The 55833-nt window shown below is 61.9% G+C and carries 49 protein-coding genes; 11 read left to right on the forward strand and 38 right to left on the reverse strand.

The features are described 5' to 3' along the window. Positions 1-12: 12 nt before the first annotated feature. The 26 genes from hisC to B7G52_RS15660 form a co-directional block, all read right to left on the reverse strand. On the reverse strand, positions 13-1071 hold the full coding sequence (gene hisC / locus B7G52_RS15535; RefSeq protein ID WP_256387730.1) for a histidinol-phosphate transaminase: 1059 nt from the start codon (positions 1069-1071) through the stop codon (positions 13-15). 116 nt (positions 1072-1187) lie between these two features. After that, the gene (gene hisD / locus B7G52_RS15540) at positions 1188-2507 is read right to left on the reverse strand and encodes a histidinol dehydrogenase (protein ID WP_096698463.1); all 1320 of its coding nucleotides are present in this window, start codon (positions 2505-2507) and stop codon (positions 1188-1190) included. Between the two features lie 7 nt (positions 2508-2514). After that, positions 2515-3162 carry an ATP phosphoribosyltransferase gene (gene hisG, locus B7G52_RS15545; RefSeq protein WP_096698464.1) on the reverse strand — a complete coding sequence of 216 codons (648 nt, stop codon included), beginning with the start codon at positions 3160-3162 and terminating at the stop codon, positions 2515-2517. Further along, positions 3159-4445, reverse strand: coding sequence for a UDP-N-acetylglucosamine 1-carboxyvinyltransferase (murA, locus tag B7G52_RS15550; RefSeq protein ID WP_096698465.1), 1287 nt, complete (start codon positions 4443-4445; stop codon positions 3159-3161). Before murA ends, hisG begins: the two co-directional genes overlap by 4 nt. 8 nt (positions 4446-4453) lie before the next feature. Then, entirely contained in the window at positions 4454-4702 is a 249-nt protein-coding gene (locus tag B7G52_RS15555; RefSeq protein WP_096698466.1) for a BolA family protein, read from the reverse strand. A gap of 172 nt (positions 4703-4874) precedes the next feature. Beyond that, entirely contained in the window at positions 4875-5630 is a 756-nt protein-coding gene (locus B7G52_RS15560) for an ABC transporter permease (RefSeq protein ID WP_096698467.1), read from the reverse strand. A 166-nt stretch (positions 5631-5796) separates the two neighbouring features. After that, a complete protein-coding gene (locus tag B7G52_RS15565) occupies positions 5797-6726 on the reverse strand; it encodes an ABC transporter ATP-binding protein (protein ID WP_096698468.1) in 930 nt (309 codons plus the stop codon). Positions 6727-6837: 111 nt separating this feature from the next. Next, entirely contained in the window at positions 6838-7119 is a 282-nt protein-coding gene (locus tag B7G52_RS15570) for a lipid asymmetry maintenance protein MlaB (RefSeq protein ID WP_096698469.1), read from the reverse strand. Positions 7120-7133: 14 nt separating this feature from the next. Then, positions 7134-7787, reverse strand: coding sequence for a phospholipid-binding protein MlaC (locus tag B7G52_RS15575; RefSeq protein ID WP_096698470.1), 654 nt, complete (start codon positions 7785-7787; stop codon positions 7134-7136). A 148-nt stretch (positions 7788-7935) separates the two neighbouring features. Next, a complete protein-coding gene (locus B7G52_RS15580; RefSeq protein WP_096698471.1) occupies positions 7936-8682 on the reverse strand; it encodes a VacJ family lipoprotein in 747 nt (248 codons plus the stop codon). Beyond that, complete coding sequence (mlaD, locus tag B7G52_RS15585; protein WP_096698472.1) at positions 8679-9185, reverse strand: outer membrane lipid asymmetry maintenance protein MlaD; 507 nt, start codon at positions 9183-9185, stop codon at positions 8679-8681. Before mlaD ends, B7G52_RS15580 begins: the two co-directional genes overlap by 4 nt. 10 nt (positions 9186-9195) lie before the next feature. Further along, on the reverse strand, positions 9196-9975 hold the full coding sequence (gene mlaE, locus B7G52_RS15590) for a lipid asymmetry maintenance ABC transporter permease subunit MlaE (RefSeq protein ID WP_096698473.1): 780 nt from the start codon (positions 9973-9975) through the stop codon (positions 9196-9198). Further along, positions 9972-10817, reverse strand: a complete 846-nt coding sequence (locus B7G52_RS15595; RefSeq protein WP_096698474.1) for an ABC transporter ATP-binding protein — start codon at positions 10815-10817, stop codon at positions 9972-9974. The genes mlaE and B7G52_RS15595 overlap by 4 nt, the downstream gene beginning before the upstream one ends. A gap of 388 nt (positions 10818-11205) precedes the next feature. Continuing rightward, complete coding sequence (locus B7G52_RS15600; RefSeq protein ID WP_096698475.1) at positions 11206-12684, reverse strand: glutamate synthase subunit beta; 1479 nt, start codon at positions 12682-12684, stop codon at positions 11206-11208. A gap of 24 nt (positions 12685-12708) precedes the next feature. Further along, the gene (locus B7G52_RS15605; RefSeq protein WP_096698476.1) at positions 12709-17505 is read right to left on the reverse strand and encodes a glutamate synthase-related protein; all 4797 of its coding nucleotides are present in this window, start codon (positions 17503-17505) and stop codon (positions 12709-12711) included. Between the two features lie 235 nt (positions 17506-17740). Beyond that, a complete protein-coding gene (locus tag B7G52_RS15610; RefSeq protein WP_096698477.1) occupies positions 17741-18439 on the reverse strand; it encodes a transposase in 699 nt (232 codons plus the stop codon). Positions 18440-18520: 81 nt separating this feature from the next. Further along, positions 18521-19672 (reverse strand): ABC transporter substrate-binding protein, encoded by a 1152-nt coding sequence (locus B7G52_RS15615; protein ID WP_096698478.1) that lies wholly within the window; start codon positions 19670-19672, stop codon positions 18521-18523. Between the two features lie 258 nt (positions 19673-19930). Continuing rightward, entirely contained in the window at positions 19931-21148 is a 1218-nt protein-coding gene (locus B7G52_RS15620; protein ID WP_096698479.1) for a CynX/NimT family MFS transporter, read from the reverse strand. Further along, the gene (locus B7G52_RS15625; protein ID WP_096698480.1) at positions 21145-22359 is read right to left on the reverse strand and encodes a deoxyguanosinetriphosphate triphosphohydrolase; all 1215 of its coding nucleotides are present in this window, start codon (positions 22357-22359) and stop codon (positions 21145-21147) included. The genes B7G52_RS15620 and B7G52_RS15625 overlap by 4 nt, the downstream gene beginning before the upstream one ends. Positions 22360-22443: 84 nt before the next feature. Next, on the reverse strand, positions 22444-23559 hold the full coding sequence (gene aroB / locus B7G52_RS15630) for a 3-dehydroquinate synthase (protein ID WP_096698481.1): 1116 nt from the start codon (positions 23557-23559) through the stop codon (positions 22444-22446). Positions 23560-23666: 107 nt separating this feature from the next. After that, a complete protein-coding gene (locus tag B7G52_RS15635; protein WP_096698482.1) occupies positions 23667-24209 on the reverse strand; it encodes a shikimate kinase in 543 nt (180 codons plus the stop codon). Positions 24210-24386: 177 nt separating this feature from the next. Further along, on the reverse strand, positions 24387-26537 hold the full coding sequence (gene pilQ / locus B7G52_RS15640) for a type IV pilus secretin PilQ (protein WP_240523482.1): 2151 nt from the start codon (positions 26535-26537) through the stop codon (positions 24387-24389). Further along, positions 26534-27094, reverse strand: a complete 561-nt coding sequence (locus B7G52_RS15645) for a pilus assembly protein PilP (RefSeq protein ID WP_096698483.1) — start codon at positions 27092-27094, stop codon at positions 26534-26536. The genes pilQ and B7G52_RS15645 overlap by 4 nt, the downstream gene beginning before the upstream one ends. Further along, the gene (locus B7G52_RS15650) at positions 27091-27765 is read right to left on the reverse strand and encodes a type 4a pilus biogenesis protein PilO (protein ID WP_096698484.1); all 675 of its coding nucleotides are present in this window, start codon (positions 27763-27765) and stop codon (positions 27091-27093) included. The genes B7G52_RS15645 and B7G52_RS15650 overlap by 4 nt, the downstream gene beginning before the upstream one ends. 27 nt (positions 27766-27792) lie before the next feature. Continuing rightward, on the reverse strand, positions 27793-28452 hold the full coding sequence (locus B7G52_RS15655) for a PilN domain-containing protein (protein WP_096698485.1): 660 nt from the start codon (positions 28450-28452) through the stop codon (positions 27793-27795). Beyond that, complete coding sequence (locus tag B7G52_RS15660; protein ID WP_096698486.1) at positions 28449-29528, reverse strand: pilus assembly protein PilM; 1080 nt, start codon at positions 29526-29528, stop codon at positions 28449-28451. The genes B7G52_RS15655 and B7G52_RS15660 overlap by 4 nt, the downstream gene beginning before the upstream one ends. Positions 29529-29795: 267 nt before the next feature. On the opposite strand from B7G52_RS15660, the gene B7G52_RS15665 reads away from it, so the two are divergent. After that, complete coding sequence (locus B7G52_RS15665) at positions 29796-32225, forward strand: penicillin-binding protein 1A (protein WP_096698487.1); 2430 nt, start codon at positions 29796-29798, stop codon at positions 32223-32225. Here the strand turns inward: B7G52_RS15665 and cyaY are convergent. Beyond that, positions 32215-32571, reverse strand: coding sequence for an iron donor protein CyaY (gene cyaY, locus B7G52_RS15670; protein ID WP_096698488.1), 357 nt, complete (start codon positions 32569-32571; stop codon positions 32215-32217). The two genes, B7G52_RS15665 and cyaY, sit on opposite strands and share 11 nt — an antisense overlap. A gap of 12 nt (positions 32572-32583) precedes the next feature. Between cyaY and B7G52_RS24485 the strand changes: the two genes are divergently transcribed. The 3 genes from B7G52_RS24485 (at position 32584) to B7G52_RS15685 (ending at position 35106) form a co-directional block, all read left to right on the forward strand. Next, positions 32584-32883, forward strand: a complete 300-nt coding sequence (locus tag B7G52_RS24485; RefSeq protein ID WP_096698489.1) for a lipoprotein — start codon at positions 32584-32586, stop codon at positions 32881-32883. Between the two features lie 11 nt (positions 32884-32894). After that, complete coding sequence (gene lysA, locus B7G52_RS15680) at positions 32895-34184, forward strand: diaminopimelate decarboxylase (protein ID WP_096698490.1); 1290 nt, start codon at positions 32895-32897, stop codon at positions 34182-34184. 85 nt (positions 34185-34269) lie between these two features. Continuing rightward, positions 34270-35106 (forward strand): MBL fold metallo-hydrolase, encoded by an 837-nt coding sequence (locus B7G52_RS15685; RefSeq protein WP_096698491.1) that lies wholly within the window; start codon positions 34270-34272, stop codon positions 35104-35106. Between the two features lie 61 nt (positions 35107-35167). Here B7G52_RS15685 and B7G52_RS15690 read toward each other — a convergent pair whose 3' ends face one another. From B7G52_RS15690 to B7G52_RS15710, 5 genes are all read right to left on the reverse strand, one after another. After that, complete coding sequence (locus B7G52_RS15690; protein ID WP_096698492.1) at positions 35168-35812, reverse strand: sulfite oxidase heme-binding subunit YedZ; 645 nt, start codon at positions 35810-35812, stop codon at positions 35168-35170. 68 nt (positions 35813-35880) lie between these two features. Further along, a complete protein-coding gene (gene msrP / locus B7G52_RS15695; RefSeq protein WP_096698493.1) occupies positions 35881-36879 on the reverse strand; it encodes a protein-methionine-sulfoxide reductase catalytic subunit MsrP in 999 nt (332 codons plus the stop codon). A gap of 78 nt (positions 36880-36957) precedes the next feature. Then, complete coding sequence (gene ccsB / locus B7G52_RS15700; RefSeq protein WP_096698494.1) at positions 36958-38307, reverse strand: c-type cytochrome biogenesis protein CcsB; 1350 nt, start codon at positions 38305-38307, stop codon at positions 36958-36960. Continuing rightward, complete coding sequence (locus tag B7G52_RS15705; protein ID WP_096698495.1) at positions 38304-40532, reverse strand: cytochrome c biogenesis protein ResB; 2229 nt, start codon at positions 40530-40532, stop codon at positions 38304-38306. Before B7G52_RS15705 ends, ccsB begins: the two co-directional genes overlap by 4 nt. A 179-nt stretch (positions 40533-40711) precedes the next feature. After that, positions 40712-41356 (reverse strand): cytochrome c, encoded by a 645-nt coding sequence (locus B7G52_RS15710; RefSeq protein ID WP_096698496.1) that lies wholly within the window; start codon positions 41354-41356, stop codon positions 40712-40714. A gap of 221 nt (positions 41357-41577) precedes the next feature. Between B7G52_RS15710 and yihA the strand changes: the two genes are divergently transcribed. Both yihA and B7G52_RS15720 read left to right on the forward strand, forming a co-directional pair. Then, on the forward strand, positions 41578-42309 hold the full coding sequence (yihA, locus tag B7G52_RS15715; protein ID WP_096698497.1) for a ribosome biogenesis GTP-binding protein YihA/YsxC: 732 nt from the start codon (positions 41578-41580) through the stop codon (positions 42307-42309). 108 nt (positions 42310-42417) lie between these two features. Next, on the forward strand, positions 42418-43344 hold the full coding sequence (locus tag B7G52_RS15720; protein ID WP_096698507.1) for an alpha/beta fold hydrolase: 927 nt from the start codon (positions 42418-42420) through the stop codon (positions 43342-43344). A gap of 56 nt (positions 43345-43400) precedes the next feature. Here B7G52_RS15720 and B7G52_RS15725 read toward each other — a convergent pair whose 3' ends face one another. Together B7G52_RS15725 and B7G52_RS15730 are read right to left on the reverse strand one after the other, a co-directional pair. Then, on the reverse strand, positions 43401-44318 hold the full coding sequence (locus B7G52_RS15725; RefSeq protein ID WP_256387731.1) for a lysophospholipid acyltransferase family protein: 918 nt from the start codon (positions 44316-44318) through the stop codon (positions 43401-43403). After that, positions 44315-45202, reverse strand: coding sequence for a lysophospholipid acyltransferase family protein (locus tag B7G52_RS15730; RefSeq protein ID WP_096698498.1), 888 nt, complete (start codon positions 45200-45202; stop codon positions 44315-44317). The genes B7G52_RS15725 and B7G52_RS15730 overlap by 4 nt, the downstream gene beginning before the upstream one ends. A 181-nt stretch (positions 45203-45383) precedes the next feature. Here B7G52_RS15730 and metK point away from each other — a divergent pair, with 181 nt between their 5' ends. Continuing rightward, on the forward strand, positions 45384-46568 hold the full coding sequence (gene metK, locus B7G52_RS15735; RefSeq protein ID WP_096698499.1) for a methionine adenosyltransferase: 1185 nt from the start codon (positions 45384-45386) through the stop codon (positions 46566-46568). 119 nt (positions 46569-46687) lie between these two features. On the opposite strand, the gene B7G52_RS15740 is transcribed toward metK, so the two are convergent. Beyond that, on the reverse strand, positions 46688-46876 hold the full coding sequence (locus B7G52_RS15740; RefSeq protein WP_096698500.1) for a hypothetical protein: 189 nt from the start codon (positions 46874-46876) through the stop codon (positions 46688-46690). 563 nt (positions 46877-47439) lie between these two features. Between B7G52_RS15740 and groES the strand changes: the two genes are divergently transcribed. Both groES and groL read left to right on the forward strand, forming a co-directional pair. Next, positions 47440-47730 (forward strand): co-chaperone GroES, encoded by a 291-nt coding sequence (gene groES / locus B7G52_RS15745; protein ID WP_096667046.1) that lies wholly within the window; start codon positions 47440-47442, stop codon positions 47728-47730. Between the two features lie 169 nt (positions 47731-47899). Beyond that, positions 47900-49555: a chaperonin GroEL gene (gene groL, locus B7G52_RS15750; protein WP_096667044.1), complete on the forward strand. Its 1656-nt coding sequence runs from the start codon at positions 47900-47902 to the stop codon at positions 49553-49555. 183 nt (positions 49556-49738) lie between these two features. Here groL and B7G52_RS15755 read toward each other — a convergent pair whose 3' ends face one another. From B7G52_RS15755 to tal, 3 genes are all read right to left on the reverse strand, one after another. Beyond that, positions 49739-50062, reverse strand: a complete 324-nt coding sequence (locus B7G52_RS15755) for a DUF805 domain-containing protein (protein ID WP_096698501.1) — start codon at positions 50060-50062, stop codon at positions 49739-49741. 84 nt (positions 50063-50146) lie between these two features. Beyond that, on the reverse strand, positions 50147-51712 hold the full coding sequence (gene pgi / locus B7G52_RS15760; protein WP_096698502.1) for a glucose-6-phosphate isomerase: 1566 nt from the start codon (positions 51710-51712) through the stop codon (positions 50147-50149). Positions 51713-51721: 9 nt separating this feature from the next. After that, positions 51722-52669 carry a transaldolase gene (tal, locus tag B7G52_RS15765; RefSeq protein ID WP_096698503.1) on the reverse strand — a complete coding sequence of 316 codons (948 nt, stop codon included), beginning with the start codon at positions 52667-52669 and terminating at the stop codon, positions 51722-51724. A gap of 121 nt (positions 52670-52790) precedes the next feature. On the opposite strand from tal, the gene zwf reads away from it, so the two are divergent. Further along, complete coding sequence (gene zwf / locus B7G52_RS15770) at positions 52791-54257, forward strand: glucose-6-phosphate dehydrogenase (protein ID WP_096698504.1); 1467 nt, start codon at positions 52791-52793, stop codon at positions 54255-54257. 150 nt (positions 54258-54407) lie between these two features. Then, entirely contained in the window at positions 54408-55256 is an 849-nt protein-coding gene (locus tag B7G52_RS15775) for a MurR/RpiR family transcriptional regulator (protein WP_096698505.1), read from the forward strand. Positions 55257-55833 lie beyond the last annotated feature (577 nt).

Below are 55833 nucleotides of genomic sequence, written 5' to 3' on the forward strand. Positions count from 1 at the left end.
GGGTGGGGGTGGTCATAGGGATTCTTTGAGGGCTGCCAGCATCTGCACATTGTCGTCGGCGGTGCCGACGGTCAGGCGCAGGCAATTGGCCAGCAATGGGTGCATTTTAGAAACGTTTTTGACCAGCACCTTGCGTGCCCGCATGCCCTCGAAGGTTTTCTGGGCATCGGGCACCCGCACCAGGATCATGTTGGCATCGCTTTTCCAGGTCTTGAGCCCCGGCAAGGCCTGCAGCGCTTCGAAAAGAATAGCGCGCTGCGCACGTATTTCCTCGGCTTGCGCCGCAAACACGTCGGCATGTTCGAGCGCAAACAGCGCGCACTCGTAGTTCAGCACGCTGATGTTGTAAGGCGGGCGCACCTTGTCGATCTCGGCAATCAAGGCCTTGGGGCCCATCATGTAGCCAATCCGCACGCCGGCCAGGCCGAACTTGCTCAGCGTGCGCATCAGCAGCACATGGCGGCGCCGGCCGATGCGGTCGATGTAGCTTTTGCTCGAAAACGGCTGGTAGGCCTCGTCGATCACCACCAGGCCGGGGGCGGCGGCAATGATTTTTTCAATCACCGCGTCGTCCCACAGGTTGGCCGTCGGGTTGTTCGGGTAGGCGATGTAGATGATGGACGGCTGGTGTTCGGCGATCGCGGCCAGCATGGCGGTTTCATCAAGCTCGAAGTCCGCCGTCAGGGGCACGCCGATGAACTTCAGGCCCTGCAACTGCGCACTCATGGCGTACATCACAAAGCCGGGCAGTGGCGCCAGAATGGACGCACCGGGTACGTCGCAGGCCATGGCCAGCATCGAGATCAGCTCGTCGGAGCCATTGCCCAGCATGAGGTCAAAACCTTCGGGCATCTGCGCGTAGCCGGCCAGCGCCTGGCGCAGGTCGTTCACGCGGCCGTCGGGATAACGGTTCAGGGCCAGTGCGCCCAGGCGCTGGCCCAGCAGGGCCTGCAGGGCCGGCGGCAGCCGATGCGGGTTTTCCATCGCATCGAGCTTGACCATGCCGCTTGACGCCTGGATGGCGTAGGCATGCATGGATTGCACATCCTGGCGAAAGATATGCGCCCCCACGCTTGTCGCTTCGCGTACTGCGCTGCCCCCCGAGGGGGCGCTGCGCCTGCGGCCCGGCAAAGCCGGTTCCGCGGCCCCCACTGGGGGGGAAGGATCTGACTTGTCGCTGGCTGCGTTCATTTTTTCAATCTCATTTCGGCGGCCCGGGCGTGCGCCTGCAGGCCTTCGCCATAAGCCAGTTCGGCGGCAATTTTCCCCAGGGTCTGCGCGCCGGCTTCGCTGACCTCGATCAGGCTGGAGCGCTTCTGAAAATCGTAGACGCCCAGCGGGCTGGAAAAACGCGCGGTGCCGCTGGTCGGCAGCACATGGTTGGGACCGGCACAGTAGTCGCCCAGGGATTCGCTGGTGTAGGCGCCCAGGAAAATCGCGCCGGCATGTTTGAGCAGGGGTTCCCAGCGGTGCGGGTCACGGCTGGAGACTTCCAGGTGTTCGGGCGCAATGCGGTTGCTGATGGCGCAGGCTTCTTCCATGCTGCGCGTGTGGATCAGCGCGCCGCGCCCGGTGAGGGACTTGGCGATGATCTCCGCACGCGGCATGGTGGGCAGCAGGCGATTGATGGCCTCCTGAACCGCGGCTATATAGGCCGCATCCGGGCACAGCAGGATGCTTTGCGCGAGTTCATCGTGCTCGGCCTGGCTAAACAGATCCATCGCCACCCAGTCGGCCGGCGTGCTGCCGTCGGCCAGCACCAGGATTTCGCTGGGGCCGGCAATCATGTCGATGCCCACCGTGCCAAACACGCGTTTCTTGGCGCTGGCCACGTAGGCGTTGCCGGGGCCGGTGATCTTGTCGACCTTGGGCACGGTCTGCGTGCCGTAGGCCAGCGCCGCCACCGCCTGCGCGCCGCCGATGGTGAAGGCGCGTGTGACGCCGGCCACGTAGGCGGCAGCCAGCACCAGGGCGTTTTTTTCGCCTTTGGGCGTGGGCACCACCATGATGATTTCGCCGACACCGGCCACATGGGCGGGAATGGCGTTCATCAGCACCGAAGACGGATAGGCCGCCTTGCCGCCCGGCACGTAAATGCCGACGCGGTCCAGCGGCGTGACCTTCTGCCCAAGCAGGCTGCCGTCTTCGTCGCGGTAGCTCCAGCTCTCGCCATTGGCCTTTTTCTGCGCCTCGTGGTAGCTGCGCACGCGCCGCGCCGCGGCTTGCAGCGCTTCGCGCTGCGCCGCGGGAATCGTGTCGAAAGCGGCCTTGAGTTCGGCCTGCGTCAGTTCCAGCGCATGCATGCTGGCTGCGGTGAGCCCGTCGAAACGCGCGGTGTACTCGAGCACGGCCGCGTCGCCGCGCTGCTGCACATCAGCCAGGATGTCGGCCACACGCCGCTCGATCGCCGCATCGGTGTCGGCCGACCAGTGCAGGCGCGCCGTGAACTGGGCCTCAAAAGCAGCGTCAGCCGTTGAAAGACGGACGGGAGTAGCTATTAAATTCATAGCATTTTCAGACGGCAGGCCGGGCAATGGCCGACGAAAAAGCATCGATGATGGCGCGTATCGGCGCCTGCTTGAGCTTGAGCGCAACCTGGTTGACCACCAGGTGCGAGCTGATGTCCATGATGCGCTCGACCTCGACCAGGTGGTTGGCCTTGAGCGTGTTGCCACTGCTGACCAGGTCAACAATCGCGTCGGCCAGGCCCGTCAGCGGCGCCAGCTCCATGCTGCCGTACAGCTTGATCAGGTCAACATGCACACCCTTGGTCGCGAAAAAATCGCGCGCGATGCTGACAAACTTGGTGGCGACTTTCAGGCGCGAGCCCTGCCTCACCGCCGCGTCATAGTCGAAACCGGCACGCACCGCCACACTCATGCGGCATTTTGCAATCTGCAGGTCCAGCGGCTGGTACAGGCCCTGGCCGCCGTGTTCGATCAAGGTGTCCTTGCCGGTCACGCCGATGTCGGCGCCGCCGTACTGCACATAGGTCGGCACGTCGGTGGCGCGCACCAGCACCACACGCACGTCGGGCCGGTTGGTGCCTATGATCAGCTTGCGCGATTTTTCCGGGTCTTCCAGCACCTCGATGCCGGCGGCCTTGAGCAGCGGCAGGGTCTCGTCGAAGATACGTCCCTTGGAAAGTGCGAGCGTGATCATGACTTGATTCTCTCGATGTCCGCGCCTATGCCGCGCAGCTTGGCTTCCATCTGGTCGTAGCCGCGGTCCAGGTGGTAGATGCGGTCAATCAGTGTCTCGCCCTCGGCCACCAGGCCGGCGATCACCAGGCTGGCGGAGGCGCGCAGATCGGTCGCCATCACGGTGGCGCCCGAAAGTTTTTCCACCCCGTCGATGATGGCGAACTTGCCATCGATCTCGATCTTCGCACCCAGGCGCACCATCTCGTTGACGTGCATGAAGCGGTTTTCAAAAATCGTTTCCGTGACCTTGCTCGGACCTTCGGCAATCGCGTTGAGCGCCATGAACTGGGCCTGCATGTCAGTTGGAAAACCCGGGTACTCGGTGGTGCGGAAGGACTGCGCCTGCATACGCCCCGAGGCCTGGACCCGGATGAACCCATCACCCGCGGTGATCACCGCACCGGCTTCGCGCAGCTTCTCGATCACGGCTTCGAGGTGCTCAGCGCGGCCATGGCGCAGCACCACATCGCCGCCGGCGGCCGCCACGGCGCACAGGAAGGTGCCGGTCTCGATGCGGTCGGCCACCACCTGGTGCGTGCAGCCGTGCAGGCGCTCCACACCCTGGATGCGGATGCGGCTGCTGCCATGGCCTTCAATCTTCGCGCCCATCTTGATCAGCATCTCGGCCAGGTCGCCGATTTCGGGCTCCTGCGCCGCATTTTCCAGAATGGTTTCACCCTCGGCCAGGCTGGCCGCCATCATGAAATTCTCGGTACCTGTGACCGTGACCATGTCGGTCAGGATGCTGCAGCCCTTGAGGCGTCCACGTTGGCCATTGGGCCCGGCCGGCAGTTTGGCGATCATGTAGCCGTGTTCAACCACGATGTCGGCGCCCATGGCCTGCATGCCCTTGATGTGCTGGTCCACCGGCCGCGAGCCGATGGCGCAGCCGCCGGGCAGCGACACCGTAGCCTCGCCAAAACGCGCGAGCAGCGGGCCCAGCGCCAACACCGACGCGCGCATGGTCTTGACCAGCTCGTACGGTGCTTCAGGCGAGCTCAGGGCGCCCGCGTTGATGACCACGCTGCCGGGCGCGCTGTCGCTGCGCTCGGCCGTCACCCCCATGTTGCGGATCAGCTTGAGCATGGTGGCCACGTCCTGCAGGCGCGGCACATTTTCAAGCGTCACGGTGTCTGCAGTCAGCAACGCTGCGCACAGTTCCGGCAGTGCGGCGTTTTTGGCGCCCGAGATATCGACGGTGCCGGCGAGCGAACGGCCGCCCCTGATGAGTAGTTTGTCCATAGGTCTGTTTATTCTTCCGCGTCGCTGGCCGCCCACTCGGCCGGTGTGTAGGTTTTCATGGACAGGGCGTGCACCTCGTCCGTCTGCATGCGCCCGCCCAGCGTGGCATACACGCGCTGGTGACGCTGGATCAGGCGCTGGCCTTCAAAAGCGGCAGACACGATGGTGGCATACCAATGCCGTCCGTCGCCGGTCAGGGCGATGTGTTCGCAGGGCAAGCCCGCAGCAATGATGGTTTGGAGTTCTTCGCTGGTCATGTTTTATTTGTCAGGCTGGTGATCAATGATGTGTCGCTGAAACTGGATTTTTCAGTCCGGGCCGCGGATCCGGCCTCGGCCTGTCCTGAGCCTGTCGAAGGGCCGGCCCGCAGGCGCAGCGCCCCTCGGGAGGCAAAGAGCGACACGCAGTGCGCGAACGTGGGGGCCATATCTAGTGCCTGATTTTGTAGCCAATGCGAAGCAAATTCACCGCGATGCCGCTGACCACCAGCAGCGCGCTGCCCACAATGGCCAGACTCAGCCACGGAGACACGTCGCTGACGCCGAAAAAGCCGTAACGGAACCCGTCAATCATGTAGAAAAACGGGTTCAGGTGACTGACGGTTTGCCAGAACGGCGGCAACGAGTGGATGGAGTAGAAAACGCCGCTCAGGAAAGTCATGGGCATGATCACAAAATTCTGGAACGCCGCCATCTGGTCGAATTTTTCAGCCCACAGGCCGGCGATCAATCCCAGGGAGCCGAGCAGCGCCGCACCGAGCACCGCAAACACCAGGATCCAGACAGGCGCCACAAAGCTGGGCTGGCCGAAATACACGGTGACCACAAACACCCCCAGGCCGACCACCAGACCGCGCACGACCGACGAACCGACGTAGGCAAAAAACCAGTGCCAATGCGACAGCGGGCTGAGCAGCACAAACACCAGGCTGCCCATGATCTTGCTCTGGATCAGCGAGGACGAGCTGTTGGCGAAGGCATTCTGCAGCACGCTCATCATGACCAGGCCAGGCACCAGGAAGGCGGTGTAGCCGACCGTGCCGTAAACCAGAACCTTGTCCTCCAGCACATGGCCGAAGATCAGCATGTACATGACCGCCGTGAGAATGGGCGCGCCGACGGTCTGGAAGCCGACTTTCCAGAAGCGCAGCACTTCCTTATAGAACAGGGTTTGCCAGCCGGTCATGAAAATATTGCCCCCACGCTTTTCGCTACGCGTGCCTTCGGCGGTGCGCTGCCCCTTGCACGAAGAAGAGGGGCGCTGCGCCTGCGGCCCGGCCCTTCGACAGGCTCAGGACAGGCCGAGGCCGGCTCCGCGGCCCTGGCTGGTAAAAACGGAATCCTTGCGCCTGTCATGCCGCCACTCCGATTTTCTCCGCCATGACTTCCAGGAATACGTCTTCCAGGTCGGCCTTGCGGATTTCGACATCTTCGGCCACCAGACCGGCCTCGCGGACGGCGCTGAGGTACTGCTCGATCTCATGCGCGTTGTGGGCCGGCAGTTGCACGATGCGGCCGGTGATGCGGGCCTTGTCGGCCAGCGCCTTGGGCAGCTCGCTATCAATTTTGAAACGCAGCACATTCGACGACGCGGACTTGAGCAGCTCGGAGGTCTGGGCCAGCGCCACCATGCGGCCCTGCTTGAGCATGGCAATCCGGCTGCACAGCGCCTCGGCCTCTTCGAGGTAATGCGTCGTCAGCAGCACGGTGCTGCCTTGCTTGTTGAGTTTGGCGACAAATTGCCACAAGGTCTGGCGCAACTCCACATCGACACCGGCGGTGGGTTCATCCAGCACAATGACCTGGGGTTTGTGCACCAGCGCCTGCGCCACCAGCACGCGGCGCTTCATCCCGCCCGACAGCTGCCGCATATTCGCATCGGCCTTATCGGCCAGCCCCAGACTGAGCAGCAATTCATCTATCCAGGCGTCGTTGTTCTTGACGCCGAAATAGCCGGATTGAATGCGCAGCGCCTCACGCACCGTGAAAAAGGGGTCGAACACCAGTTCCTGCGGCACGATGCCGAGCTTGCGGCGGGCCGCGGCATAGTCGGTCACCACATCGCTGCCATGCACCAGCACACGGCCGCTGCTGGCCCGCGACAGGCCCGCCAGGATGCTGATCAGCGAGGTTTTGCCGGCCCCGTTGGGGCCCAGCAGGCCGAAAAACTCGCCCTGCTGGATGTCAAAGCTGACATTGTCCAGCGCCCGGACGCCGGGACCAGTCTGGCTGCGTGTCGATGGGTAGATTTTGAAGACGGACTGGAATGAGATGGCGGGCATGAGCGGGCTATTTTAAGGGCTGACGCCTGTTTCTTCCGGCCCGGCAGCGCAAATGCCCCCGGCCGTGCACCCAGGCAGGACCCAAACCCCAAAAACCGCCCGCCTTCAGGTTCAGGCCGTGGCAGCCGCTGCTGGCGGAATCAACTCCGCGACACCATACAGCTCGGCCAGTTCCAGCAGCCGCGCGGGAGCACCGCGCACAGAGAAGCGCTTGCCTGCTGCCAGCGCGTGGCGTCGGCACTCCAGCAGAACCGCCAGCGCAGAGGAGTCAAACTGCTGAAGCGCACGGGCATCGGCAACCACCTCCGCGGGCCCGGCAAACAGCTCGGGTTTCAGGCCGCGGGCAAAACCAGCCGCTACGGCGTGGGTCAGGACAGGAGGAAGCGTCAGCACGGCAGCATTTTCGTTCAGGACTTTTTCTCGCCCGCGTTCGTTTTCTCGCCCGCGTTCGATTTGTTGCGCTGGGACAGTGCAGCGATCAGTCCATCCACGCCCTTCGTCGAAATTTCCTGCGCAAACTGGGTCCGGTAGGTTTCCACCATCCAGATGCCAAGGACGTTCAGGTCATAGATTTTCCAGCCCGTGGGGGTTTTTTCCATGCGGTAATCCAGCTGGATCGGTTCGCTGCGGCCCAACACTTCGGTCCGTACGATCACTTCATTGTCCGTTGGCGCGGCCCGCAGGGGCTTAACGCTGATGGTCTGATCCTTGACCTGGGCCAGCGCCCCGGAATAGGTGCGAACCAACAGAATCTTGAACTCTTCCTGCAGGCGCTTTTGCTGCTCAGGGGTGGCCTGGCGCCAGTTCCGGCCCACGGTCGCCGCCGTCATGCGCGTGAAATTCACATGGGGCATGACCTTGCCATCGACCAAAGCGATGACCTTCCCGGTGTCGCCGGACTGGATGGCCTTGTCGGCCTTGATGACGTCCAGCACTTCGGTGGACGTGCGTTTGATCAGCGCGTCCGGGGCTTCGTCGGCCGCACCTGCGGCAGGGCCCGCGACCAGCAGGACGCCTGCGAGGCAGGCACCCAGGACATGGCTAAAAATTCGACGGTTCATGGTTTTCTTTCGGTTCGAAACACAGGCCGGCCTGGCCGGGCGGATGCCCCTTTGGCACAATTGGCAGGCAAGTGATTGATTTGACAGCGTTTTTCAGGCTTTGGTTCATGCGATTCAGTGAAGTTATGACATCGCATGTAAGTGTTCTTTACTTGGCCGGTGCCGGCGAAGGCTCCTCGGGCAGGTCATAACGCTCTTCGGTGTCGCCGTTGGTGTCTATCACCACGCCGCGGCGCTGCAGGTAGGCGTCGCGCGTGAAACTGTATTTGTCCAGGGCCGCCTGATCAAGCACCTCCCCGGCACGCAGCAGGCCGGCGCGAAGATCTACCGCGCGCAGGACATACAGCGAATTACGGACAGGCACATTGTCGATCTGCATCACCAGGTCGCCCTGGGCGTCGACCACACGGGCGGCCGCATCACGCACCGTGGAGGGGCCCAGCACCGGCAACACCAGGTAAGGGCCGGTTGCCATGCCCCAATGACCCAGTGTCTTGCCAAAATCCTCGCTGTGACGCTCTATACCCATGGGCGTGGCCCAATCGAGCACGCCGCCCAGGCCAATCAGCGTGTTGACGCTGACACGCATGAAGCTGTCGACGGCCTCTTGCGGCTTGGCCTGGAGCACGTTGTTGACGAAAGACCAGACGTCCGACAGGTTGCCGAAGAAGTTGTTGACACCGGTACGCACCGGCGAGGGCACCGTATTCTGGTAAGCCTGCGCCACCGGCTTGACGATGGCTTCGTCGAGGCCGTCGTTGAAACGGGTCACGCTGCGGTTGAACGGTTCGAACGGGTCGCGCGGGTTGGGGCCGATGGCGCAGCCCTGCAGCAGCGCTAGCGCCAGCAGCCCTGTCCACAGCCCGGCTCTGTTCATTGTGATTCGTGGTTTCATTTTTTTTCGTTACTCCCTGTGGGCGGTGCAGTCACCGGGCCAGAACTGCTGTCCGCCGCCTTGCTGTACAAAAACTGGCTGATGAGATTTTCCAGCACAACCGCTGATTGCGTGCTGGAGATGGTGTCGCCCGCCACCAGATTCTTCTCGCTGGACCCGGCCTCGATGCCGATGTACTGCTCACCGAGCAAACCACTGGTCAGGATCTTCAGCGAACTGTCCTTGGGAAAGACATAACGACTCTCCATGGCCAGCATGACACGCGCCTGGAAAGACTTGTCGTCAAACACCAGCGACTCCACGCGACCGACCACCACACCGCCGCTACGCACCGCGCCTTTGGGTTTGAGGCCGCCGACGTTGTCAAATTTGGCCGTGATCCGGTAGGTGGACTGGAAATTCAGGTTCAGCAGATTGGCGGCCTGCAACGCCAGAAACAGGATGGCCGCAGCGCCGATCATGACAAAAATACCAACCCACACATCATTTTTTGAGCGTTGCACAACACCCTCCTCAAGTAAACATCATCGCGGTCAGGATGAAATCCAGACCCAGAACCGTCAGGGACGCCACCACCACCGTGCGCGTCGTGGCGCTGGCCACGCCTTCCGGCGTGGGTTGCGCCTCGAACCCCTGCAACAGGGCAATAAACGTGACGGCAAAGCCGAAAACAACACTCTTGATCACACCGTTGCCCACATCTTTCCAGACATCGACCCCCCCTTGGATCTGGCTCCAGAAAGACCCCGCATCGACCCCAATCATGACCACGCCAACAGCCCATCCGCCAATCACGCCCATCGCGCTGAACACGGCAGCCAGCAGGGGCATGACAATCACGCCCGCCCAGAAGCGGGGCGCCAGGATGCGTTGCACCGGATCGACGGCCATCATCTCCATGACGCTGATCTGCTCGCCCGCCTTCATGAGGCCGATTTCGGCGGTCAGCGAGGTACCGGCCCGCCCCGCAAACAGCAAGGCCGTCACCACCGGCCCGAGTTCACGCACCAGGGTCAGCGTCACGAGCAAGCCCAGCGCATCCGACGAGCCAAAACGCTGCAGCGTGTAATAACCCTGCAGGCCGAACACGAAGCCGACAAACAGGCCGGACACCGCAATGATGACCAGCGAATAGTTGCCCAGAAAATGGATCTGGTCGCGCACCAGGCCAAAACGCCGAAAGGTCGAAGGCAGGGAAAGGAGAAGCCGAAAGAAAAGGCGTGCGCCCAGACCCAGGTCCGCGAGTTTGCTGCGGGTGGCAAAGCCGACATCCGAAGGTTTGTACCAACTCATGCTGCGGCTCCTGGCTGCCGGGCGACGGACGTGGGGCCGGGGCCAAAATCTTCTTCAACCGACAGGCCGGGATAGTGAAACTGAACCGGGCCGTCCGGCAGGGCATTGACATACTGGTACACCAGCGGATCGGTGCTTTGGCGGACTTGCTCGGGCGTACCCTCGGTCGCAATTTTTCCGTTGGCCAGGATGATCACATGGTCGGCCACGGCAAACGTCTGCTCGAGCTCGTGCGAGACAAAAATACTGGTCAGACCCATGGCGTCGTTCAAGTGACGGATCAGCCGCGCCGCCGTTCCCAGCGAGATCGGGTCCAGGCCGGAGAAAGGCTCGTCATACATCACCAGCTCCGGGTCCAGGGCGATGGCGCGGGCCAGCGCGATACGCCGTGCCATGCCGCCGGACACCTCGCTGGGCATGAGATCGCGCGCGCCGCGCAGGCCGACCGCGTTGAGCTTCATGAGCACAATGTCGCGAATCAGGGCTTCGGGCAGATCGGTGTGTTCGTGCAGCGGAAATGCCACATTTTCATAAACGCTCAAGTCGGCAAACAAGGCCCCGAACTGGAAAAGCATGCCCATGCGACGCCGCGCCGCATAGATCTGCTCCTGATCCATCCGGGTGACATCCTGGTCATCGAACAGCAATTCGCCGGATTGGGCACGGAGCTGGCCGCCAATGAGACGCAAAATGGTCGTTTTACCGCCGCCGGAAGCCCCCATCAATGCCGTCACCTTGCCGCGCGGCACCGACAGGGAAATGTCGTCCAGAATGACCCGCTCACCGTAACCAAAGGTAAGGTGACGCAGTTCAACAAGCGATGGATTGGAAGAGGGGGCCATAAAAAGACAAAAGCCGGATATCCGGCTTATTGATCATAAGGGATTACTCTGCCCCACGTGGGCGGTCGGAATCGTTCATTTTTCACAGGAATAGCCTGGAAAGGTGCCCAATTCAGGCCGCCCGCCCGACTTTCCTGCCCTGCGCCAAAAAAGATGGAGGAAAGCCCGCCGTTTCGCGCGACAGGTCGCGGCAAGGCGCACCGGCGTTACACTTTTCTGCCATCGCACCGGTTTCGCAGCGGTTGGGGTGGTTGGGGTGGTTGGGGCGCAGTCTTCAACCAGATCCAAGACCACCTGCAACATGCTCAACACGCCCCAGGGGCGGCGCTGCCAGCAAATCCCGGCCTTGATGTCACACCCCCTCGGCCGTTCGGAGTGGCTGGAGCTTTCAGCGCGGCAAGTCGCTGAAGCCCATCAGGAACTCGTCGACCGAGCGGGCCACCTGGCGACCCTCGCGAATCGCCCAGACCACCAGACTCTGACCACGACGCATGTCGCCCGCCGCAAAGACCTTGGGGACATTGGTGGCATAACCGCCCGTGAAGTCGGTGGTCGCCTTGGCGTTACCGCGTGCGTCTTTCTCGACCCCAAAGGCCTCCAGCACCGGCGCAACCGGCGCCACAAACCCCATGGCCAGAAGCACCAGATCGGCCTTTAGCAACTGCTCTGAGCCGGGTACTTCCTGCATCTTGCCGTCTTTCCACTCAACGCGCACCGTTTTCAGACCGGTGACCTTGCCCTTGTCGCCGATGAATTCCTTGGTGGAAATGGCGAATTCCCGTTCGCAGCCCTCCTCATGGCTGGAACTGGTACGCAGCTTGATGGGCCAGTAAGGCCAGGTCATGGGACGGTTTTCCTCTACAGGAGGCTGCGGCAGCAGTTCGAACTGCGTGACGCTGGCCGCGCCATGACGATTACTGGTACCGACACAGTCCGAGCCGGTGTCACCGCCGCCGATCACGATCACGTGTTTACCGTCGGAGCGCAACTGGTCCTTGACCTTGTCGCCGGCGTTGACCTTGTTTTGCTGCGGCAAAAACTCCATCGCGAAATGGATGCCGGCGAGTTCACGGCCGGGCACGGGCAGGTCACGCGACTGCTCGGCACCACCGGACAGCACGATCGCGTCAAAATCCTTTTGCAGTTGCTCGGGCGTGATGGTTTCCTTGGCCCAGTTGATGACTTTCGAGTCCTTGCCCAACCCGTCCTTCGCACGCCCGACCATGACGCCGGCACGAAAGGTCACCCCTTCAGCCTGCATCTGTTCGACACGGCGGTCGATATGGGTTTTCTCCATCTTGAAGTCGGGAATGCCGTAACGCAGCAGGCCGCCAATGCGGTCATTTTTCTCGAACACCGTCACATCGTGGCCGGCCCGCGCCAGCTGCTGGGCCGCAGCCATGCCCGCCGGACCCGACCCCACCACGGCCACTTTTTTCCCGGTCCGGTGCGCGGGCGGCGCGGGCTGGACCCAGCCTTCGGCCCAGGCGCGATCGATGATGGCGTGTTCGATGGACTTGATGCCCACCGCACCGTCGTTCACGTTGAGCGTGCAGGCCGCCTCACAAGGTGCGGGGCAAATCCGGCCCGTGAATTCCGGAAAGTTGTTGGTGCTGTGCAGGGTTTCAATCGCACTTTTCCAGTTGCCCCGAAACACCATGTCGTTGAAATCCGGAATGATGTTGTTGACCGGGCAGCCGCTGTTGCAAAACGGCGTGCCGCAGTCCATGCAACGCGCGGCCTGCTTGTTGGCCTGCGCGTCGTCGAGCCCGATCACAAACTCCTTGTAGTTTTTCAGCCGCTCGGGCACAGGCTTGTAGCCTTCCTCGATGCGCTCGTATTCCATGAAACCGGTGACTTTTCCCATGAGGCTACTCCAGATGCTTCTTGTTTAGGCTGCGACTTTGGCGGCTTTTTCGCCAGCCGGTTTGGACGCCGCTTTGGCGGGTGCGGCGGCCGCGAGCTTCCTGGCCGCCATTTCGCCAAGTGCCCGCTTGTATTCCAGCGGAAACACCTTGACGAACTTGCCGCGCGCTTCTGCCCAGTTGTCCAGCAACTCGCGGGCACGCTTGCTGCCGGTCCAGCGGTTGTGGTCTTCCAGCAGTTTCTTCAGTTGCGCTTCATCGGTCTTGCCGCCGTGCCACAAGGCGTGGTCGGTCCCGGCCTCCTGCTGGGCAGCAGGCTGGACTTTCTCCAGCGACACCATGGCGGTGTTGCAGCGTTTGGCAAACTGGCCGTCCTCGTCGTACACATAAGCCACGCCACCGCTCATGCCCGCCGCGAAGTTGCGCCCGGTTTTCCCAAGCACCGCGACGGTGCCGCCGGTCATGTATTCACAACCGTGGTCGCCCGTACCCTCGACGACCGCCGTGGCCCCCGACAGTCGCACTGCAAAACGTTCGCCGGCCACGCCACTGAAGAAGGCCTCGCCGGTCGTCGCGCCGTAGAGCACGGTGTTGCCGACGATGGTGTTCTTGACCGCGTCACCGCGAAAATCGATGCTGGGCCGCACCACGATGCGGCCACCCGACAGGCCCTTGCCGGTGTAGTCGTTGGCATCGCCGATCAGGTACAGCGTGATGCCCTTGGCCAGGAAGGCGCCGAAAGACTGGCCGCCCGTGCCTTCGAGCTGGATGCGCAAGGTGTCGTCCGGCAGGCCCTCCGGGTGACGCCGCGTCAGCTCGCCGGACAGCATGGCGCCGACGGTGCGGTTGACGTTGCGTGCCACCTCGATGAACTGGACTTTTTCACCCTTTTCGAGGGCTGCTTTCGATTTCTCGATCAGGCGCACGTCCAGCGCTTTTTCCAGCGCATGGTCCTGCTCCATGACGTGCATGCGCGGCACATCGGCCGGCACGTTGGGCTGGTAGAACAGGCGCGAGAAGTCCAGTCCATCGGCCTTCCAGTGCTCAATGCCCTTCTGGGTATCGAGCAGGTCTGCGCGACCTATCAGGTCGTCGAACTTGCGCACGCCGAGCTGGGCCATCAACTGACGCGCCTCTTCGGCGACGAAGAAGAAGTAGTTCACGACGTGTTCGGGCTTGCCGCTGAATTTCTGGCGCAGCACCGGGTCCTGCGTGGCGACGCCGACCGGGCAGGTGTTGAGGTGGCATTTGCGCATCATGATGCAGCCCTCGACCACCAGCGGCGCCGTGGCGAAGCCGAATTCGTCGGCACCCAGCAAGGCGCCGATCACGACGTCGCGGCCGGTTTTCATCTGGCCGTCGGCCTGCACACGGATGCGGCCGCGCAGGCGGTTCAGCACCAGCGTCTGCTGGGTTTCCGCCAGGCCGATTTCCCAGGGTGATCCTGCATGCTTGATCGACGACCATGGGGACGCACCGGTGCCACCGTCATGCCCGGCGATCACCACGTGATCGGACTTGGCTTTGGCAACGCCGGCAGCAATCGTTCCGACCCCGACTTCACTGACCAGCTTGACGCTGATGCTGGCGCGCGGGTTGACGTTCTTCAGATCATGGATCAGTTGCGCCAGGTCCTCGATGGAGTAGATGTCATGGTGCGGCGGTGGCGAGATCAGGCCCACACCCGGCACGGAATAACGCAGCTGACCGATGTATTCGCTGACCTTGCCGCCGGGAAGCTGGCCGCCCTCGCCCGGCTTGGCACCCTGCGCCATCTTGATCTGGATCTGGTCGGCCGACACCAGGTATTCCGCCGTGACGCCGAAACGCCCCGAAGCGACCTGCTTGATGCGGGAGCGCAGCGAATCCCCGTCCTGCAGCGGCAGGTCAACCTCAACCACGCTTTCGCCAATCACGCTCTTGAGCGTCTCGCCCTTTTTGATCGGAATGCCCTTGAGCTCCTGACGGTAGCGGTTCGGATCTTCTCCGCCCTCCCCGGTATTGCTCTTGCCGCCAATGCGGTTCATGGCCACGGCCAGCGTGGCATGCGCCTCGGTGCTGATGGAGCCCAGCGACATCGCACCGGTGGCGAAACGCTTGACGATTTCCTTGGCCGGCTCGACCTCGTCGATCGGGATGGCCCGGGACGGATCGATCCTGAACTCGAACAGGCCGCGCAGGGTCATGTGGCGGCGGTTCTGGTCGTTGATCAACTGGGCAAATTCCTTGTAGGTGTTCCAGTTGTTAGAGCGTGTTGAATGCTGCAGCTTGGCAATGGCGTCCGGTGTCCACATGTGGTCTTCACCGCGAACGCGCCAGGCGTATTCGCCGCCGGCGTCCAGCATGTTGGCCAGCACCGGGTCGTTGCCGTAGGCGGCCTTGTGCATGCGCAGCGCTTCTTCGGCGATTTCAAACACGCCCATGCCTTCGACCTGGCTGGCGGTACCGGTAAAGAACTTGTCGACGGTCACGCGGTTCAGGCCGATCGCCTCGAACAGCTGGGCACCGCAGTAACTCATGTAGGTGGACACGCCCATCTTGGACATGATCTTCGACAGGCCCTTGCCAACCGCCTTGGTGTAGTTGTAGATCGCCTTGTCGGCACTCAGGTCCCCGGGCAAATCCCTGGCGAGTTCGACCAGCGTTTCCATGGCCAGATACGGGTGCACGGCTTCCGCGCCATAACCGGCGAGCACGGCAAAATGGTGGACTTCACGGGCCGAGCCGGTTTCCACCACAAGGCCTGCTGTCGTGCGCAGGCCCTCCTTCACCAGGTGCTGGTGAATGGCCGACAACGCGAGCAAGGCCGGAATCGCGACCTGGGTCGGGCTGATGCCACGGTCGCTGACGATCAGGATGTTCTTGCCACTCTTGATCGCATCGACCGCTTCCGCACACAGCGAGGCGAGCTTGGCTTCCACCCCTTCGTGGCCCCAGGCCAGCGGGTAGGTGATGTCCAGGGTATAACTTTTGAATTTCCCCTGGGTGTGGGTTTCGATGTCGCGCAGCTTGCGCATGTCAGCGACATTGAGGACCGGCTGACCGACCTCCAGCCGCATCGGCGGGTTGACCTGGTTGATATCGAGCAGGTTGGGCTTGGGGCCCACAAAGGACACCAGCGACATCACAATCGCCTCGCGGATCGGGTCGATCGGCGGGTTGGTCACCTGCGCGAACAGCTGTTTGAAGTAGTTGTACAGCGGCTTGTTCTTGTTGGACAGCACGGCCAGTGGGCTGTCGTTGCCCATGGAGCCGGTGCCTTCCTCGCCATTGACGGCCATGGGCGACATCAGGAACTTGATGTCTTCCTGGGTGTAGCCGAAGGCCTGCTGGCGGTCCAGCAGGGAGTGTGACTCGGTCAGGCCGGAGCTCGATGCCGAGGTCGCGCTCGCTTCGTCGGCGCCCATCTTCAGTCCGTCCGTCGGCGCAGGCACCGTCGGCGCCTGCACATCATCGAGCCGGATGCGCAGGTTTTCAATCCATTGCTTGTAGGGCTTGCTGTGTGCCAGCGTGGCCTTGATCTCCTCATCGTCAATCATGCGGCCCTGCTCGAGGTCGATCAGGAACATTTTGCCGGGCTGCAGACGCCACTTGCGCACGATCTTGTTTTCGGGAATCGGCAGCACGCCGGATTCGGAAGCCATGATGACCAGGTCGTCGTCGGTCACGCAGTAGCGGGACGGACGCAGGCCGTTGCGGTCCAGCGTGGCGCCAATCTGGCGGCCGTCGGTGAACACGATGGACGCGGGGCCGTCCCACGGCTCCAGCATCGCGGCGTGGTATTCATAGAAGGCCTTGCGGCGCTCATCCATGGTGGTGTGCTGCTCCCATGGCTCGGGAATCATCATCATCACGGCCTGGCTGATCGGGTAGCCGGCCATGGTCAGCAGTTCCAGGCAGTTGTCGAAGGTCGCGGTGTCGGACTGGTCGGCAAAGCTGATGGGGTAGAGCTTTTGCAGATCGGCGCCGAGCACCGGCGAGGACATCACGCCTTCGCGCGCCTTCATCCAGTTGTAGTTGCCCTTGACGGTGTTGATCTCGCCGTTGTGCGCGACATAGCGATAGGGGTGGGCCAGCGGCCATTCAGGGAAGGTGTTGGTCGAAAACCGCTGATGCACCAGGCCCAGCGCCGATACGCAGCGTGCGTCCTGCAGGTCCAGGTAATAGGTGCCCACCTGGTTGGCCAGCAACAGGCCTTTGTAGACCACCGTGCGGCTGGACATGCTGGGAACGTAGTATTCCTTGCTGTGGGTGAGCTTCAGGCGCTGGATCGCGGCACTGGCGGTCTTGCGGATCACGTAAAGCTTGCGCTCCAGCGCGTCCTGCACGATCACATCGTTGCCGCGGCCAATGAAAATCTGGCGCAGGATGGGCTCTTTCTCGCGCACCGTCGGCGACATCGGCATGTCGCGATTGACCGGCACATCGCGCCAGCCCAGCAGCACCTGGCCCTCCATGCGCACGGCACGCTCGAGCGCCTGTTCACAGGCCAGCCGCGAGGCATGCTCTTTGGGCAGGAACACCATGCCCACGCCATACTCGCCCGGAGGCGGGAGGTTGACAGCCTGCCTGGCCATCTCTTCACGGTAAAGGGCGTCAGGCAGCTGGATCAGGATGCCGGCGCCGTCACCCATCAGCTTGTCAGCACCCACAGCGCCCCGATGGTCCAGGTTCTCGAGGATCTTCAGGCCCTGTTGCACGATGGCATGGCTTTTGTGACCCTTGATGTGCGCAACAAAGCCGACGCCGCAGGCGTCATGCTCATTGGCCGGGCTGTAAAGACCGTTTTGTTCAAAATGCGTGATTTCAGCAGCCGTGGTCATGGCTTACTCCTGGGTCGGTAGGGAGAACAGCGCTGGTGCACACGTTGCACGCCAGCCTGTCCGCCAAGTTTCGTAATGGGTCGCAAGAAGCGAGAGCATAGTGCAGTGCAACAACAATGCCAAGCACAAAAATTAGGGTCAGATTCCAATTAAAATATTCGAAATGCCTTGTCCATTTAATTAGGGACAGATTTAAAAAAGAAAATCAGTGTTGTGTGGCAATTCGCAAGTCCACTCAGAGGATTCCTGGCTTTCGCGCCGGGCGTCCCACCCGCGCTTTGACGACCCGGCGTTCCGTGCGTTTTTGCAGGTCCCCCAAGAAATCAGCATCGCCCAAGGCCCAGCCGCTCAGGGCCGACTCCGTCAGTGCTGCCTGCTGACTGGCGGACACACCGGTGCTCACCATGTCGGCGTACGCCGCTTCTCGCGCAAAAGGCGTGTTCCCCAAAGTCCAGAACAGGGGATGCGGCGTGACCAGTCTGTCGCTGCGCAATCCGACATAGTGGCCGTGGCTGGACCAAGGGTAGTCGCGCGCCTCGGCGACCAGCCCTGCCCGCACCGGATTGAGATCGATATAGGCCATGCAGGCCAGCAGATAGGTTTCGGTCTGGATGGGCGTGGAACGGTAGCGCCCCTCCCACAAGGTGCCCGATCGCCCCTGCCTGTCGTTGAAATAACGCACATACCGCCTGCCCACGGCCTGCATCATGCGTGGCAGGGAATCGGCGGCCTCCGGCGTGACCAGCAAATGAACGTGGTTGCTCATCAGCACATAGGCGTGCACGGCAACGCCTGATTTTCTGGCGTGTTCCTCGATCAGGTCCAGCAAGGTCTGGTAATCGGCGGGACACGAAAAAATGGCCTGCTGGTTGTTGCCGCGCAGGATGACGTGGTGCGGATAGCCGGGAAGACTCAGACGGGGAAGGCGGGCCATGACAATGTACGCTGTGATTCAGCGCCATCATAGGGGCACTCGCCTCCCTGGATGCACTTCTCGATCAGACGCGCGTTGCGCTTAGCGGACCACTTTGCCGTCCGGGGTGATGGTCACCAGATCCACCAGGCGGACTGACTCGTATTTTTTGGCGCGCAGATTGACGCGAAAGCCGCCCACGTCATAGTCGGTCATGGATTCAAAAGCTTTCTGAAGCCCGGCGCGATCGGCTTTTCCACCGCCAGCGGCACTGCGCCGCACACCCTCCGCAAAGGTGCGCGCTGCGATGTAACCCTCGACACTTTCATAACTGGGCGTCTGGTCGGTCACATTGAGGACATCCAGGTACTCCTTGATGATGGGAGTTCCCGCGCTGCGCGGCGAAGGCACGACCTGCGAGATGACCACGCCGCCGATTTCCTTGCCCAACGCCGTGAACAACGGATCAATCCCGACCACCGAGAAGTTCAGGAACTGGCCGGCGAAGCCGGTTTTGCGCATGGCGCGGATAAAGGCCGCCGAGGTATTGAACAGGCTGACCTGGATGATGGCTTGGGGCTGGGCCTTGGCCAGCATGGCAACTGCAGCCCCGACCTTGTCGCTGTTGACCGGCGCGAAGGCGCTTGCCACAAGAGGCGGCCGTTTCAGATCAACCAGAGCCTGATTCACCGCCGCCAGACCTGCACGGCCCATGGCGTCGTCTTCTGCAAAAACCGCGATGCGGTCCTGGCTCAGGGTAGCGCAATGGCGCACCATTTTGTAGGCCTCGTCAGCCAGAGCCGGACGGATATGAAATGCATTGCTCAGCGCGGCTTCGCGCAGGACGTCCGATGCGGCGAACGGGGCAAAAAACAGGGTGTTGGCCGGCTTGGCGATGGCAAAAGCGGCATCGCAACTGGCCGTTCCTACAAAACCGAACAACGCATCCACGCCTTCGTCAATCAACTGTTTGGCGTTGGCCGCCGCCTTGGCCGGGTTGTAGCCATCATCCAGCGTCTTGACTTCGATCCTGTAGCCTGCCGCACCGTTTTTGGCGTTGATCGCATCAAAGTAGAGCTTCGCACCATTGAGGTAGGCCAGTCCGATCTGATCGGCCGCACCCGTCAAAGGAACCGATTGGCCAATGACCAGTTTGCGGCCGCCCTTGCCCGTCTGTGAACGCGCCAGCGGGGTAAGCGTCGCCACGCCAGCTGCCAATCCGCCCATCATGAGCGCACGTCGATTGATTCTCATGCAATACCTTTTGAAATGTCATCTCGTTAAGCACGATGGATGCCTGAATGCGGGCAAACAGTCCAGGCGCTCTCTTCGTAACAAATTGAACAAGTCCTGCAGGGTAGTCGTTCGGGACATAAAAAGGCGGTGCGGAGAATGCCAACACGTCATAAGGCTATGCAAGGGCGAGTCCACGGCCATGGGTAAACCTGGCAAGGCCATGGCGCATGGCATGGCCACTTCGTGCTGCGACCCCGGAGCGAGGTCGGCACGAAGCTAGCGCTCGCGTCCCAACAGGCCGTGAATCTGCCAGGCCAGCCCCATGCCGGCCAGCGCGCACGCACCGGTCACCGTCCAGGTCAGCTGCCAGTGTCCCGCCAGACCAGCCACCCACGCCACCAGCGGGGGCCCGCAGAACTGGCCAAAGGCCGACCATTGCTGCATCCAGCCCACCGTGGTGGGCACGGTGGCCGTGCTCGGAGCCAGACGAACCGCGAGGCTGAACAGTGTCCCCGGGATCAGGCCCCCCAGCATGGAGAAAGCCAGCACCGCGAGATACCGCACCCAGGGGCTGGCGTCCACCCCAAAGGCCAACAAGGCGCCCCCGCCCATGGCGGCAAAGCCTGCAACAAGCAAGGCAAGCGGAGGTACACGCAGGTGCAGCAAGCGACCAGCCGCGAGGTTGCCGATGATGTTGACGGCCGCCGCCAGTGCGGTGAGCCAGGCGGCGGAGGCGGCAGGCAATCCAGCCTGGGCGTAAATCGACGGCAAAAATCCGACAACAGCCAGCCATTGACCCGAATACATGGAAAAGCACAGCGCGACCAGCCAGACCCCGCGTGAGCGCAGCGTCAGGCGCAGCAGGCCATGGCTACCGGAAAAAAGCGACGTCGCAGGGGATGGGGTTCGCGATGGTTCCACCCCCAGAGACTGGTCCGCAGGGACGCTGCGATACAACAGGACGGCGAGCAGGACGGACAAGGCAGACAGGAGCCACCACAAAATTCGCCATCCCCAAGCGGCACCGCCCTGGGCCATCACCCACGGCCCCACGAGCATGGCCAGTGCTGCGCCCAGCGGCATGTAAGCCCCCCACGCCCCCAACGCGCGACTCAAGCGCCCGGAAGGCACCAGCGTGCGCAACAGACCTGGCGCGGGCAAAACCACACACAGAAACCCAAGCCCTTCAAAGACGCGGCTTGCAAGCAGCCCGGCGGTCCCCTGCGCTGCGCCGCCCAGGGCACTGGCCAGGCTGAGCACCAGCAAACCGGCGAGCATGCTGCGCCGCGCACCGTAGCGCTGAATCAGCAACCCGGCCGGTAAACCCAGCGTCATCCCGGCGAGCTGAAACAGCGCCAGTAAAAAACCCGCCTGCACCAGGGACACACCCAATACCTGCTGCAGCGCCGGCAAGGCCGGCGGCAGCTTGCCCACATGCAGCGCCGCCACCACGCCGGCGGCGATCACCAGGCTGGCAGGGTGAATAGCCTTCACACAGGAAACACCACGCGGCCATTCAGTCGCTCGTGTTCCTTGGCGGCAAACCGGTCTGTCATGCCGGCAATGTAGTCGGCCACCACGCGCTCGGGCTTGGCCTGGTGTCTTGCACTGCCGGACGGCCTGCTGTCAAGTTGATCGAACCGGTCGCTGTGCGCCTGCGGCATCTGCGCCGGGTCGGCCATGTAAGCGGCAAACAGGTCGCGCACCACCTGCTGGGCCGTCTGTGTGGTCTCGACCACCTGCGGATGGCGGTATAAATTTTGTAGCAGGAAACGCTTGAGAGACGAGGACTTCAGGGCCATTTCATCACTGAAGCAGACCAGCGGCGGATGCTGGCGCACGGCCTGCACATCGGCCGGCAGCGCAGCCCGCAAGGCGGCGCCCGTGGCGTCCATCACGTCGTAAACCTGGGCACTGAGCATGCGGCGTATGGTTTCGAACAACAGTCGCCGCCCCTGCAAACCAGGGTGACTGGCCAGAGTTTCGCGGTGGTACGCCTCAAACAACTCCACCTCCTTGAGCTGCTCCAGGCTCAGCAGGCCAGAGCGCACGCCATCGTCAATGTCGTGGGCGTTGTAGGCGATCTCATCGGCGAGATTGGCAAGCTGGGCTTCGAGGCTGGGCTGCTGCGCGTGCGGGCCGTCGCCGGATGGCGCCAGGAAACGCTGCGCCACGCCACCGGGTTCGCGCCCTTCCATCCGCCGGGCGTTGCGGCGGGAGCAATGCTTGAGAATGCCTTCCCGGGTTTCAAAGGACAGGTTCAGGCCGTCGTAGTCCGGGTAGCGCTCTTCGAGCGTATCCACCACGCGCAGGCTTTGCAGGTTGTGCTCGAAGCCGGCGCTGTCCGGGTTGTGGCTTTTCAGGCAGATGTTGAGCGCATCCTGGCCGGCGTGGCCAAACGGCGTGTGGCCGAGATCGTGCGCCAGCGCGATGGCTTCGACCAGGTCCTCGTTCAATTGCAGCGTGCGGGCGATGGAACGGCCAAGCTGTGCGACTTCGAGCGAATGGGTCAGGCGGGTACGAAACAAGTCGCCTTCATGGTTCAAAAACACCTGGGTCTTGTAAACCAGGCGGCGAAATGCCGTGGAATGCACAATCCGGTCGCGGTCGCGCTGAAAGGCCGAACGGGTCGGCGCCGCGGGCTCGGGGTAGCGACGACCACGTGACCGGGCTGGGTCGCAGGCGTAGGGAGCCAGTGCAGTCATGAATCAAGCATCCAATCGGGCCTCCGCCCTTTTAATATTTACGCGGATAGCTATTATTTTGATAGCATTCGATCAAAAAGATATTCATTCGCAGCTCGCGTCGATCACCTCGCGCACCAGTGCATCCGGTGCGCTGCGCACAGTTGCGTGACCGGGGCCGCTGATCACGACAAACCTGATTTCGCCAGCCTCCGCCTTTTTGTCCACACGCATCAGTTCCAGATAACGCCCCGCGTTGTCGGTGTCAGACAGCCTGGGGCCGACCACCGGCAGACCGGCGCGCTGGACAAGCGCATGCAGGCGGTCGACAAGCGCCGCGTCGATGAGGCCCAGCCTCTGCGACAGCCGGGCAGCCATCACCATGCCGCAGCCCACACCTTCACCATGCAGCCATTGGCCGTAACCCAGCCCCGACTCGATCGCATGCCCGAAGGTGTGTCCGAAATTGAGGATGGCGCGCAGCCCGGCCTCCCGTTCATCCTGCCCCACCACCGCGGCCTTGATCTCGCAACTGCGCCGGACGGCATGTGCCAGCGCCGCCGGTTCACGCGCAAGCAGGGCCCCAATGTTTGTCTCGATCCAGTCCAGAAAAGCCATGTCGGCAATCGGTCCGTACTTGATGATCTCCGCAAGCCCGGCGCTCAACTCGCGCGGGGGCAAGGTCTGGAGCACGTCCAGGTCGCAGATCACGCGTTCCGGCTGGTAAAACGCGCCCACCATGTTTTTGCCCAGTGGGTGATTGATGGCCGTTTTTCCACCGACCGAAGAGTCCACCTGCGCCAGCAAGGTGGTGGGGACCTGCACAAACGGCACACCGCGCATGTAGCAGGCCGCCGCAAATCCCGTCATGTCACCCACCACGCCGCCGCCCAGGGCAAAAAGCACGGTCTTGCGGTCGCAGCCGTTGGCCAGCAAGGCGTCGAAAATCAGTTGCAGGGTGGGCCAGTCCTTGTGCGCCTCACCGTCGGGCAGGATCACCTGCAGCACCTTGTTGTAATGCCCCTGCAGTGCCTGCTGCAAGGCCTGGGCATAAAGAGGGGCCACCGTGTCATTCGACACAATCAGTGCGGTGCTTGCGGCTGGCAGATTCAGGTAGGTGCCAGGGTCACCGAGCAGGCCTGCGCCAATGATGATGGGGTAGCTGCGCTCGCCCAGGTCAATGAAAACCTGTTGCGTCGCCAAGGGGGAATTTGAAGCCATGGCCCAAGTGTAGAGGCTCTGCTGGCTCGTACGGCGCCCTGTGGCCTGCATCACGGCGCTCCGCCGCACCGCGTTGAGTGGAGCTGGCGTCTGCAGCAGAGGGTGTGTCAGGCGCCGGGCGCGGGAAGGACACCCGCCAGCTCAAGCTGCATCACCACCATGTTGACCAGTGCCGCCACCGAAGGCCGCCCGGTTTCCACCACAAACCGGGCGCTTTCGCGGTACAGCGGGTCACGCAGCGCATAGAGCTCGCGCAAGCGCGCCAACGGGTCAGGCACCTGCAACAGTGGGCGATTCCGGTCGTGCTTCAAGCGGCGAAAAACCTCTTCGGGCGCCGAATGCAGGTACACCGCCTGCGTGCGCTGCTTCAAATGCTGGCGATTGGCCAGCCGCAACACCGACCCGCCACCCGTCGATAAAACGCAGGGCTCACCGAGCGTCAATTCGTCGATGACGCTTTGTTCAAGGTCACGGAAGGACTCCTCGCCCTCCCGCTCAAAAAACTCGCGGATGGACAGGCCGACGCGCTGCTCGATGACCTGGTCGGTGTCAATGAATGGTCGGCCGAGACGTCGGGCCAGTTGCCGTCCGATGGTGGACTTCCCCGATCCGGGAAGACCGACCAGTGCCACATGAGCAGGCCCGCTCATCAGCTTGTCCAGTCAGGATGAATCACGGCAACAAACAAGGAAGAAAGAAGGCGTTGTTGAACATATCTGCTGCGACCGGGTCTGAACAGGACTTGCCTGCACTGTACCCCCGGGAAACCGCAAGCCCGCAAAAACGAGCCGGGAGGCCATCCCGGCTTCGCGTCGCGCAGCCAACGCTCAGCGCAGGGGCGAACCGTTGGAAATCACTTTGGGCGAGATGAAGACCAGCAACTCGGACTTGTTGGCGGTACGCGTCCTGGTTTTAAACAGGTTGCCCACTCCCGGCAGATCGCCCAGCAACGGAACCTTGGTTACGTCCTCACGCTCGTTCTGCTCAAAAATGCCGCCAATCACCACCGTTCCGCCGTTTTCAACCAGCACCTGGGTCTGGATGTGTTTGGTATCGATCGCAAAACCGTTGGTCGTCGACCGGCCCACACTGTCCTTGTTCACGTCAACACTAAGAATGATGTTTCCTTCGGGCGTGATTTGCGGGGTCACCTCCAGCTTCAGGTTGGCCTTGCGGAAGGCGATGGAGGTCGCGCCACTGGAGGTCGCTTGCTGGTAGGGTAACTCGGTGCCTTGCTCGATCAGGGCCTTGACCTGGTCAGCCGTCACGATACGCGGGCTCGACACAATTTTGCCTTTGCCATCGGCTTCCATCGCTGAAATTTCAAGATTAATGAAGCGGGTGAGACTGGATTCAAATAATGAAATCGCAAAGGTGGCGGCACTGAATCCGTTTTGGCCAACACCGGGCAAGTTTACAAAATCTCCTGCAGTGGTTCCGATGTTTGAGCCCCGAATAGGTGGGTTGGTCGCAGAAAATTCTGGAGCAATATAGGTTGGGCCATACATGGAATTGCTGTTTCCATTAACACTGAAGGGACGCCCACCCAAACGAACACCCAAGGATTTTCCGAAAGTATCCGCGGCTTCCACAATACGCGCCTCAATCAGGACCTGCCGCACGGGAATGTCTATTTTCGCAATGAAACTCTGCACTTGTTCCAGCTTGGAGGGAATGTCGGTCACAAACAGCTGGTTGGTTCTGGCCTCGGCAATCGCGCTGCCGCGGTTGGACAGGATGCGGGCACTGGTCGGCCCGGTGCCGCCCGCCGTGATTTGGGCACCGATATCTGCTGCCTTTGCGTAGTTGATCTGGAAAGATTGCGTGCGCACAGACTCCAAGCTCTGAATCGCGTTACGCGATTCCAAGTCAAGTTTATCTTTCGCAGCCAGCTCATCCTTGGGCGCAATCAGCAACACATTGCCGGTTTTTCGCCTGTCCAGACCTTTGGCCTGCAGAATGATGTCCAGCGCCTGGTCCCAGGGCACATCCTTGAGGCGCAAGGTCACGGTCCCGGTGACGCTGTCCGAGGTCACAATATTGAAACCGGTGAAGTCGGCAATGACTTGCAGCAGAGAACGAACTTCAATGCTCTGGAAATTCAGGGAAAGTTTTTCACCGGTGTAGCCCGGCCCCTGTGACAGCTTGGACTCATCCACTTTTTGCTGGCGGACTTCCAGCACAAACTGGTTGTCGCTCTGGTAAGCACTGTGTTCCCACGACCCTTTGGGTTCGACGACCATGCGAACCTTGTCCCCCAGCTGGGAAGTGGTCACGCTTTGAACCGGCGTGCCGAAGTCGGACACATCCAGCCGGCGACGCAAGCCCTCGGGCAAGGCGGTTTTCAGGAATTCCACCACCAGGGTCTGCCCCTGCTGGCGGATGTCGACGCCCACCTGGTTATTGGCGAGATCGACCACAATGCGGCCGGAAGCGTCCGTGCCCCGTCGGAAATCGATGTCTTTCAGCGGCAAGGTGTCGCGGTTGCGATTCTCGGCGAAAACAGGTGCCACGGCGGGTGAGGGTGTGGCAACGGCGACCGGGTCCAGCGTGATCAGCAAGGATTTCCCCTGAATCTGCGCCGTGTAGGCCGTCGAAGCCTTCAGATTGAGGACAACGCGCGTTCTTTCGCCGGCCTGGACCACGTTGGCGGACCGAAGATTGCCCAGGTTCAGGTCAAGGGCCGAGCGGCCCATGGAGTTGCTGACGCCAGGAAAATCAAGCGCAATCCGTGCGGGGGACTGAATCGTGAAGCCAGTGGGAACTGTGGTCAGGGCTTCTTTCAGGTCGATACGAATAACTTCAGAGCCTCCCTGGACGGAACCCGACACCGCCTCGATGGCATTGGGCGCCTGGGCCCATGCCTGCGTTGCCAGCGCGAGCGTCACCCAGGCCGTCGCGATGGCCAGGCCACCCGATATCCGCGACCACGCACCCCGCACCGGGACTGCCTGCATCGTCCATGCATTCTTGTTCATTTCGACCCCTCTTGAAGCTGTAAAGTCGCTGTCCGCTCTAACCACTCGCCTGCAGCGTCCTGCACAATTTCCCGCAGGGCGACCTCAGTCTCAGAAATTTTTGTGATGCGCCCGTAGTTCTGGCCCAGGTAGTTGCCCACCCGCACCTGGTAAAGCAAGTTATCCACCCGCACCAGCGCCACTGGCTGGCCCTGCTTGATCAGGCTGCCCACCATGGCGACCGCATCGAGTGGCATGGCTTCCAAAGGCTCTTTGCGTCGGCTCAATTCAGGCGCAATCAGGCCGGCGTTGGCAGTCGCCCGATTGGAGTCGCGGTTCAGCGCCTGCGTCAATTTCTGGGGACTAAAGGGCTCGACAGCCCCCTCCTGGGTATACGCCTGCGGTGAAAATTTGGTGGGCTCCGGCAAGGGTTCCACTTTGGGTTTTGTCAGGTTGCGTTGCTCGGTCATCCACTGCTGTAACTCCTCCTGCTCGGAAGAACTGCACGCTGTCAGAACCAAACACACCACGGCTGTAGACACCAGCGTAAACGCCTTTTCAATACCTGTCCGCTTCATTTTTTGGGGCCTTTCGCGGGCGCCGCTTTACGCTGCAAGGCAACTTCTTCGGGATCCAGATAACGGAATGTCTTGGCGGTGGTGTCCATGCTCATCATCCCGTCCTTGACCGGAGTAATCGTCATGTTGTTGAGCGTCACAATGCGCGACAGGTTGGCGATATCAGCTGCAAAAGCACCGATATCGTGATAACGCCCAGACACCTTGATCGCAATGGGCAGTTCCGCGTAATACTCCTTGACGCTGACCTGCCCGGGTCGAAACAGCTCAAACTGCAGACTCCGGCCCAGTCCGGCCTGGTTGATATCCGACAGCAGGGCATCCATTTCAGCCTTGCTCGGCAGCTGCTTCTCCAACTGGGTCACATACTGCTGCACCTGTTCACGCTGCTCCTTCAAAGCCTCCAGATTGACCGCTTGCGCCAGTTTCTTCTTGAAATCTTCGCGCAACTGCACTTCTTTGGCCTGTTCTGCCTTGAATTCCTCGTCAGAATCGGCGAGCCATACAAACCAGAGCGCAACCACCACGGCGGCGGTCACAAACACACACAGAAGAAAACGAGGGAACGCCGGCCAGGACGACGGGTCATTCGGGTTGAGGCCGACAAACTGCGCCTTCAGATCGTCCTGAAGCGCAGAGAAATTCACATTGAATTTGGGTTTACGTGCCATAGTCAGTGTTTGTTCCGGACCGGTTGGTCAGCTCTTGGCCGCAATCGGGCTTGGCAGGGCGGGCTTGCCCGCGGCGGCGCCGGAAGGCCCCGCCGCTGATGCGGCAGCGGCAGCTTTCTGCACATCCGTGGCCCGTTTGAGCCCCACACGCATCGAAAAATTCGCCACACGCCTTTGGTCGCGTGCGCCCAGCGTGATTGTTCTGCCCGTGATTTCAATCAGCTCGGGCCGGGTCAGCCAGGGGCTGTTGTTGCCCAGATTGCGCAGCAACTCGGAGACCCGCTCATTGGACTGAGCCACACCCGTCAACAACACCACCTGGTTCTCTTGTTTCATGCTGGTGACGTAAACACCGTCAGGCAATTGCCTGACCAGCTCATCGAGCAGGTAAACCGGCAGATTCCGGTTGCCCTGCAGGTCTTCCACCGCCATTTGTCGGGCACGCAAGGCGGCAATTTCCTGCTGAAGGCCCGCAATTTCCTTGATCTGGTTCTCAAGACGGGTAATTTCGGTTTTCAGAAACGTATTCTTGCCCTGCTGCCCCGAAATTTGGGCCTGATACCAGGAATAAACCGCGCCACAGAGTAGAACGCCGGCAACGGCGGCAACACCCAAGGCGACGAAGAAAGCCTCGCGGCGGCGTTTGCGCGCCGCTTCGCGGTGGGGAAGCAGATTGACCAGAATCACTGGAAAAACCTCCGCAAAGCCAATCCACAAGCGGTCAGATAAGACGCTGCTTCACGCTTCACTTTGCTCTCCCTTACATTGTTGCCCAGAACCATGCCTTCAAAGGGATTGGCGACCATGCAGGCAAATGAGGTCTGCTGGGTCACCGCTTCGGTCAATCCCGGCAATGCCGACGAGCCGCCCGCCAGCATCACGTAATCCACCTTGTTGTGTGGCGTGCTGGTAAAAAAGAACTGGAGCGCGCGGCCAATTTCCTGCGCCATGCTGTCGACAAAGGGCTTGAGCACGCTGGCATCGTAGTCATCCGGCAGGTCCCCGCTGCGCTTTTTCCCTTCGGCCTCTTCCGGAGAAAAACCATACTGGCGCACGATCAACTGAGTCAGCTGAGCCCCGCCAAAAGCCTGGTCGCGCTCATAAAGCACCTCATCGTTCTTGATGACCTGCATGCTGGTGGTCAGGGCACCGACTTCGAACAGGGCCACCATGGTGTCCAGGCCCTTGTTCGGCAGGTTTTCGATCAACCGGGCTGTCGCCAGCCGTGAAGCGTAGGATTCCACATCCACCACCACCGGCTTTAGACCTGCCGCCTCGGCCAAGCCCTGCCTGTCGTTGACTTTTTCCTTGCGGGATGCGGCGATCAGCACCTCCACGTCACCCGCCGAGCTGGCGCTGGGGCCTATGACACAAAAATCAAGACTGACTTCATCCAGCGAAAAGGGGATGTATTGGTTGGCCTCGGCCTCGACCTGGATCTCCAGCTCCTGCTCGCTCATTCCGCCAGGCAGGATGATTTTCTTGGTGATCACGGCCGACGCGGGCAAGGCCATGGCCACATTTTTGGTGCGTGTCCCGCTCTTTTTGACCAGTCGGCGCACGGCCTCGGCAACTTCGTCAAATTTTTCGACGTTGCCGTCAGTGATCCAGCCCCGCTCCAGGGGCTCAATGGCGCACCGGTCCAGCACCAGGTTGCCGGCCTTGTCGCGGCTGAGCTCCACCAGCTTGACGCTGGACGAACTGATGTCCAGACCCAACAAGGCTGACGATTGACGGTTGATTAAAGACCCCAGAGAGATCAAAACGGTCCCCAGATGACGGCTAATATGTAGCCCTACAAACTTAAGAAATCACTTGAATGCTATCAGTAAGGTCCTTGTACAACAAAGGATTTTCCGGTTTTAGCTTACTATCACCGTTGTCAAAAGTTGACGCTTTCGATAGCTTGGCCGGGTTGGTGCCGGCGCGGCGACAAGGCCACAATTGCAAAATGTGAAATTCCTGACAACCTGCCAAGTCTTCCAGCATCGGGGGTTTTTACAATGCTGGCGCGAACTTACGTTAAACCCATGCCGTCAAATTCATCGACTTCCGAATCCCGTCCTTCCTCTGCCCACCGGCTGCCCTGGCTGCCCAAGCTGCTCAAGGTCTTCGCATGGGGCCTGGGTCTGGCGCTGGCCGGCCTTGCCTCACTTCTGATCATCATTGCGGTTGCGCTGGCGGTCGCCTACCCGAACCTGCCGGATGTGTCCGATTTGCTGGACTACCGTCCCAAGCTGCCTCTGCGCGTCTATTCAGCGGATGCCGTTCTGATTGGCGAGTTTGGCGAGGAGCGCCGTAACCTGACACCGATAGGCGAGATACCCAAAGTGATGAAGGATGCGGTGCTGGCCATTGAGGATGCGCGCTTCTTCTCCCATGGCGGGGTTGATTACATCGGCGTGATCCGGGCCGGCCTCGCCAATGTGGGTCGGGCCAAGAGTCAGGGCGCCTCGACCATCACCATGCAGGTCGCCCGCAACGTCTACCTGTCTACCGAAAAGAGCTACACGCGGAAGATCTACGAGATTCTGCTGACCTTCAAGCTGGAACACCTGCTGAGCAAGGACCAGATTCTGGAGATCTACATGAACCAGATTTTCCTGGGACAACGTGCTTATGGCTTTTCCGCCGCGTCCGAGATCTATTTCGGCAAGCCGCTGAAATCCATCAGCATTGCGGAGGCTGCCATGCTCGCGGGCCTGCCCAAGGCCCCGTCCGCCTACAACCCGGTCAGCAACCCCAGGCGGGCCAAGGCGCGCCAGCTCTACATCATTGAGCGCATGGAAGAAAACGGATTTATCACGCCGGAACAGGCAGTGGCAGCCAAAAACGAGGACATCAAGGTTAAATCCGGCCCTGACGCAGGGCGGGTACATGCCGAATTCGTGGCGGAAACCGCGCGCCAGCTGGTGTACAGCCAGTATGGCGACGAAACCTACACGCGCGGCCTCAATGTCTTTACCACCTTGCGGGCTGCCGACCAGGCCATGGCCTACAAGGCGCTGCGCAAAGGCATCATGGATTATGAAAGGCGGCAGATCTACCGCGGCCCCGAGAAATTCATTGCCCTGTCCAGCGATCCCCGGGAAAACGAAGACGCGATTGATGATGCACTGGCCGAGAGTCCGGACAACGATGATGTGATGTCGGCGGTGGTCCTGGAAGCCGGCCCGAAAAAAATCGTGGCACTTCGCCAGAACAGCGAAACCATTGAAATCACTGGCGACGGTCTCAAACCGGCCCAGTCGGGCCTGTCCGAAAAGGCGGCTCCCAACATCAGGATCCGTCCCGGCGCCCTGATCCGCGTGACCAAAACGCCCAAAAACACCTGGGAAATCACGCAACTCCCGGAGGTCGAGGGCGCTTTCGTGGCAATTGACCCGCGCAACGGCGCCATCCGGGCACTGGTCGGCGGCTTCGACTACGAGAAAAACAAGTTCAACCATGTGACGCAGGCCTGGCGCCAGCCCGGCTCCAGCTTCAAGCCGTTTATCTATTCAGCCGCCCTCGAAAAAGGCTTCACCCCGGCGACGGTCGTTAACGACGCCCCCCTGTTTTTTGATGCCGGCGTCACCGGCGGCCAGCCTTGGGAGCCCAAAAATTACGACGGCACCTTCGAAGGCCCGATGAGCCTGCGCCGAGGTCTGGCCAAGTCAAAAAACATGATTTCCATCCGGATACTGCAGGCCATAGGTCCCAAATATGCCCAGGAATGGGTTACCCGGTTTGGTTTTGACGGCGAGAAGCACCCCGCCTATCTGACGATGGCCTTGGGTGCCGGCTCGGTGACACCGCTGCAAATGGCCTTGGGCTATTCGGTGTTTGCCAATGGCGGCTACCGCGTCAATCCCCATCTGATCACCAAAATCACCGACCAGAAAGGCAAGGTCGTGGTCGACAGCCCGGCGCCGACACTCGACGAGTCAGCGCGTGGCATCGAAGCGCGCAACGCCTTCATCATGTCCAACCTCTTGCAGGAAGTAGCCCGCAGCGGCACCGCCGCCCGGGCCCAGGCGACCCTGAAACGGCCCGACCTCTATGGCAAAACCGGCACCACCAACGATTCGATCGACACCTGGTTTGTGGGCTTTCAGCCGACCCTCACCGCGGCCGTGTGGATGGGCTACGACACGCCGAAAAAACTCGGTGATCGGGAAACCGGGGGCGGCTTGAGCTTGCCGGTCTGGATCAACTTCATGGAATACGCGCTCAAAGGCGTGCCAGTGACCGAGTTTTCAGCGCCCGAGGGTGTGGTCAATATCGGCGGTGAGTGGTTTTATGACGAATACGCCAAAGGTTCCGGCATCAGCAGCGTGGGGCTGGGAAGCCGCCCCGCCGCCACCGGCGCCGGTGTGGACAACCCGGTCACCGGCCAACCAGTGCCGCCTGGCGCCGTCATCCAGACCCCGCCACCGAGCGACGAACGCCGCCGGATTCTGGATCTGTTCAAGAACTAGCGGAGCGCGCGCCTGACGGTGCGCTGAACACCAGCGGCTGACCGGCCTGTGCGCTGGCGTAACGCGAGAGCTCCGCAAACAGCGCGCTGCCGTCCTTGGTGTCGGTCCACTGGCCCTGGCTGAACCGGTAATGAAAACCACCGGCGCGGGCGGCCATCCAGATTTCCTGAAGCGGCTTCTGGAGATTGATGATGATCTGGCTGCGGTCGGCAAAAGTCAGCGTGATCATGCCCCCGGTCCTCTGGTTGTCGACGTCGGCATCGGTTTCGTCGTTGATGCGGTCACACGCCATTTCAATCGCCTTGAGGGCGGCTTCGGCATGGTCCAGATATTCCAGGTCGGTCATTACAATCCCATCATGTTTGCAAGATTTCAAATCCAGCGTCAAATTCTAGGCCGCCGTCAGGCTGCCTCCTGCGCTCATGGCCTTTCAATCGTCGCCGCAGCCCTGGCCATTGCAATGGGTCTTGCGGCTTGCGGCCAGAAGGGTCCCCTCTTTCTCCCGCCGCCACCCAAGGCGCGCCCGGCGGGCATGGCCCCTTTTGCAGCGCCAACACCCGCCGCCGCCGCCAGCGCACCGGAAAGCGCCCCAGCCACCCCGAGCGATCTGCCGGCACCGCCACCCGCATCCGGTCCCGCCACCTTGCCGCTGCGATGAAAGCACCGGCCATGAACACTACGGCATCGACCGCCCTGCCAGGCGCACCCCAGCTGGCCTACCGCCAGGACGGCCTGTACCTCGAAGCGGCCCGCCTCGATGACCTGGCCAGCCAGTACGGCACACCGCTGTTCGTGTACTCCAAAGCTGCCATGCTGGCGGCCCTGGCAGCCTACCAGCAGGGCTTTGCCGGACGCGATGCGCAGATCTGCTACGCCATGAAGGCCAACTCCTCGCTGGGCGTGCTGCAGGTGTTTGCCCGTGCCGGCTGTGGCTTTGACATTGTTTCCGGCGGCGAGCTTGAGCGGGTGCTGGCGGCCGGCGGCGATATGCGCAAAGTCATTTTTTCCGGGGTCGGTAAAACACGCTCGGAAATGCGGCAGGCCCTGACCGCCGGCATCGGCTGCTTCAATGTCGAGAGTGAGGCCGAACTGGATGTGCTGTCTGGGGTGGCGCTGGCCATGGGCCGCATCGCGCCTGTCAGCATTCGCGTCAACCCCAATGTCGACCCGAAAACCCACCCCTATATCTCGACCGGCCTCAAGGGCAACAAGTTCGGCGTGGCGCATGAGGATGCGCTGCGGATCTACCGATACGCGGCGTCGCTTGCAGGCTTGCAGGTGGTCGGGATCGACTGCCACATCGGCTCGCAGATCACCGAGACCACGCCTTACCTGGACGCCATGGACCGGATACTCGACCTGGTTGACAGCATCGAAGCGGCGGGCATCACGATTGAACACATCGACTTTGGCGGCGGCCTGGGCATCAATTACAACCAGGACGCACCGCCCGCGGCGGATGCGCTCTGGCAGGAACTGCTGGCGAAACTGGATGCACGCGGCCATGGCGGCAAAAAGCTGATGGTCGAGCCGGGCCGCTCGCTGGTGGGCAATGCCGGCGTCTGCCTGACCGAGGTGCTTTACCTCAAGCCCGGTGAACAGAAAAATTTCTGCGTGATCGACGCCGCGATGAACGACCTGCCGCGTCCCGCCATGTACCAGGCGTTTCACGCGATCGTGCCGCTGGAGCCGCACCGGGACAGGCAGCAGGCGTCTTACGATGTGGTCGGCCCGGTCTGCGAAAGCGGCGACTGGATAGGCCGTGACCGCACGCTGGCTGTGGCTGCCGGCGATCGTCTGGCCGTACTTTCAGCGGGGGCCTACTGCATGAGCATGGCCAGCAACTACAACACCCGGGGCCGTGCCGCCGAGGTGCTGGTCGATGGTGAACAAACCCACCTCATCCGCGAGCGCGAAACAGCGGCCGACACCTTCCGCGGCGAAAAATTGTTGCCATGAGGGCGACGTCTCTTGATGCCCATCAAGAGACGTCTGCAGAGGTGGAAGTACAGTCGGTTTTTTCCAATCGACGTTACGCACGCATATGCCTCTGGAACTTTATCGCGACAAGAATCACGCCTGTCTGATGTTCACCGACCTCATCGAGGAAGATGGACAAGCCGTCCAGGCCAACCAGTTCCTCATCGTCGATAACGGCACGGGCGCCATCATTGATCCCGGCGGCAACCTGGCCTACAACGAACTGTTCATGGGCATGACGCAGCATTTTCCGCCGCACAAGCTGTCCTACATCATCGCTTCGCATGCCGACCCCGACATCATCGCCTCGCTGGATCGCTGGCTGAGCAGCACCCAGGCCATGCTGGTGATTTCACGGGTGTGGGAGCGTTTCGTTCCGCATTTCACCAAGGTCGGCAAGACCGACAAACGCGTGATCGGCGTGCCCGACGGTGGCGGGCGCCTGCCTCTGGGCAGCCATGAATTGTGGTTGATCCCGGCGCACTTCATGCACTCCGAAGGCAATTTTCACTTCTACGATCCGGTCAGCCGCATCCTGTTCACGGGCGATCTCGGGGTGTCGATGATGTCCGGCGCCCAGGCGCGCCAACCGGTCACCAGCCTCAAGCCGCACATTCCCCTGATGGAAGGTTTCCACCGGCGCTACATGGTCTCGAACAAGATCCTGCGGCTGTGGGTCAACATGGTGCGTCCCATGGACATCGCCATGCTGGTGCCGCAACATGGCGCGCCCATCGTCGGCAAGCAGGCCGTGAACGAATTTTTCGACTGGGTTGAAAACCTGATGTGCGGGATCGACCTGTTTGACGATCGCGCTTACCAGCTGCCTGTGGCAAGCATCGATCCGGTCTCACGCCAGACCCGGGCGCCGCTGCGTGCCGTGAACGCCCAGGCTTCATGAAAAAACCTGCACAAGCCCTTATCAGTTGTGCGCCGTCAGCTCCTGAATCAGGAGCAGTCAGTCACTGCAGGCGCGCTGCTGTGGCAGGACGGGGAGCCGCCGGACGCTTGCGCCGCCCCCAGCGCTGCCATGCGCGCCAGCCCAGCAGGGCCGCGATGATGGACGCGTAAACCGCCACCTCGGCAAAATCATTTTTTCCTGAGCGCATCCAGAAAAAATGCAGAAGGCCCAGGCCCGCAATCAGGTACACCAGCTTGTGCAGCATCTGCCAGCGCTTCGCACCGAGCCGGCGGATGGCTGCATTGAAGGAGGTCGCAGCCAGCGGTGTCAGCAGCAGGAAAGCGGCAAATCCCACCAGAATGAACGGCCGCTTGATGATGTCCCTGACGATGTCGGCCACCTCAAAGCCCATGTCGAACCAGCTGTAGCTGAGCAGGTGGACCAGCACGTAAAAATAGACAAACAGCCCCAGCATGCGGCGAAAACGCGCCAGCGCGGGCGTGTTGCTGATCACCCGCAGCGGCGTGACGGCCAGCACGATACACAGGAAACGCAGGGTCCAGTCGCCCGTTGCCCGGATCAGCGCTTCCGCGGGGTTGGCGCCCAGCTGGTTGGTCAACGCGCTGTAGAACAGCCAGATAAAAGGCAACAGGCAGGCAATGAAGACCGCGGGCTTGGCCGCAGGATGGAGGAGAAGTTTTTTCATGGTTGAAAGCCGGATCGGCGCCGGGGTGCCGGACCAGAGGTCAGGTCCTGGCGCGCCCCGGCTGCGAATCAATAAAACTTCTTCAGATCCATACCCGCATACAACTGCCCCACCTGGGCCTCGTAGCCATTGAACATCAGGGTTTTGCGTTTCTTGGCAAACAGGCCATCTTCGCCAATACGGCGCTCGGTCGCCTGGCTCCAGCGCGGATGGTCCACGGACGGATTCACATTGGAATAAAACCCGTATTCGTTGGCAGCCGCCTTGTTCCACGCGGTACGCGGTTCCTTGTCGGTAAAGCGGATCTTGACAATGCTCTTGCCGCTCTTGAAACCGTATTTCCATGGCACCACCAGGCGCACCGGCGCACCGCTCTGGTTGGGCAGCACTTCGCCGTACATGCCGAAGCTCAACAGGGTCAGCGGGTGCATCGCCTCGTCCATGCGCAGTGCCTCCACATAGGGCCAGTCCAGCACACGCGAGCCGACAAACGGCATGGTCTTGGGGTCGGCCTGGGTGATGAACTCGACATATTTGGCGTTACCCAGCGGCTCGACCTTCTTGATCAGCTCCGCCAGCGAATAGCCGACCCAGGGAATCACCATGGACCAGCCTTCCACGCAGCGCAGGCGGTAAATGCGTTCTTCTTGGGCGCTGAGCTTGATCAGGTCTTCGATGGCATAAGTCCTCGGCTGCTTGACCAGGCCTTCGATGGCCACCGTCCAGGGCTTGGTCACCAGGGTGTGGGCATTTTTCGCCGGGTCCGACTTGTCGGTACCGAATTCATAGAAGTTGTTGTAGCTGGTGACGTCCTTGTAGTCCGTCACTTTCTCCATCGTGACCGCGCCCGCCACCCCCGACTTGGCACCGGGCAAAGCAGCCAGCTTCCCGGGTTTGGTCACAGCCTGCGCCATCGCTTCACGACCGGCCCAGGAGGCGATGGTCGCACCGGCGGCGCCAGTGGCCATCAGCTTGATCAGGTTGCGCCGCTGCTGGTAAACGCCCTGGGGCGTGATGTCGCTGGGAACGGCGTGGTCGAAGCCACTGTGGTCGGTCTTGAGCAGCATGGTGTGTCCTTGTTATGTCGTGGATGGTTGAAGGTTAGTCTTGGTACGCAGCCACTTCTTACAAGGATTCAACCCCGGCTACAAGGTTCCGTAACTGTGCAGGCCCGACAGGAACATGTTCACCCCCAGGAAAGCAAAGGTGGTGACGGCCAGCCCCACCAGGGCCCACCAGGCGGCCACGGTACCGCGCAGGCCCTTCATCAGCCGCATGTGCAGCCAGGCCGCGTAGTTGAGCCACACGATCAATGCCCAGGTTTCCTTGGGGTCCCAACTCCAGTAACCGCCCCAGGCCTCGGCCGCCCACAAGGCGCCAAGCACGGTGGCGATGGTGAAAAACGCAAAACCGACGGCAATGGCCTTGTACATCACGTCGTCGAGCACCTCGGCGCTCGGCAGGCGTGCCGCAATGCGCTGGCGGCCCAGCAAAATGGCGGCGGCGATCAGGCCGGAGACCAGCAGGTAACCGAGCCAGTAATTGGTCCCCCCGATTTCGGTCGACTTGCGAAACACAATCGGCACAAAACACAGGACCACGCCCAGCAGCCAGAGTGGTGTCAGTCTGTACCAGCGGGTCTCCAGTGCCTGCTGTTTGATCAGGTAAGCCAGCGACACCATGGCCGCCAGCGAGAACATGCCGTAACCGATGAAGTTGGCAGGCACATGCAATTTCATCCACCAGCTCTTGAGGGCCGGCACCAGTGGCTGGATTTCATGCGCCTCGCGGACCACGGTGTACCAAAGCAGAAAACCCACGGCCGCACTGACCACCAGCATCACAAACGCACCCATGGTGCGGGTCTTGTACTGCGCTTCGAAATAAAGGTAGAACGCTGCGGTCATCCAGCTGAACAGCACGAACACCTCGTACAGGTTGCTGACCGGAATGTGGCCAACATCGGTACCGATAAGGTAACTTTCGTACCAGCGCACCATGGTGCCGACCAGTGCCATGCCCACAGCCACCCAGGCAATCCGCGAGCCCAGCAATTCCATCGTGCCGCTCTGCCCGCGGGCGAACATGCCTATCCAGTAAAACGCGGTGCTCATGAAAAACAGCACACTCATCCACAGGATGGCCGACTGGCTGGACAGGAAATACTTGAGCCAGAACACCTGTTCGGCGCGTGCCAGATCGCCCTGGTAGGACACGATGCCGAGCAGGGAAAAGCCCGCCACCAGCAGCATCAGCGCGCGCAGCGGACGCCAGAACCAGCCCATCGCGATCACGGCAGGAATCGCGCCCAGCAAAATGCCTTTTTCATAGACATCCATGAAAGCGCTGTACCGGACAAAACCGTACAGACCGCCAGCCAGGGCGATGGCCGCAAAAATCCAGTCCAGCGCATTGCGCTTGGCGAAATAGCCTTCCTGCAGGCTGATGGTGGTCGCGTCCGTGGTGCGCGAGTTCAGGGTGGTGGTGGTGTTCATCGTGGCACCTGTAAAAGTTTGGTTTTCAGCATTTCGAATTCCTTGCCGCCGTCCATGGTCTGGCGGTTGGTCGACATGGCCATGGTCGCCTGGCTGCCTGCGCCCGATTCTGGCCCCTTTTCCAGCCCTTTTCCGGGCTCCGCCGAATCCGCACCGTCTCCCGCTGGCGCCAGCCAGACCCAGAGGCGGCGCTCGCGCACATACAGCATGGCGAAGATGCCCAGAATCAGCAGGGCGCAACCGAGGTAGACAATGTTTCTCCCGGGTGCACGCGCCACCTGGAAGACACTGGCCTGCAATTGGGTGAAGTCCTTCAGCTCAAACGCCATGGGCGCCGGGTAATGGTGGGCATCACTGAGGGACAACACGGCCTGTGCCATGAAAGCCTGGGTTTTTTCGTCGCGCGGCAGCGGCGGCAAGCCGTTTTGCTCCCGCGTGAGCTGCGCCAGCTCGAACAACACGCCGTTGAGAATGCGCACCAGCACTTCACCGGCGCGGTTGCGCTCGTCTTCCGGCACATTGGTTTCCATGAAGTCGGAAATCGCCTGCAGCCCGGCCAGCGGCTTGGCCTGGGCGCCGCCCGCCGGCTGGTCGGGGCCGGCGAACAGGGCCAGTGCCCGCGACGCGGACGCGGACAACTGCGCTGCCAGATCGGGCCGGTCCGTCGCGATGGCCTGTCGCACATAACGCTGGACGGCTTTGTCGCGCTGGGCCGGGTCGGCCAGCGCGCGACGCAGGCGCAAGAAACCCTCCATGCTGCCCTGCTCGTCGGCAGGGATACGCAGGTACTGGAAAGGCTCGGCCGGGGTTTCGCGCACACCCAGCAAGAACAGCGCCGGGCTGAACTCGGCTGCGTCCATCTTGACCGGCAGCATGTAGTTGTGAAACTCCCTGGCCTGGCCGGACGCGTCGCGCAGCTTGTAGGTCACGCTGGGGCCAACGTTGCGCAGTTCTTTCTTTTCGCGGGTCTTGTTGGCCGCGCCCAGGCGTGCATCGAGGGCTTGGCGCAAATCGACCTTGCGCACATCCGCGCCCGACGTCGCGCCCATGCTGCCCGAGCCACCAAAATTCTCGACGTTGATGACACGCAGCGCGGTGTACTCCAGCGTCATCTTTTCGGCCCCGTTGGTCAGGCTGCTGGAGCCGCCAATCGTGCCCTGAATTTCAAAAGCCTTGCTGGCCACCTGGCTGCCGGTGGCCAGCGGCACCGCCTTGAGGGTGACGCTGGAACCACCGTCGTCAAAACTGGACTGGTAGATTTCGATGCCCTTGTGGCGGGCCGGATGGTTGACCTCGACACGGGCCGGGATTTTCTCGCCGGTTTCCTTGTCGTGAATCACGATCTCGCTGGCAAACAGCTTGGGCATGCCGGTCGAGTAGTACTCAACAATGAATTTTTTCAGTTCCACCGCAAAAGGCAGATCCTGCAGCAGAACGCCGCCGGGCTGGTTCAGGATGGCGGTGCTTGACTGCGTGCCCTCGGCGACCAGCAGGTTGGCGCGGAAGGTGGGGTTGCGCTCGCTCAGCCGGTGCTGGGCCGGCACATCGGCAATCAGTCCGCCGCCGGCGTACACCGTCTTGTTGTTGAACCACATCTGCGCACGCACGATTAGATCGCCATCGAGCAGGCCGCCCACACACACCAGGACAATGGCACTGTGCGCCGCAATGTAACCGAGCTTGTTGGCGGCACCCGCCTTGGCCGCCACCATCCAGCCTTCGCCGCCGGACGTGGTTCTCTGCTGCAGCTTGACCTTCCAGCCGCCCTGCACCAGCGTCTGCCCAATGCGCCGCGCGGCCGCTTCAGGCCCTTCCTCCAGCGCCGCTTCGGCGCGGTGTCCGAAAGCCTTGAGGCTTTGTTCGCGGATGTTTTCCTTCAGCTGGTTCAGGTCGGCGAGGATTTTCGGGGTGTTGCGGCTGATGCACAGGGAGGTGGAGATCACCAGGAAGGCCAGGATCAGCATGAACCACCAGGCGCTGTACACCGTGTACAGGCTGACGGCGCCAAACACCTGGGCCCAGAACGGGCCGAACTGGTTGACGTAATTGCCGATCGGCTCCTGCTGCTTGAGCACCGTGCCGATGACAGAGGCGATGCAGATCACCGTGAGCAGCGAGATGGAAAAGCGCATCGACGACAGCAACTCCACGGTGGAGCGCAGGGCGTGCGAGCCCGCCTTGAGCCTCAGGCCGTGGGTGGAAACTGCGTGGCTGGGAACGGTCATGCGTGGTGGTGTTCGGTAGAGCGGCAATAAAAAAGGCGGGCCTTCTGAAAAAGACCCGCCCTGTATGGAGTGATTATTCTGGCTGGGGTTCAATACAAACTGGGCGAGCCCCTGTATTTTCCGGGGAAACAGGTTTCACCTTTCCCCCAGCCAAGGATTCCATGGATTTTTCAGGGAATTCAGCGCAACCCGGCGATGTAGTCAGCCACGGCGCGGATTTCCCTGTCGTTCAGTTTGGCGGCAACCTGCGTCATCTGCAGGTTGTTGTTGCGCCCACCATCGCGGAAGGTCGTCAGCTGGGCCGCGGTGTATTCGGCATGCTGGCCGCCCAGACGCGGGTACTGCGAAGGAATGCCGGCGCCGTTCGGGCTGTGGCAACCGGCACAGGCCGGCACCTGGCGGTCGGAGATGCCGCCGCGGTAGATGCGCTCACCCAGCGTCACCAGTGTCTTGTCCTTGGCGAAACCGGGCTTGGCCTTTTTACTGGTCACCCAGTAAGCGATGTTTTTCATGTCATCGTCGCTGAGGGCGCTGGCAAACCCCTTCATGACGGCATTGTTGCGCTTGCCCGACTTGAATTCCTGGAGTTGCTTGACCAGGTATTCGGGGTGTTGCTGCGCCAGTTTCGGATTGGCGGCAATCGCGGAATTGCCGTCCGCCGCGTGGCAGGCGACACACACCGCGGTGTAAGTGGCCTCCCCCTTGACCAGATCCGGCTTGGCCACCTTGGCCGGAGCGGCCTCACCGGCCGCCCGCGAGACAGCCGGTACAAGCAGCAGGGCGGCAAATAAATAAGTAATCAACGAAGTGGAAACAAGCTTCATATCGGGGGTTTAATAGTTGACTCTAAGGTGGACCAGGCGATCGGCGCACAGCCTTGGGCTGAAATTAATAGCCCGCTGGGGCGCCAACCAACGCAAAACTCACTGATTTTACAATGGCTTGGGGGACAATCCCAAATATGAGCATATCTCCCCGATCTACACCCGTTAAAACGCAGAAGCCGACAGCCAAACGGGCGCCGCCCAAAGAAGCGGCAGCCAAAATGGCAGCCGCGCTGGCCGCCCAGCCGCCCCAGTCCGCCGAGGCGAAAATTGCCATGGGCTGGCTGCACACCGCCAAATTCCTGACAACGGCGCCCGAACTCAAACACCTGCCGGTGTATGAGTTTCCCGAGATTGCCTTTGTCGGCCGCTCCAACGCGGGCAAGTCCACCTGCATCAACACGCTGACGCAGATCAACCGCCTGGCTTTTGCCTCCAAGACCCCGGGCCGCACGCAGAGCATCAACCTGTTCTCGCTCGGCAAACAGGGGGTGACCGATGCGGTGCTGGCCGATTTGCCGGGTTACGGCTACGCGGCCGTGCCCAAGGCCGCCAAATACCGCTGGCAGCAGGTGATGGGCAACTACCTGCAGACGCGCGACAACCTCAAGGGCGTGGTGCTGCTGTGCGACCCGCGCTTGGGCCTGACCGAACTCGACGAAATCCTGCTGGACGTGATCCGCCCGCGGGTCGAGGAAGGCCTGAAGTTTCTGGTGCTGCTGACCAAGTCCGACAAGCTCAACAAAACCGAGGCGGCCAAGGCGCTGTCCATTGTGCGACTGCAGGCCGGTGGCGGCGATGTCAAACTGTTTTCTGCGCTCAAGCGGCAAGGCGTGGAAGAAGTGGCCCAGCACCTGTGGCAGTGGGCCCATCCGCCGGTCAAGCCTGATAAGGCCGCCAAGGCGGTGGCAACCCCGCCGCCGGAAAAAGAGTCAGAGTCCGGCGACGCCTGAGTCCCGCCCGACAGGCGGGGCCGGCTCTGCCGCTTGTGCATTTTTCAAGCAAAAACTGCCTGCAGCCCAGGTGATACGGGCACAGGCAGCTACTGAATGCATCGCACCATGATTGACACCCGCCTCGTTTCCCTGCCCCATGGCGTCAGCCTGTCCTGCCGCACGGCAGGCCAGACGGGCCGGCCCGTCCTGATGTTCCTGCATGGCTTTCCGGAAGGGGCTTTTGTCTGGGACACCCTCCTGACGCACTTTTCCAAGCCGGAAAACGGTGCTTACTTCTGCATCGCGCCCAACCTGCGCGGTTTTGAGAAGTCGAGCGCACCGCCGGAGGCGGACGCCTACCGGCCCAGACACCTGATGCAGGACATCGCCGCGCTCGTGGCGGAAGTCTGTCCGTCCGACAAGCGCCAGCTTGAATGCCTGGTGGCCCACGACTGGGGCGGCGCCATCGCCTGGAACCTGGCCGCCGCCATGCCGCAGCTGATGAAAAAACTCGCCATCATCAACTCGCCGCATCCCGGCACTTTTTTGCGCGAGCTGCAGCACTCGCCGGCCCAGCAGGCCGCCAGCGCCTACATGAACTTCCTGATCCGTCCGGACGCCGAGGCGCTGCTGGCCAGGGACGACTTCCGCCGCCTGTGGCAGTTTCTGACCAACGGCAGCGACCACCCGCCGGCCTGGCTCACCGACAGCGTCAGGGATCAGTACCGCGAAGTCTGGCGCGCCGGGCTCACGGGGGGCTGCAACCTGTACCGTGCATCGCCGCTGCGCCCGCCCCGGCCCGGGCCACCGCACAACGACCCAGCCGCCGCCGCGGTCACGCTGGCGCGCGAGCGCTTGATGGTCCTGCTGCCAACGCTGGTGATCTGGGCGCTCGACGACATCGCCTTGCCGCCGACGCTGATCGAAGGCCTGGCCGACTACGTGCCGGACATGCAGCTGCAACAGGTGCCGGGCGCCTCCCACTGGATCGTGCATGAACAGCCCGAGCGGGTGGCGGCTTATCTGCAGGACTTTCTGGGCCAGGCCCGTTAGCTACTGTTTTTATAGCTATTGGCGCCCGTCGCACAAGGGCTGGAGCCCGAAAGCACCTATAGACTGGCTGATCCGGCCTGGTAGAGCGAGGGCTCACCTTCCGGCCGCGTCTTGAAACGTTTGTGCACCCAGTAGTACTGCGCCGGCATGGTGTCGATGTAGGCCTGCAGCTGGGCATTCATGAAAGCGGTATCCGCCACCGGATCCTCGGACGGGAAGTTGGTCCAGGCCGGCAGAACCTCCACCTCGTAGCCCCAGGGCGTGAGGCGCGGCACCAGCGGCACCACCTTGGCGCGGCCCAGGCGGGCGAAGCGGGAGAGCGAAGGCACGGTCGCTGTCGGCAAACCGTAAAACGGCACGAACACGGAATCGTCGGGACCAAAGTCCATGTCGGGCAGCAGGTAAAGCGGATGCCCTTCGCGCAAGGCCGTCACGATGGGCTTGACGCCGTCGGCCCGTCCGAACAGCCGCAGGTGGCCAAAGCGCTGGCGGCCGCGCAGTATCCACCGGTCCACCAGCTTGTTCGACTGGTCGGTGTAAATGGTGGTCGACAGGCGCGGCGAATGCAGGGCGGTGGCGGCCCAAGCCGCATCGAGACCGACAAAATGCGGCAAAAAGATCACCGTGGGCTCGTTGCCGGCGAGTTCGTGTACCGCGCCGGTCAGGCGCACGCGCTGGCGCACCCAGACCTGCGGCGCATGCCACAGCCAGGCGCGATCCAGCCAGGCCTGCGCAAAATACACAAAGGTTTGCCGGGTCAGCTGGCGCCGCTCGGCCTCGCCGAGGGAGGGAAAACACAGCTGCAGATTCGCCCGCACGACGCGCCGGCGCGCCCCGACCAGGCCATACAGCGCCCAGCCCAGGGCCACGCCGAGCGCCCGCGCCAGAGGCAACGGAAATACCGCCAGCACCTGCATCAGGCCGATGCCGGATCGGGTGACCAGACGGCCAAGCCATCGGCGAGCGGGCGTCAAAACGCGTCCTTGCGTGGGGCCTTGTAGCGCGCGTAGCCCCACAGGTATTGCCCCGGCTGACTCAGGACAATGGCCTCGATCGCCTGGTTGATGCGCGTCACGACATGGAGGATCTCGGCCTGCAATGGCCCGCTGCGCGGGCCGCCTTCGGTCGGCGGCAACTCTTGCGCCTGCAGACTGGCCACCGGTGGCCAGATCTTGAGGAAGTAACCTTCGCCGCGCGGCAGGCGCTCGCAGCTCACCGGCAGCAGCACGGCCCCACTTTGCAGCGCCAGCCGGGCCGCCAGCGTCATGGTGTAGGCCGGCTTGCCGAAAAACGGCGCCCATACCCCCAGCCCCTCGGGTGGCACCTGGTCGGTCAGCAGGGCCACGGCCTGGTTGGCCTTGAGTGTCCTGTGCATCAGCCGGATGCCGCTCAGGCTGGCGGGCACCACCGTCAGTTGCGGCCGCTGCCGGGTCGCCTGTTCAATCGCCGCCAGCCAGGGCTTGCGGGCCGGCCGGTAAATCGCGGTGATCGGGCCATAGAGCTCGGCCAGCGCCTGCGGGCCCAGCTCGAAGCTGCCGCAATGCGGTCCGAAAAAAATCACCCCGCGCCCCTGGCCAAAGGCCTGCTCGGCATGCAGTTGGCCTTCGACCTGCACGTTCCCGAGGCAGGACTCGGTCTGCGGCCGCATCCAGAGCTTGGGCAGTTCGGCTACAAAACGTCCGGCCTCGCCAATCGCCGGCCGGGCCGCGTCAAAACCGATGCCGGCCTGCGCCACGTTGGCGCGAAACTGCCGGCGGTAAGCGGGGCTGAGCAGCCAGACCAGCCAGCCCAGGGCCGCGCCCAGCGCATGCAGCGCGCGCAAGGGCCAGTGGGAGAAAAAACGGAACAGCAGGATCATGAAAAGGCTGGGAACGGGGGCTGAGGTGTGCGGACTGTGCCGGCGGAAGGAAAACAATATAATGGCCGCTGTCGCCGAGTTACTGAACAACTTGCAGGGCGACATTAAACCAAACTGCTAAAGCGTTCGCCGAGGCACCCCAAGCCGGCAACGCGCCGACTAACTTCATGGAGTGTACGCAATGGCGAACGATTTTCTCTTTACTTCCGAATCCGTCTCCGAAGGCCATCCCGACAAGGTAGCCGACCAGATTTCCGATGCCATCCTCGATGCCATCTTCAAGCAGGACCCGCTTTCGCGCGTGGCCGCCGAAACCCTGACCAACACCGGTCTGGTGGTGCTGGCCGGTGAAATCACCACCAACGCCCACGTGGACTACATCCAGGTCGCACGCGACACCATCAAGCGCATCGGTTACGACAACACCGAATACGGCATTGACTACAAGGGTTGCGCGGTGCTGGTCGCCTACGACAAGCAGAGCAACGACATCGCGCAGGGCGTGGACCACGCGTCCGACGACCACCTGAACACCGGCGCCGGCGACCAGGGCCTGATGTTCGGCTACGCCTGCGACGAAACGCCGGAGCTGATGCCCGCGCCGATTTATTACGCGCACCGCCTGGTGGAACGCCAGGCCCAGTTGCGCAAGGACGGCCGCCTGCCTTTCCTGCGTCCGGACGCAAAAAGCCAGGTCACCATGCGTTATGTAGATGGCAAGCCACACAGCATTGACACCGTGGTGCTGTCCACCCAGCACAGCCCGGACCAGAGCGAAACCCAGCACAAGATGAAGGCCAGCTTCACCGAAGCCATCATCGAGGAAATCATCAAGCCGGTACTGCCCAAGGAGTGGCTCAAGGACACCAAGTACCTGATCAATCCCACCGGCCGTTTTGTCATCGGGGGCCCGCAGGGCGATTGCGGCCTGACTGGCCGCAAGATCATTGTGGACACCTACGGCGGCGCCTGCCCGCACGGCGGCGGCGCTTTCAGCGGCAAGGACCCGTCCAAAGTGGACCGTTCCGCCGCCTACGCCGCCCGTTATGTGGCCAAAAACATCGTGGCCGCCGGCCTGGCGCGCCAGTGCCAGATCCAAGTGGCCTACGCGATTGGCGTGGCACGCCCGATGAACGTCACGGTGTACACCGAAGGCACGGGCGTGATGTCCGACGAGAAACTCTCGGCGCTGGTCAATGAACACTTCGACCTGCGTCCGAAGGGCATCATCCAGATGCTGGACCTGCTGCGTCCGATCTACGAAAAAACCGCTGCCTACGGCCACTTCGGCCGTGACGAGCCGGAATTCACCTGGGAAAAAACGGACAAGGTCGCCGTGCTGCGGGCAGCGGCCGGCCTCAAGTAAGTTACCCCCATCCGCCGGTTGAAACCGGCGGATGGCCCCGTTTCCGCACTGTCGCTCAGGGCGGTAGACGAAAAAAAGCCACCCGGGGCGGTGGCTTTTTTGTTCGGCTTGAGAGATTCTCAGCGGGTAAAGGGCGACGGCTCGATCCATTTGCCCCCGACATCGATTGGTTTTGCATTCGGGTCGGGCTTGGGCTGCGCCTTGTTCGTCCCCTCCTCGCCAAAGGTCTTGTTCAAGGTGCTGTCTTTTTCCACTTCGTTTTCATTCTGGTCCCGCCGATTGCTTTGTCCCACGCTGACGTCAGCCATGCTTTTTCCTCCCCAGGTGGTTACGGGATCAGCTCACAAAGCCCGACGGGCTGCTGGAATGCTTCTGCAGCTGTGTGACCGTCGCTGAAGTACCGGTTTTGACAAGAAACGGCCATGCCGAGCGAACTACGCCGCCGCCCATGCCCGTCCCGTACAACCTGCCGTCTCCAGTCGCTGGACGCTCGTAACGGATGCCTGGCTGGCCGGTTCCCGTGGCAATAACAAATTGGCTCATAAATTCCCCCATGTGGGCGAAAGTGCCCGTCCATCAATCAAGTCACTTTAAATGGGCAACCGGGCACCCGTTGTCAGACGCCGGCCAGACTTTTGTAGGACAAACCATGCCGCTCAGCCCATGCGGCGGCGCCCACGGCAGGACATGAAGTCACCAGCGTCCGGCCCATTTTTGTGTTTCCTGACTTGAAACTGCCATGAAACAGCCTTATGATTAGCACTCGATGGTATTGAGTGCTAACAACCACTCACACCAGCCCATTCACAAGCACCCGCGTACCGCGCTGGTGCTTTTTGATTCCAAACCTGTTTCAAAACAAGGAGCTCCCATGAAACTTCGTCCCCTGCACGACCGCGTGATCGTCAAACGTGTTGAAAACGAAACCAAAACCGCCTCCGGCATCGTCATTCCTGACAGCGCCGCTGAAAAGCCTGATCAGGGCGAAGTGCTGGCTGTGGGCCCCGGCAAAAAGAACGACAAGGGCGAAATCAGCGCCATGGCCGTCAAGGTCGGCGACCGCGTCCTGTTCGGCAAATACAGTGGCCAGACCGTCAAGGTCGATGGCGACGAACTGCTGGTCATGAAAGAAGACGACCTCTTCGCGGTTGTGGAGAAATAAAGCTACTGCGCAGGCGCCAGGCGTCGTTGCGCGGTGCTCGCAATCCTCACGTACCCAAGTACGTTCCGGTTGCTGCGCTCCGTGCGCCTAGCCTGACACCTGCTCGCTACGCTTTCTTCCCCCACAACAGTCCTTCGCATCTATTTATTGAATTTTTTGGAGAATTAACATGGCAGCAAAAGACGTCATTTTCGGCGGCGAAGCCCGCGCACGCATGGTCGAGGGTGTGAACATCCTGGCCAACGCGGTCAAGGTGACCCTGGGCCCCAAAGGCCGTAACGTGGTGCTCGAGCGCTCTTTCGGCGCCCCCACCGTGACCAAGGACGGTGTGTCCGTCGCGAAAGAAATCGAACTCAAGGACAAGCTGCAGAACATGGGCGCGCAGATGGTCAAGGAAGTTGCTTCCAAGACTTCCGACATCGCTGGTGACGGCACCACGACTGCTACCGTTCTGGCACAAGCCATCGTCCGCGAAGGCATGAAGTATGTCGCCGCCGGCATGAACCCGATGGACCTCAAGCGCGGCATCGACAAGGCTGTCACGGCCCTGGTCGAAGAGCTGAAAAAAGCCTCCAAGCCCACCACCACCAGCAAGGAAATTGCCCAGGTCGGCACGATTTCCGCCAACAGCGACGAAGAAGTCGGCAAGATCATCGCTGAAGCGATGGACAAGGTCGGCAAAGAAGGCGTCATCACTGTTGAAGACGGCAAGTCGCTCAACAGCGAACTCGACGTGGTTGAAGGCATGCAGTTTGACCGCGGCTACCTGTCGCCCTACTTCATCAACAACCCGGAAAAGCAGTCCGCGATTCTGGACAACCCGTTTGTGCTGCTCTACGACAAAAAAATCAGCAACATCCGTGACCTGCTGCCCACCCTGGAGCAAGTTGCCAAGTCCAGCCGTCCGCTCTTGATCATCTCGGAAGACGTCGAAGGCGAAGCCCTGGCCACGCTGGTGGTCAACACCATCCGCGGCATCCTGAAGGTTGTGGCTGTCAAGGCCCCTGGTTTCGGCGACCGCCGCAAAGCCATGCTGGAAGACATCGCCACCCTGACCGGCGGCAAGGTTATCGCTGAAGAAGTTGGCCTGACCCTCGAAAAAGTGACGCTGGCCGACCTCGGCCAAGCCAAACGCATCGAAGTGGGCAAGGAAAACACCATCATCATCGACGGCGCCGGCGCCGCTGCTGACATCGAAGCCCGCGTCAAGCAGGTTCGTGTCCAGATCGAAGAAGCGACCAGCGACTACGACCGTGAAAAACTGCAGGAACGCGTGGCCAAGCTGGCCGGCGGTGTGGCCGTGATCAAGGTTGGCGCTGCCACCGAAGTCGAAATGAAAGAGAAAAAAGCCCGCGTGGAAGACGCCCTGCACGCTACCCGCGCTGCTGTGGAAGAAGGCATTGTGGCTGGTGGCGGCGTGGCTCTGCTGCGCGCCAAGCAGTCGGCCGGCGTCATCAAGGGTGACAACGCTGACCAGGACGCCGGCATCAAGCTGATCCTGCGCGCCATCGAAGAGCCGCTGCGCATCATCGTCTCCAACGCCGGCGAAGAGCCAAGCGTTGTCGTGAACGCTGTGCTGGCCGGCAAAGGCAACTACGGCTACAACGCCCAGAACGGCCAGTACGGCGACATGATCGACATGGGCATTCTGGACCCCACTAAGGTGACCCGCACAGCCCTGCAAAATGCAGCGTCCGTCTCTTCACTGATGCTGACGACCGAATGCATGGTTGCCGAGGCTCCGAAAGACGAGTCCGGCGCTGGCGGCGGCATGGGTGGTGGCGACATGGGTGGTATGGGTGGTATGGGCGGCATGGGCATGTAAATGTCCTTGCCTGAGGGCTGATCGCCGCGTTGCGGGGTCTTGCCGTACCTTTGGTACTGTCTACGACCCCGCGCCTTGCGCTAAGCCCTCATGCTGCGTCCGGCCGCTTTTCACGCAGCCAGACACAAAGAAAAAAACCCGCAGAGCGCGAGCCCTGCGGGTTTTTTCATGCGTATTCGAAACTCAGGTCGGCGCGTATTCGTTGCCAGCGTCACGGGCCGGCTGGGCCCACCAGTAAACCAGCACGAACCAGCCGATGACGGTGAGCATGATGAGCTGCCACCAGCCGCTTTTGCCAATGTCGTGAAGACGGCGCGTGCCTGCGGCCAGGGCCGGCAGCAGCAGGACCAGACCCACCAGGCCGCTGAGCATGTCACCCATCATCGAAGCGGCAATGGAGACCAGGACCTGAAACAGGAAAAACCACCAGAATTCAGGGCGCGATGCGCGGCCGGAAAAGATCGCGTACTTGGCGAAACAGGTGGAAATGGCTTGACCGAAGTTCATGTTTTTTCTCCTCCTCAGGATAAAGACGGGGCAAATACCCCGCGCCATGATAGGCCAGACCCGCGCGAGCGCCGCGGCTGTCCTTCAGCGCAAGCGCTGCAGCAAGCCCGCCGTCGAGGCGTCCAGCCCCGAAACATTTCCACTGCGCAGACGCGGCTCAATGTCTTTGGCCAGCACCTTGCCGAGCTCGACGCCCCACTGGTCAAAGCTGTTGATGCCCCAGATGGCGCCGCTGACAAAAACGCGGTGTTCCTGCAGCGCAATCAAAGCGCCAAGACTGGCGGGAATGAGTTCATCCAGCAGCAGGAAGGTGCTGGGCCGGTTGCCGGGAAAATGCTTGTGGCCACCTGTATCGTCCTGGCCCAGCATCAGCGCCTGGGCTTGGGCCAGCACGTTGGCGAGCAGCTTGTCGTGGTGGCCCGGCAAGCCATGGGACGATTTTTTGACTGCGACAAACTCGACCGGCACCACGTCCGTGCCCTGGTGCAGCATCTGGAAATAGGCGTGCTGGCCATTGGTGCCGGGCTCGCCCCAGAGCACGGGCGCGGTGGCAAAAGGCAGCGGCTGCCCCTGGGCGTCCACGCGTTTGCCGTTGCTCTCCATCTCCAACTGCTGGAGATACGCCGGCAAGCGGCGCAAGGCGCTGCTGTAGGGCGCGATGCTGCGGCTGGTGAAACGGTGAAAGTTGCGGTACCAGACATCGAGCAGACCCAGGCGCACCGGCAGGTTCTGCGCCAACGGTGCAGTGCGAAAATGGCCGTCCATCGCGTGGGCGCCAGCCAGCAGCTCGCGAAAACCCTGGGCGCCTATGCTGATGGCCAGCGGCAGGCCAATGGCTGACCACAGCGAATAACGCCCGCCCACCCAGTCCCAGAAGCCGAAGGTCGTGCTGATGCCAAAGGCTTGAGCCGCTGCGACGTTGGTCGTCAGCGCCGCGAAATGGCGCGCGATGTCCTGTCCGCCCTGTGCCTCGAACCAGTGCTTTGCCGACAGGGCATTGGTCATGGTTTCGGTGGTCGTGAAGGTTTTTGACGCAATCAGGAACAGGGTGTTCTGCGGCCTGAGTCGCGCCAATACGCCGGCGAGCTCCTGCCCGTCGACGTTGGAGACAAAATGAAAGCGCTTGCCGGGAATGCGAAACGCGTCAAGCCCCAACACCGCCATCTGCGGCCCGAGGTCGGAGCCGCCTATGCCGATGTTGACGATGTCGGTGATGGCCTCGTCCAGACGCACCTGCTCTGCGTAGGCCAGCATGGCGGCCAGGGTCTCATGCACCTGGAGGAGCCCGGCCGCTATATTTTCAGGAGCAACCAGCGCACGTCCTTGCTGGGCTGGAGCCGGATTTCTCAATAAAAAATGCATGGCCGCACGACCTTCGCTGCGGTTGATCTTCTCACCGGCAAACATCGCATCGCGGTATTGCTCCACGCCACGCTGGCGCGCCAGCTCCAGCAGCAAGGCCTGGGTGGGTGCGTCGACCAGGTTTTTGGAAAGGTCGGCAAAAACGTGCGGCGCCTCCTGGCTGAAGGCTGCGAACCGGCCGGGATCGGCCGCAAAGGCCTGTCGCAGGTCGAAACTTTTCCCTGTCGCCTCAAACTGCGCCTGCAGCGCAGCCCAAGCCGGGGTCTGGTGGCAAGGTGGTCGGTTCATCGGCCGGACTCAGGCGGCCAGCATCAGCTGTTCAAGCTTGACCGCGTCCGCTGCAAAGGCGCGTATGCCTTCAGCCAGCTTTTCGGTGGCCATCGCATCTTCGTTGAGTGCGTAGCGGAAGGTCACCTCGTCAAAGCCGACGGCCGGCAGATCCAGCGCCTGTGCAGCCCGGGCGTCCAGCGCGCGCGCCAGCGGCGCCTCGCTGGCGGCCAGCTGGCCCAGCAGTTCGGGGCTGATGGTCAGCAGGTCACAACCAGCCAGGGCGGTGATCTGCCCGATGTTGCGAAAACTCGCCCCCATGATCTCGGTCTTGATGCCGAATTTCTTGTAGTGGTTGTAGATCTGGCGCACCGACTGGACGCCGGGGTCGTTGGTGCCGGCGTGGGCGGCCTCGTCCCATGCGGCCCCGGCCGACTTTTTGTACCAGTCGTAGATGCGGCCGACAAAGGGTGAAATCAGCTGCACCCCGGCTTGTCCGCAGGCCACCGCCTGGCAGAAGGAAAAAAGCAGGGTCAAGTTGGTGTGGATGCCGCGGTCTTCGAGTCGGCGCGCGGCCTGGATACCCTCCCAGGTGGCTGCCACCTTGATCAGCACGCGGTCGATGGGGATACCTTCGGCCTCGTACAGCTCGATGATGCGTTCGCCGCGCGTGAAGGTGGCGTTGCTGTCGAAGCTCAGGCGCGCATCCACTTCGGTCGACACCCGGCCCGGGATGATGGACAGGATCTCGCAGCCAAAACGCACGAGCAGCCGGTCCATGGTTTCATCCAGCGCGCGGCCGCGAAACTTCGCCACGGTGTCCACCAGCAAGGGCCGGTAGTCGGGCTTTTGCACGGCCTTGAGGATCAGCGACGGATTGGTGGTCGCGTCCTGCGGCTTGTAGGCGTCGAGTTGTTTGAAATCACCGGTGTCGGCCACCACGGTGGTGAACTGCTTGAGGGCTTCGAGTTGGTTCATGGTGAAAGTGTAGGTGGGTCACGGCCAGGGCACTGTAAGACCAGCACCTGATTGAGTTACGATTATGGCAACATCATATGAAACTTTATTACATATCGGTCGATCGGGAAGGTTGGGGAACATGAGTTTTGATCTGGTCCTGTTTGGCGGCACGGGCGACCTGACCTGGCGCAAATTGATGCCCGCGCTGTTCCAGGCCTTCCGGCACGGCTCGCTGCCCGCGGATGGCCGCATTGTGGGCGTGGGCCGCGACGCCATGAGCGATGCAGAGTACCGCGCATTGATACGCGCACGTTTTGACAGTGTCGAGCTGGCCAAACGCCCCACCGGTGACGAATTTGAACGTTTTGCCGCGCTGCTGCACTACCTGCGCATGGACCTGTCCGGTCCGGCCGACTATGCGGAACTCGCCACCCTGCTCAAAGCACGCCAGGCCGACACCGTGGTGATGTACCTGGCCACCGCGCCGACACTTTTCAAGGCGATCTGCGAAAACATGGCGGCCGTCGGGCTTAATGGCCCGCAAACCCGCGTGGTGCTGGAAAAACCACTGGGCCATGATCTCGCCTCGAACCGCGCCATCAACGAGGCCGTGCTGCGTGTGTTGCCGGAAAAGCAGATCTTCCGCATCGATCACTACCTCGGCAAACCCTCGGTGCAAAACCTGTTTGCGCTGCGTTTCGGCAACTCCCTGTTCGAACCGCTGTGGCGGCGCGAGACCATTGCCAACATCCAGATCACGATTGCCGAAGAGCTGGGCGTGGAAAAACGCGGCGCCTTTTACGACAGCACCGGCGCCCTGCGCGACATGGTGCAAAACCATGCGCTGCAGCTGCTCTGCGCCATCGGCATGGAGCCGCCGATCAACGCCCACGCCGATGCGATCCGTGACGAAAAGCTCAAGGTGCTGCGCTCGCTCAAGGCGTGGACACCGGAAACCCTGAAGCATCACGTGATTCGCGGCCAGTACACCGCCGGCACCATCAACGGCGAGGCCGTGCCCGGCTACCTGCAGGAAAGCGGCGTCAGCCCGGACAGCCGGACCGAAACCTTTGTCTCCCTGCGCGCCGAAATCGCCAACTGGCGCTGGGCCGGGGTGCCGTTTTACATACGCACCGGCAAACGCCTGGCCGACCGCGACGCCCACATCGAGGTGAACTTCCGACCGACGCCACACGCCATCTTCAAGTCGCCGCTGGGCGCCGGCAACCGGCTGGTGATCAACCTGCAGCCCAAGGACGGGCTGGAACTGCACCTGCTGGCGCAAGGCCAGGACAACCGCCAAGGCGGCCGTGCGGCCAGCCAGACGCTGGCGCCGGTGCAGTTGGACCTCGACTTTGACAAGCGTTTTGGCACCGAACGTGTCGGCGCCTACGAACGCCTGCTGCTGGACGTGATCGATGGCCGGCTGAACCTGTTTGTACGCAGCGACGAGCAGGAAGAGGCCTGGCGCTGGGTCGAACCGATTCTGGACGCCTGGCAACACGACACCGATGGCCCGCGCCCCTACACAGCCGGCACCTGGGGACCCAGCGCATCGAGCGCGATGATTGCGCGGGACAGCCACTGGTGGAGCGAAGAGAGTTGAGCACAATGTGGCCCCCACGGTCGCTCACTGCATGTAGCTCCCTGCCCCCCGGGGGGGCCGCTGCGCCTGCGGGCCGGCAAAGCCGGACCCGCGGCCCCTGCTTGGAATACGCCATCGGGGACGTAGTTCGCGACGTTTGGGGTTCATCCAGTGCTTGACCGCATCAAAGCCTGCCTGCCTTCGCTGGCGCCGGCCGAGCAGCGGGTTGCGCACCTGGTGCTCAGCGATGCGCGTGCCTTTGCCAGCCTGCCGGTGACCGAGCTGGCCGCACGTGCCCATGTCAGCAAACCGACGGTGATCCGGTTTTGCCGCAGCGTCGGTTATGACGGCCTGTCGGACTTCAAACTCAAGCTGGCTGGCAATGTCAGCGAAGGTGTGCCCTTCATTCACCGCAGTGTCGATGCGGATGACAAGACCGGCGACGTGCTGGTCAAGGTGATTGACAACACGGTGGCAGCCTTCCTGAAGTACCGCAACGATGCCAGCTCGGCGCTCATCGAAAAGGCCGTGCTGGCCCTGGTGGCGACCTGCTCCAGCGGCCAGCGCATTGAATTTTTCGGTGTTGGCAATTCCGGCATCGTCGCGCAGGACGCGCAGCACAAGTTCTTCCGCCTCGGGGTGCATGCCATCGCCTACAGCGACGGGCACCTGCAGGTCATGAGCGCCTCGTTGCTCCGGCCGGGTGACTGCGTGGTGATCATCTCCAACTCGGGCCGCACGCGCGATCTGATGGACGCCTGCGACATCGCCCGCAAGAACGGCGCCACCACCATCGTGATCACGGCCAGTGGCTCGCCGCTGGCCGCCGCTGGCCACATCCATCTGGCGGCAGACCACCCGGAGGGCTACGACCGCTACAGCCCCATGGTGTCGCGCCTGCTGCACCTGATGATCATCGACATCCTCGCCACCTGCGTGGCGCTGCGCATTGGCAGCCCGACCCTGCACCCGCTGCTCAAGGAAATGAAGAACAATTTGCGGAGCAAGCGGTACGCGTGAGGTTCTTCGGCTCTATTGAGCATCCATAAATCATGACAGGCAACTTACTACCGTTCGCCCTGAGCTCGGCCTGTCCTGAGCTTGTCGAAGGATCGAAGGGCTTCGACAGGCTCAGTCCGAACGGAGTGGCGTCATGCATTACGAAAACATCAATAGGTGCGCCCGTTGAGGCCTGTGCAAGCTGCGCTTTGGTGGGTCTTCAAACAGGCCGGGTCTCGCCCCGGCGGGCGAGGCACTTTGTCTTTGCTTCGCCAAAGAAAAGTACCCAAAAGAAAGGCGACCCGATGGTCTGGGTCCCTTCGCTTCGCTGCGGGCAACCTCCGGTGCTCGGTAAAAGCGGGGGCAGGCACAAACTCGGCTGCGCCTCAAACAAGTGCCAGCCCTGATCCGCTTTTGCCTGCGCTCCTCGGCCCAGCCCGACGGGTGGAGGACGAAAGCGGATGCGGGGAGCCCTGACGCGCAAAGCGCGTCAGGGCGGAGTCAAGCGGCCCTCATGTTTGCACGCGAGCGCAGCACACGCGGCCAAATGAAGCTCCCCGCCATCGCCCAGCGGGGCGAGGGAGGGGTGGGGGGAGGG

This window comes from Polaromonas sp. AER18D-145 (genome assembly GCF_002379095.1).
In the GTDB taxonomy this organism is placed as follows: Bacteria; Pseudomonadota; Gammaproteobacteria; order Burkholderiales; family Burkholderiaceae_C; genus Polaromonas.

Coding starts and splice junctions, on each gene's coding strand:
- hisD (WP_096698463.1), bottom strand. CDS start 2,507: ATGAATTTAATAGCTACTCCCGTCCGTCTTTCAACGGCTGACGCTGCT.
- B7G52_RS15610 (WP_096698477.1), bottom strand. CDS start 18,439: ATGGCCCGCCTTCCCCGTCTGAGTCTTCCCGGCTATCCGCACCACGTC.
- B7G52_RS15665 (WP_096698487.1), top strand. CDS start 29,796: ATGCCGTCAAATTCATCGACTTCCGAATCCCGTCCTTCCTCTGCCCAC.
- pilQ (WP_240523482.1), bottom strand. CDS start 26,537: ATGAACAAGAATGCATGGACGATGCAGGCAGTCCCGGTGCGGGGTGCG.
- B7G52_RS15740 (WP_096698500.1), bottom strand. CDS start 46,876: ATGGCTGACGTCAGCGTGGGACAAAGCAATCGGCGGGACCAGAATGAA.
- B7G52_RS15720 (WP_096698507.1), top strand. CDS start 42,418: ATGATTGACACCCGCCTCGTTTCCCTGCCCCATGGCGTCAGCCTGTCC.
- B7G52_RS24485 (WP_096698489.1), top strand. CDS start 32,584: ATGTTTGCAAGATTTCAAATCCAGCGTCAAATTCTAGGCCGCCGTCAG.
- murA (WP_096698465.1), bottom strand. CDS start 4,445: ATGGACAAACTACTCATCAGGGGCGGCCGTTCGCTCGCCGGCACCGTC.
- lysA (WP_096698490.1), top strand. CDS start 32,895: ATGAACACTACGGCATCGACCGCCCTGCCAGGCGCACCCCAGCTGGCC.
- tal (WP_096698503.1), bottom strand. CDS start 52,669: ATGAACCAACTCGAAGCCCTCAAGCAGTTCACCACCGTGGTGGCCGAC.
- zwf (WP_096698504.1), top strand. CDS start 52,791: ATGAGTTTTGATCTGGTCCTGTTTGGCGGCACGGGCGACCTGACCTGG.
- B7G52_RS15555 (WP_096698466.1), bottom strand. CDS start 4,702: ATGACCAGCGAAGAACTCCAAACCATCATTGCTGCGGGCTTGCCCTGC.
- B7G52_RS15615 (WP_096698478.1), bottom strand. CDS start 19,672: ATGAGAATCAATCGACGTGCGCTCATGATGGGCGGATTGGCAGCTGGC.
- B7G52_RS15685 (WP_096698491.1), top strand. CDS start 34,270: ATGCCTCTGGAACTTTATCGCGACAAGAATCACGCCTGTCTGATGTTC.
- B7G52_RS15560 (WP_096698467.1), bottom strand. CDS start 5,630: ATGACCGGCTGGCAAACCCTGTTCTATAAGGAAGTGCTGCGCTTCTGG.
- B7G52_RS15705 (WP_096698495.1), bottom strand. CDS start 40,532: ATGACCGTTCCCAGCCACGCAGTTTCCACCCACGGCCTGAGGCTCAAG.
- B7G52_RS15595 (WP_096698474.1), bottom strand. CDS start 10,817: ATGGCCCCCTCTTCCAATCCATCGCTTGTTGAACTGCGTCACCTTACC.
- B7G52_RS15625 (WP_096698480.1), bottom strand. CDS start 22,359: ATGACTGCACTGGCTCCCTACGCCTGCGACCCAGCCCGGTCACGTGGT.
- ccsB (WP_096698494.1), bottom strand. CDS start 38,307: ATGAACACCACCACCACCCTGAACTCGCGCACCACGGACGCGACCACC.
- B7G52_RS15690 (WP_096698492.1), bottom strand. CDS start 35,812: ATGAAAAAACTTCTCCTCCATCCTGCGGCCAAGCCCGCGGTCTTCATT.
- B7G52_RS15635 (WP_096698482.1), bottom strand. CDS start 24,209: ATGAGCGGGCCTGCTCATGTGGCACTGGTCGGTCTTCCCGGATCGGGG.
- B7G52_RS15650 (WP_096698484.1), bottom strand. CDS start 27,765: ATGGCACGTAAACCCAAATTCAATGTGAATTTCTCTGCGCTTCAGGAC.
- B7G52_RS15600 (WP_096698475.1), bottom strand. CDS start 12,684: ATGGGAAAAGTCACCGGTTTCATGGAATACGAGCGCATCGAGGAAGGC.
- B7G52_RS15565 (WP_096698468.1), bottom strand. CDS start 6,726: ATGCCCGCCATCTCATTCCAGTCCGTCTTCAAAATCTACCCATCGACA.
- cyaY (WP_096698488.1), bottom strand. CDS start 32,571: ATGACCGACCTGGAATATCTGGACCATGCCGAAGCCGCCCTCAAGGCG.
- B7G52_RS15730 (WP_096698498.1), bottom strand. CDS start 45,202: ATGATCCTGCTGTTCCGTTTTTTCTCCCACTGGCCCTTGCGCGCGCTG.
- B7G52_RS15575 (WP_096698470.1), bottom strand. CDS start 7,787: ATGAACCGTCGAATTTTTAGCCATGTCCTGGGTGCCTGCCTCGCAGGC.
- aroB (WP_096698481.1), bottom strand. CDS start 23,559: ATGGCTTCAAATTCCCCCTTGGCGACGCAACAGGTTTTCATTGACCTG.
- B7G52_RS15605 (WP_096698476.1), bottom strand. CDS start 17,505: ATGACCACGGCTGCTGAAATCACGCATTTTGAACAAAACGGTCTTTAC.
- yihA (WP_096698497.1), top strand. CDS start 41,578: ATGGCAGCCGCGCTGGCCGCCCAGCCGCCCCAGTCCGCCGAGGCGAAA.
- B7G52_RS15580 (WP_096698471.1), bottom strand. CDS start 8,682: ATGAAACCACGAATCACAATGAACAGAGCCGGGCTGTGGACAGGGCTG.
- B7G52_RS15645 (WP_096698483.1), bottom strand. CDS start 27,094: ATGAAGCGGACAGGTATTGAAAAGGCGTTTACGCTGGTGTCTACAGCC.
- hisG (WP_096698464.1), bottom strand. CDS start 3,162: ATGATCACGCTCGCACTTTCCAAGGGACGTATCTTCGACGAGACCCTG.
- B7G52_RS15755 (WP_096698501.1), bottom strand. CDS start 50,062: ATGAACTTCGGTCAAGCCATTTCCACCTGTTTCGCCAAGTACGCGATC.
- groL (WP_096667044.1), top strand. CDS start 47,900: ATGGCAGCAAAAGACGTCATTTTCGGCGGCGAAGCCCGCGCACGCATG.
- mlaE (WP_096698473.1), bottom strand. CDS start 9,975: ATGAGTTGGTACAAACCTTCGGATGTCGGCTTTGCCACCCGCAGCAAA.
- metK (WP_096698499.1), top strand. CDS start 45,384: ATGGCGAACGATTTTCTCTTTACTTCCGAATCCGTCTCCGAAGGCCAT.
- groES (WP_096667046.1), top strand. CDS start 47,440: ATGAAACTTCGTCCCCTGCACGACCGCGTGATCGTCAAACGTGTTGAA.
- pgi (WP_096698502.1), bottom strand. CDS start 51,712: ATGAACCGACCACCTTGCCACCAGACCCCGGCTTGGGCTGCGCTGCAG.
- msrP (WP_096698493.1), bottom strand. CDS start 36,879: ATGCTGCTCAAGACCGACCACAGTGGCTTCGACCACGCCGTTCCCAGC.
- B7G52_RS15710 (WP_096698496.1), bottom strand. CDS start 41,356: ATGAAGCTTGTTTCCACTTCGTTGATTACTTATTTATTTGCCGCCCTG.